Origin of the sequence: Paenibacillus glycinis (genome assembly GCF_009909185.1) — a bacterium.
GTDB classification, from domain to species: Bacteria; Bacillota; Bacilli; order Paenibacillales; family Paenibacillaceae; genus Paenibacillus_Z; species Paenibacillus_Z glycinis.
Window position 1 is genome coordinate 1 of the sequence record NZ_JAAAMV010000034.1, and the last position, 57,671, is coordinate 57,671.

Annotated in this window: 43 protein-coding genes and 2 pseudogenes (1 of these 45 running past the window's edge); 35 read left to right on the forward strand and 10 right to left on the reverse strand. The window is 49.6% G+C overall.

Annotation, left to right across the window (positions count from 1 at the left end):
- A partial coding sequence (locus GT019_RS29355) for a non-ribosomal peptide synthetase (RefSeq protein WP_161747016.1) occupies positions 1-2,919 on the forward strand: 2,919 nt, incomplete at its 5' end.
- A gap of 161 nt (positions 2,920-3,080) precedes the next feature.
- Here the strand turns inward: GT019_RS29355 and GT019_RS29360 are convergent.
- The gene (locus tag GT019_RS29360; protein ID WP_161747017.1) at positions 3,081-3,806 is read right to left on the reverse strand and encodes an MBL fold metallo-hydrolase; all 726 of its coding nucleotides are present in this window, start codon (positions 3,804-3,806) and stop codon (positions 3,081-3,083) included.
- Positions 3,807-3,865: 59 nt separating this feature from the next.
- Positions 3,866-5,353 (reverse strand): MDR family MFS transporter, encoded by a 1,488-nt coding sequence (locus GT019_RS29365; protein ID WP_161747018.1) that lies wholly within the window; start codon positions 5,351-5,353, stop codon positions 3,866-3,868.
- A gap of 252 nt (positions 5,354-5,605) precedes the next feature.
- On the opposite strand from GT019_RS29365, the gene GT019_RS29370 reads away from it, so the two are divergent.
- From GT019_RS29370 to GT019_RS29385, 4 genes and pseudogenes are all read left to right on the forward strand, one after another.
- Positions 5,606-6,205: a TetR/AcrR family transcriptional regulator gene (locus GT019_RS29370; RefSeq protein ID WP_161747019.1), complete on the forward strand. Its 600-nt coding sequence runs from the start codon at positions 5,606-5,608 to the stop codon at positions 6,203-6,205.
- A gap of 924 nt (positions 6,206-7,129) precedes the next feature.
- The gene (locus GT019_RS29375) at positions 7,130-8,011 is read left to right on the forward strand and encodes a LysR family transcriptional regulator (protein WP_161747020.1); all 882 of its coding nucleotides are present in this window, start codon (positions 7,130-7,132) and stop codon (positions 8,009-8,011) included.
- Between the two features lie 398 nt (positions 8,012-8,409).
- Entirely contained in the window at positions 8,410-9,084 is a 675-nt protein-coding gene (locus GT019_RS29380; protein ID WP_161747021.1) for a Crp/Fnr family transcriptional regulator, read from the forward strand.
- 18 nt (positions 9,085-9,102) lie between these two features.
- Positions 9,103-9,294: pseudogene (locus tag GT019_RS29385) on the forward strand (hypothetical protein); the annotation flags it as partial.
- On the opposite strand, the pseudogene GT019_RS29390 reads toward GT019_RS29385, so the two are convergent.
- From GT019_RS29390 to GT019_RS29405, 4 genes and pseudogenes are all read right to left on the reverse strand, one after another.
- Positions 9,202-9,456, reverse strand: a pseudogene (locus tag GT019_RS29390) (transposase); the annotation flags it as partial. The pseudogenes GT019_RS29385 and GT019_RS29390 sit on opposite strands and share 93 nt — an antisense overlap.
- Positions 9,457-9,543: 87 nt before the next feature.
- Positions 9,544-10,497, reverse strand: coding sequence for a tyrosine-type recombinase/integrase (locus GT019_RS29395; protein WP_161747022.1), 954 nt, complete (start codon positions 10,495-10,497; stop codon positions 9,544-9,546).
- Positions 10,497-11,615: a tyrosine-type recombinase/integrase gene (locus GT019_RS29400; protein ID WP_161747023.1), complete on the reverse strand. Its 1,119-nt coding sequence runs from the start codon at positions 11,613-11,615 to the stop codon at positions 10,497-10,499. Before GT019_RS29400 ends, GT019_RS29395 begins: the two co-directional genes overlap by 1 nt.
- A gap of 188 nt (positions 11,616-11,803) precedes the next feature.
- Positions 11,804-13,315 carry a tyrosine-type recombinase/integrase gene (locus tag GT019_RS29405; protein ID WP_161747024.1) on the reverse strand — a complete coding sequence of 504 codons (1,512 nt, stop codon included), beginning with the start codon at positions 13,313-13,315 and terminating at the stop codon, positions 11,804-11,806.
- A 93-nt stretch (positions 13,316-13,408) separates the two neighbouring features.
- Here GT019_RS29405 and GT019_RS29410 point away from each other — a divergent pair, with 93 nt between their 5' ends.
- From GT019_RS29410 to GT019_RS29445, 8 genes are all read left to right on the forward strand, one after another.
- Positions 13,409-13,558, forward strand: a complete 150-nt coding sequence (locus tag GT019_RS29410; RefSeq protein ID WP_161747025.1) for a hypothetical protein — start codon at positions 13,409-13,411, stop codon at positions 13,556-13,558.
- Positions 13,559-13,604: 46 nt separating this feature from the next.
- Entirely contained in the window at positions 13,605-14,357 is a 753-nt protein-coding gene (locus GT019_RS29415) for a response regulator (protein WP_161747026.1), read from the forward strand.
- A gap of 184 nt (positions 14,358-14,541) precedes the next feature.
- Positions 14,542-14,694 (forward strand): helix-turn-helix domain-containing protein, encoded by a 153-nt coding sequence (locus GT019_RS29420; protein ID WP_328804066.1) that lies wholly within the window; start codon positions 14,542-14,544, stop codon positions 14,692-14,694.
- Between the two features lie 153 nt (positions 14,695-14,847).
- Positions 14,848-15,168, forward strand: a complete 321-nt coding sequence (locus tag GT019_RS29425; protein ID WP_161747028.1) for a hypothetical protein — start codon at positions 14,848-14,850, stop codon at positions 15,166-15,168.
- 572 nt (positions 15,169-15,740) lie between these two features.
- Positions 15,741-16,457, forward strand: a complete 717-nt coding sequence (locus tag GT019_RS29430; protein ID WP_328804067.1) for a hypothetical protein — start codon at positions 15,741-15,743, stop codon at positions 16,455-16,457.
- A gap of 18 nt (positions 16,458-16,475) precedes the next feature.
- Positions 16,476-17,507: a PIN domain-containing protein gene (locus GT019_RS29435; protein ID WP_161747029.1), complete on the forward strand. Its 1,032-nt coding sequence runs from the start codon at positions 16,476-16,478 to the stop codon at positions 17,505-17,507.
- 739 nt (positions 17,508-18,246) lie between these two features.
- Positions 18,247-19,572: an AAA family ATPase gene (locus GT019_RS29440; RefSeq protein ID WP_161747030.1), complete on the forward strand. Its 1,326-nt coding sequence runs from the start codon at positions 18,247-18,249 to the stop codon at positions 19,570-19,572.
- The gene (locus tag GT019_RS29445; RefSeq protein WP_161747031.1) at positions 19,562-20,575 is read left to right on the forward strand and encodes a DUF4435 domain-containing protein; all 1,014 of its coding nucleotides are present in this window, start codon (positions 19,562-19,564) and stop codon (positions 20,573-20,575) included. The genes GT019_RS29440 and GT019_RS29445 overlap by 11 nt, the downstream gene beginning before the upstream one ends.
- Before the next feature lie 880 nt (positions 20,576-21,455).
- On the opposite strand, the gene GT019_RS29450 is transcribed toward GT019_RS29445, so the two are convergent.
- Positions 21,456-22,640: an MFS transporter gene (locus GT019_RS29450; RefSeq protein ID WP_161747032.1), complete on the reverse strand. Its 1,185-nt coding sequence runs from the start codon at positions 22,638-22,640 to the stop codon at positions 21,456-21,458.
- 319 nt (positions 22,641-22,959) lie between these two features.
- Here GT019_RS29450 and GT019_RS29455 point away from each other — a divergent pair, with 319 nt between their 5' ends.
- Positions 22,960-23,661, forward strand: a complete 702-nt coding sequence (locus GT019_RS29455; protein WP_161747033.1) for a Crp/Fnr family transcriptional regulator — start codon at positions 22,960-22,962, stop codon at positions 23,659-23,661.
- Positions 23,662-23,829: 168 nt separating this feature from the next.
- Here GT019_RS29455 and GT019_RS29460 read toward each other — a convergent pair whose 3' ends face one another.
- Positions 23,830-24,288, reverse strand: a complete 459-nt coding sequence (locus GT019_RS29460; protein ID WP_161747034.1) for a cupin domain-containing protein — start codon at positions 24,286-24,288, stop codon at positions 23,830-23,832.
- A 261-nt stretch (positions 24,289-24,549) separates the two neighbouring features.
- Between GT019_RS29460 and GT019_RS29465 the strand changes: the two genes are divergently transcribed.
- From GT019_RS29465 to GT019_RS29515, 11 genes are all read left to right on the forward strand, one after another.
- Positions 24,550-25,098, forward strand: a complete 549-nt coding sequence (locus GT019_RS29465) for a GNAT family N-acetyltransferase (RefSeq protein ID WP_235949588.1) — start codon at positions 24,550-24,552, stop codon at positions 25,096-25,098.
- Positions 25,099-25,158: 60 nt separating this feature from the next.
- Entirely contained in the window at positions 25,159-25,320 is a 162-nt protein-coding gene (locus tag GT019_RS29470) for a thioredoxin domain-containing protein (protein WP_161747035.1), read from the forward strand.
- 5 nt (positions 25,321-25,325) lie between these two features.
- Positions 25,326-26,024 (forward strand): Crp/Fnr family transcriptional regulator, encoded by a 699-nt coding sequence (locus GT019_RS29475; protein ID WP_235949589.1) that lies wholly within the window; start codon positions 25,326-25,328, stop codon positions 26,022-26,024.
- 211 nt (positions 26,025-26,235) lie between these two features.
- On the forward strand, positions 26,236-26,565 hold the full coding sequence (locus GT019_RS29480) for a putative quinol monooxygenase (RefSeq protein WP_161747037.1): 330 nt from the start codon (positions 26,236-26,238) through the stop codon (positions 26,563-26,565).
- 37 nt (positions 26,566-26,602) lie between these two features.
- On the forward strand, positions 26,603-27,349 hold the full coding sequence (locus GT019_RS29485) for an SDR family NAD(P)-dependent oxidoreductase (RefSeq protein WP_161747038.1): 747 nt from the start codon (positions 26,603-26,605) through the stop codon (positions 27,347-27,349).
- Between the two features lie 358 nt (positions 27,350-27,707).
- Positions 27,708-27,902 (forward strand): hypothetical protein, encoded by a 195-nt coding sequence (locus GT019_RS29490; RefSeq protein ID WP_161747039.1) that lies wholly within the window; start codon positions 27,708-27,710, stop codon positions 27,900-27,902.
- A gap of 49 nt (positions 27,903-27,951) precedes the next feature.
- Positions 27,952-28,929, forward strand: coding sequence for an SLAC1 anion channel family protein (locus GT019_RS29495; protein WP_161747040.1), 978 nt, complete (start codon positions 27,952-27,954; stop codon positions 28,927-28,929).
- Between the two features lie 474 nt (positions 28,930-29,403).
- Positions 29,404-30,945: a spore germination protein gene (locus GT019_RS29500; protein WP_161747041.1), complete on the forward strand. Its 1,542-nt coding sequence runs from the start codon at positions 29,404-29,406 to the stop codon at positions 30,943-30,945.
- Position 30,946: 1 nt separating this feature from the next.
- The gene (locus GT019_RS29505; RefSeq protein ID WP_161747042.1) at positions 30,947-32,140 is read left to right on the forward strand and encodes a Ger(x)C family spore germination protein; all 1,194 of its coding nucleotides are present in this window, start codon (positions 30,947-30,949) and stop codon (positions 32,138-32,140) included.
- Positions 32,137-32,352 carry a hypothetical protein gene (locus GT019_RS29510; RefSeq protein WP_161747043.1) on the forward strand — a complete coding sequence of 72 codons (216 nt, stop codon included), beginning with the start codon at positions 32,137-32,139 and terminating at the stop codon, positions 32,350-32,352. Before GT019_RS29505 ends, GT019_RS29510 begins: the two co-directional genes overlap by 4 nt.
- A gap of 23 nt (positions 32,353-32,375) precedes the next feature.
- On the forward strand, positions 32,376-33,473 hold the full coding sequence (locus GT019_RS29515; RefSeq protein WP_161747044.1) for a GerAB/ArcD/ProY family transporter: 1,098 nt from the start codon (positions 32,376-32,378) through the stop codon (positions 33,471-33,473).
- A gap of 153 nt (positions 33,474-33,626) precedes the next feature.
- Here GT019_RS29515 and GT019_RS29520 read toward each other — a convergent pair whose 3' ends face one another.
- A complete protein-coding gene (locus GT019_RS29520; protein WP_161747045.1) occupies positions 33,627-37,880 on the reverse strand; it encodes a S8 family serine peptidase in 4,254 nt (1,417 codons plus the stop codon).
- 51 nt (positions 37,881-37,931) lie between these two features.
- Positions 37,932-41,084: a S8 family serine peptidase gene (locus GT019_RS29525; RefSeq protein WP_161747046.1), complete on the reverse strand. Its 3,153-nt coding sequence runs from the start codon at positions 41,082-41,084 to the stop codon at positions 37,932-37,934.
- 1,047 nt (positions 41,085-42,131) lie between these two features.
- Between GT019_RS29525 and GT019_RS29530 the strand changes: the two genes are divergently transcribed.
- The 10 genes from GT019_RS29530 to GT019_RS29575 form a co-directional block, all read left to right on the forward strand.
- Positions 42,132-42,863, forward strand: coding sequence for an ABC transporter permease subunit (locus tag GT019_RS29530; protein ID WP_235949590.1), 732 nt, complete (start codon positions 42,132-42,134; stop codon positions 42,861-42,863).
- On the forward strand, positions 42,860-43,825 hold the full coding sequence (locus GT019_RS29535; protein WP_161747048.1) for a carbohydrate ABC transporter permease: 966 nt from the start codon (positions 42,860-42,862) through the stop codon (positions 43,823-43,825). Before GT019_RS29530 ends, GT019_RS29535 begins: the two co-directional genes overlap by 4 nt.
- Positions 43,826-43,871: 46 nt before the next feature.
- Positions 43,872-45,662: a type 2 periplasmic-binding domain-containing protein gene (locus GT019_RS29540; RefSeq protein ID WP_161747049.1), complete on the forward strand. Its 1,791-nt coding sequence runs from the start codon at positions 43,872-43,874 to the stop codon at positions 45,660-45,662.
- A gap of 86 nt (positions 45,663-45,748) precedes the next feature.
- Positions 45,749-47,956 (forward strand): hypothetical protein, encoded by a 2,208-nt coding sequence (locus GT019_RS29545; RefSeq protein ID WP_161747050.1) that lies wholly within the window; start codon positions 45,749-45,751, stop codon positions 47,954-47,956.
- Positions 47,953-49,368, forward strand: coding sequence for a family 43 glycosylhydrolase (locus GT019_RS29550; protein WP_161747051.1), 1,416 nt, complete (start codon positions 47,953-47,955; stop codon positions 49,366-49,368). Before GT019_RS29545 ends, GT019_RS29550 begins: the two co-directional genes overlap by 4 nt.
- Before the next feature lie 97 nt (positions 49,369-49,465).
- Positions 49,466-51,181 (forward strand): extracellular solute-binding protein, encoded by a 1,716-nt coding sequence (locus GT019_RS29555; RefSeq protein ID WP_161747052.1) that lies wholly within the window; start codon positions 49,466-49,468, stop codon positions 51,179-51,181.
- A 58-nt stretch (positions 51,182-51,239) separates the two neighbouring features.
- On the forward strand, positions 51,240-53,006 hold the full coding sequence (locus GT019_RS29560; protein WP_161747053.1) for a sensor histidine kinase: 1,767 nt from the start codon (positions 51,240-51,242) through the stop codon (positions 53,004-53,006).
- Entirely contained in the window at positions 52,984-54,669 is a 1,686-nt protein-coding gene (locus GT019_RS29565) for a response regulator (protein WP_161747054.1), read from the forward strand. Before GT019_RS29560 ends, GT019_RS29565 begins: the two co-directional genes overlap by 23 nt.
- A gap of 36 nt (positions 54,670-54,705) precedes the next feature.
- Positions 54,706-57,000, forward strand: a complete 2,295-nt coding sequence (locus tag GT019_RS29570; RefSeq protein WP_161747055.1) for a glycoside hydrolase family 95 protein — start codon at positions 54,706-54,708, stop codon at positions 56,998-57,000.
- A 357-nt stretch (positions 57,001-57,357) separates the two neighbouring features.
- A protein-coding gene (locus GT019_RS29575) for an ABC transporter permease (RefSeq protein WP_161747056.1) crosses the window boundary here: on the forward strand, positions 57,358-57,671 show its start. It continues 670 nt past the right edge of the window; the window shows 314 of its 984 coding nt (coding positions 1-314); its start codon is at positions 57,358-57,360; its stop codon lies beyond the right edge, outside the window.

The window sequence follows — 57,671 nt, forward strand, 5'->3', positions numbered from 1 at the left end:
GGCGAGAAGACGTTCGCGTCCTTCCTGCAGGAAGTGAAGGCATGCACGCTGCTCGCCTTCGAGCATCAAGAGTACCCGTTCGAGGAACTGGTGGGGCAGCTGGAGCTGCCGCGCGATCTGAGCCGGCATCCGCTGTTTGACACGATGTTCATCTTGCAGAATACGGAGCGCGGGGGGCTGGAGCTGCCGGGACTGCGCATTGCGCCGTATGAGCAGGACCATCACGCTGCGAAGTTCGATCTGACGCTGCAAGCAGCAGAGAGGGAAAATGCAATCGACCTCAGCATGGAGTACAGCACGGCCTTGTTCAAGGCGGAGACGATCCAGCGGATGGCTGCCCATTTCCGGCAATTGTTGGAGGCGGCGGTGAATGATCCGCATAGGGTAATCCGGGAAATGGATCTGTTGAGCGAAGCGGAACGGCAGCAAATCCTGTTCGACTTCAACGCAACGACGGCAGACTACCCGCAGGACAGTACAATCCACGGGCTGTTCGAAGCGCAGGCGGAACGAACGCCGGACAACATCGCGGTCGTATTCGGCGAGCAGCAACTGACCTACCGAGAATTGAATGAACGAGCCGACCGACTGGCGCGCGTATTGCACTGTCAAGGTGTAGAGGCAGATCGGGTCGTCGCTATCTTGGTTGAATCCTCGCTCGAGATGGCAGTAGGCTTGCTAGGAATTTTGAAAGCTGGCGGAGCGTATCTGCCAATCAACGCTGATCTTCCAGAAGAGCGAATCCGATACATGCTGGAGGACAGCGAAGCCATTTGGATCGTGACACAGGCGAAGCTTGCCTATAAGGTGAATTACGGATTGCCCGTAACGCATATTGAGGATGCTGTCAAAATGGATGGGAGCGAAATTGAAGCGAATGCAGTCAGCGGGCGGATGAAAGATATTTTGGAAACGTCAGGCACGCTGGCATATGTGATTTACACTTCAGGAACAACGGGCTTGCCGAAAGGAGTACTGGTCGAACATAGGTCGATTGCCAACTCCCTTCAATGGCGAAGAGCGTCGTATCGCTTAAACGAACATGATGTCATCCTGCAGCTGCTCTCGTTTGCATTTGACGGATTTTTGGCAAGCTTCTTTAATCCGTTATTGTCAGGTGCGCGCGTTATTTTGCTTCCAGAATCCGAGACAAAGGATGCGGACGCTATTTGCCAGGCAATTGCCGAGCAGAAAGTAACGATGTTGTTCAGCATACCGTCGCTTTACCAGGTGATTATAGAACAGTTGCAAGCAGGAGACGCTTGTTCGCTGCGTCACGTTACACTGGCTGGCGAGGTAAGTCCGCGGCGACTTGTGGAAGAGAGCTTGGCGAAATATCCGCAGGTAGTTCTCGCTAACGAATACGGACCAACGGAGAATAGCGTCGTCTCGACTGCGGCACTACGTCTGAGCAAGGAAGCGGAATTGACCATCGGCAAACCGATCAGCGGGGTACAGGCGTATATCGTAGATGAGTATTGCCGTCCAGTGCCGATTGGCGTAGCCGGAGAACTCTTAGTCGGCGGTATTGGTTTGGCCCGGGGATACCTGAACCGGCCAGAACTTACAGCGGAGAAGTTCATACCGAATCCGTTTATCCCAGGCAAACGAGTGTATCGAACAGGAGACCTGGCACGTTGGCTTCCGGACGGGAATATTGAATACTTGGGCCGAATCGATTATCAGGTGAAGGTTCGGGGATACCGAGTTGAGTTGGGAGAGATCGAAGCACGGCTGCTGCAGGTGGAATCCGTGAAGGAAGCCGCTGTCATCGCTATCGAAAATGAGCTAGGACTAAACCAGCTATGCGCCTATTTGGTTGTGGAAGAGGATTTTAAAATAAACCAGTTTCGAGCTGAACTGGCGCAAAAGCTGCCAGGCTATATGATACCGGCGCATTTCGTGCAACTGGTGGAGTTACCGCTGACGCCAAATGGCAAGCTGGATCGCAAAGCGCTGCCGGCTCCGGGAGGCGACGTATCAACCGGGATCTTGTACGCGGCACCGCGCAACGAGACAGAACAAGTGTTGACGGAGATATGGAAAGATATTCTCGGCGTGGTCCAAGTAGGCATACATGATAACTTCTTCGAGCTCGGGGGGGACTCTCTACTGATAATGAGAATGGTTCGACAAATTCATCTTAGAATGAACCATGATGTCACTTTAAGCACCGTATTCGCTCATTTGACCATTGCACAGCTAGCCAAACAACTGATGTTCTCTTTTCGCCTCAAAAGAAGGATCGAATGGAATTCACAACATCACAATAAGTTGTTTTGTCTTCCGCCTATAATTGGTTATGGGGTGGGATACGCCGAGATGGCAAAGGTGCTCAAGGACGTAACGGGAGTCATTGCCTTCGAATTTATTGAGGAAGAGGACCGGATGGAACAATATATTTCCATGATCGCGCGTATACAACCGGAAGGACCTGTTTGTATTGCCGGATACTCGGCTGGCGGCAACCTTGCCTTTGAACTGGTCAAAGCGCTGGAAAGTCATGGTCGCGAGGTATCCGGACTAATCTTGATTGATTCGAAACTAAAGGATTTCCATCAGTCGGATGAATCTGTTTGGTCAAAAGCGGAATGGGACGACTATTTCAGTGTCCATGCATACATGGCATCCTATCGCGAACAAATTGAGCATAAACACAAACAATACAAAACCTATGTCGATAATTTGATTAACGAAGGCCGGATTCGCGCAGATATTCATTCAATTCAAAGCGATAAAATACCACTAGCGCCGGTACAGGTGCAGGAGGATAAAAGCAATGCATGGGGAAGCATGACAACCGGGATTTACCGAACATATGCCGGCACCGGCCAGCATCATAACATGCTGACAGAAGCCTATATAGAGCACAATGGCGGGTTAATCAAACAGATTCTCTGCAGTCTAGGATTAAATTAATTTACTCGTTAGAAAAGTGCTTTGACATTAGCGTCGAATATAATAAATCTCAAGTTGCCTCGCTATCCTGTTATGGGAATAGCGAGGCGTTTTCATTTTTGCAGGATATAAGCCCTATTTAATTTTCAAGCTGTCTATTACGCAGGTTTTTCTCTTCACCTCTATATCCCGTCCGTCAGCGCGGCAATCCGTTCGTTCACATAGCCTTGTAATTGCCCGCCATGAAAGCAGATGACCGTTTCAATATCGTACGCCTTGAACTTTTTTAGCGATTGAAGAGCGGTTGTCATATCAGGAGTCAAGGCTTCTCTTGGGCCGAATAGTTTCCCGTTCTCGATCACCATAGCATCGCCGGCAATCAGAGTCTTGCTTGACACATGGTAGAGGCAAACATGCCCCGGCGTATGGCCAGGCGTATGGATAACCTTGATTCCGCCTGCGAATGGCAGTGTCTCTCCGTCAGCCATTGTACGAGTAACATTTTCTTTCGTAGGCTTAACGAAAGCCGCTTCGAATTCGATGCGTGTTTTTTCAGGAAGTGCGCCTAGGAGCCCTGCCAGTCTCGCCAGCGGTACCTTAACCATCGGCTGCTTCCCATCAATAACGGCCTTATCCGCTTCATGGGCATAAATATTAAGCTGTGGATGGTTCGCTTTAAAGGTCGGTAAGCTTCCGATGTGATCGATATCATTATGGGTTAAAAGGATTGCGCTTAAGTGAAGTTGACCAATGTCTGCATGCTTGACAAGCTCCAGTATAGCCGGGGCGGAACCAGGCATACCTGTATCAACCAGCACCCACTGCTCATGATCGAATAAAACGGTAGGACAGAACGTCATAGATCCCCAATGTAGCTCCAACATTTCTATCCCTGCTGCAATTCGCATAACACTGCCTCCTTTTCAAACGTGCTATTCTCCAACGCCGACTTTTGCGCGTGCCTAAATTAATGGCCTGGCATCATTGGCATTTCTGCTTTTTCTGCGTCTGCTCCTAATGCGCGTTTTGGCTTTGACAACAGGAAACCGATCAACGTACCAACCACGCTAACAATTGTAAGGACTAGGAAGGTATGCCCGTAAGAGGATGCCGCCACATGAGAAGCGATTGCCGGCGTAATATCAGCCGGATTCGCAATCCCTTCCTTTAGCATATAGTGCTCGGTTTGTCTTGCCAGAATCGTTGCCGCGCCTGCTACCGCAAAGGAGGACATGACTTGTTGGGCTGCATTGGTCAGCGATGTTACACGGCTTACGAGTTCAGGAGGAGCGGATTGAATAACATGCGTATTCAGCGGCATAAACGAAAGTCCCATGCCCGCTCCAATCAAAATAAGAGGCAGCATATACGAGCCTACCGTTGCATCGGACGAAATATTGGATAGCAGGAAGGCACCTACCGATAAGAGGGCAAGACCAATCATCACAAGCGGGCGGGCACCGATTTTATCAAACAGTTTGCCGCCAATTGGCATCAAGACCGCTGTTGCCAATGCCTGCGGAAGTAGGATCAACCCCGTATCAAACGCAGAGTAACCTTTGGCTGTCTGCAGGAAGAGAGGGAACAGGAATAAAGTACCGAAAAGCGCAATCTGGGATACCCATTGGACGAGAATCCCTTTGGAGAAATCAGCCGATTTGAAGACTCGAAGCTCAAGTAGCGGCTGCTTGCGGTTCAATTCCACGATAACAAAGAAAATGAGTGCAGTGCCGCCGATGATTAGACCGATCAGTGTTTTTGCAGAGCCCCAGTCCGTCCCGCCTTCGCTGACGCCGTAAGCAAGGCCGGCAAAAGCCAGCGGAGCAAGAAGCATGCCAAGCACGTCAAGCTGTGGAACCGATTGACGAGGTAAAGCAGGCAGGGTACGCAAGCCAAGCATAATCGCCACCGCGCCAACGGGGATGTTAACGATGAAAATCCAGTGCCAAGTTGCATAGTCGACCAGCCAACCGGAAAGTACCGGACCAAGAGCAGGTGCGAGAAGCATCGGAATGCCGATCATCCCCATTACCGCGCCTTGTTTGCCGGGGGGGCTCAGACGGTATGTAAAGGCTATTGCAATCGGGGCAACCATACCTCCGCCTAGACCTTGAATAATACGGTACAGAATTAGTTGATCCGCGGTTGTTGCAAATGCACAAAGCGCAGATCCCAAGGTAAAGAGAACGATTGAAGTTATGTAGATATGCTTTGATCCAAAACGATCAGACAACCATCCGGCAAGCGGAATAACGGCCGCCTGCGCAAGCGCATAACCGGTAACGGTCCATTGGATGTGCGATAAGGTGGCTCCACCGAAATCCTCGCGCAGTTTGGGTAGCGCTACGGTCATCGCCGTACTGTCGAGGATAACCATGAACATCCCCACGATGATGGCCAAGAGCGGCACTAGAATGGTCTTGATAGACGTGGCGCTTTTTGTTTCATCCGTCATTTCTAATCTCCTCCTCATACAAAATATTTCTTACCTGTCTGGTCATTGTGAACATTCTTGTTGCGATAGCGGATTCACCACTGGATAAGGATTCAGAATGACGTCTTGACCTGTGAATCATCCGGCAGTACACTACAAATGGCATAAATGCATCGGACAATTGTCCGCAACCGTATGATATCGGACAATTGTCCGCATGTCAATATTAGCCAAGCTGTTTTGTTTTTGTGGAAGAAATGGAGGGGGCGCGGATTGGTCGATAAAAAAAAACACTCGCAAGAGATAAGCAAACTTATTTTGCAAGCCGCGCGGTCTCTATTCGCCGAACATGGCGTCGAAGAAGTCAGCATGCATCAAATTGCCAAATCGATTCAAATCGGACAAGGTACCTTGTACCGCCGTTATGCAAATAAAGCGGACTTATGCTTGGATTTGATGATTGAGACATTCGACGGCTTGGTGGAGGAGATCAATCGGTTGCTCGAATCAATGAAGGAGCTTCCCGTAAAAGACAGACTCGTTGCCGTTGTACGGCACGTGCTTGCTTTCTACCACGAGCAATTAATCTGGCTGAACGTAATCAAGAACAGTAAGCCCAGCAAGCAGGACGATATGTACTTTTTCGATAATCCGTGCTATGGCAAACTAAATAAGATTTATTGTTCGCTGCTGGAGGAAGCGCAACGCAAGAAGGAGCTTATTCCGTTGACGCCTGCTTTCACCGCGCATCTGCTTCTCAGCGCAATACTTCCTGAATCCCTCATATACAATTCCAAGGTGCTGGGCTATTCGATCGACCAGATTGCCGATCAATATTGCGGCACCTTCATAGACCCGCTTTTCAAGCCATAAAACCCCGACAGTCCAGTAGGCTGGCGAGGTTTTCGTTACGTACGGGATTCGTGTAGCTGCCCTTCAATATGGAAAATGCATCAGAGCCGACCATGAAAAATGGCGGCTTTTTGTTTTTTGGAACTACAGCTTTAGAAGGGCGAAAGTGATCATTCCATGGCTTCTTCAAATTGCTATAACACATAAAGTGAATTTGATTCAGGCGTGGCTGTTTGTTAACAGTCAGAGGTTAGGGATGGTGCAAAATGAACAGAACATTGCGTTTATCCCAAATAGTTGACTAAGCAACCGTAGTTGTGTGACAAAAGTTACGGTTAAAACTTATCTTTTCTGATAGGATCGTAACTGAAAGTTCATCAAACAACAGAGCATACTTTTAAGAAACAAGAGATTAGGCGCATGAAAATCGCCATCGTCACTGTATACGCCAACCGTATTATAATCATTTATCTATGACTATCCGCGGACCGATAATGAATTAATTCTTATATCAATTGCTTACGCATGACAGCTTAGTTGTGAACTGGGGATGCCGCACATGCTGAAAAGTAGGGTTTTCACCCTGCTCAATCCAGCCGTTTGGACCAGTTCCGCTTAATTACCGGTAATGGCAATCACATGAAAACCAACTATGCACAACCTAGTTAGACCAAGATTGTATTTTCAACGCGTTGCAGTTTTATTTCATGATTAATTTATGCAGGATGGAAGATTTAAAAACGTATCCACGTTGTGCATATATGAATGGCGGCACTTCATATAAAGGGATTTATAGTCCGCATTTCTTAAAACAAAATCTTGGTTATCATTAATGAGTACTTAGTGGACAAGTCAAATCTCTTGTGTACTACCCGCCAATTGAGAATTACAAATACATTGCTACATATGTGGTTGATGGAAATCAAGATTGGAGGGAATTAGGTTATGGTCGATTTTGAATGGTATAGAAGCTTTATTGCTATTTTTAAACATAATTCGGTTTCGGTGGCTGCTAAGACTCGGATGATGACGCAGCCGACGATGAGCCAACACCTCGCCTCTCTTGAGGCGGAAATTGGTGAGTTATTATTCACTCGTACAACGCGAAAGCTGTCTCCTACCGAACGCGGCAAGCAGCTTTTTTCTTTTTTATTGCCACATATTGAATCACTAGAAGAAAAGACGATGGAATTAAAATTGCGTTTTTCTCCTAAAATGAAGACGATTAAAATCGGAACAACACCAGAGTTATTCAATGATAATATTATGGCTCGCATGTCTCGAATGGATTTGAAGACAATCAATTACTTTGACGATGCTGATCAATTACCGGAACTTCTGAGCGAAGATCGTGTAGATATTATTATAACGACCAAAAAGTTTCTGACGCCTGGTATTGAATATGTCCGGCTTAGGGAGGCGCATTTTGTTATTGTTGTTCCGATCGACTTAGATGTCCCGGAATTTGCGAATTTAAAAGAGAAAGAACAATGGCTTTTGAAGCAACAATGGATTAGCTATGGTCTTGAACTTCCTATAATTCGATGGTATTGGAAGGAATTCTTTAAGACAAGCCCGCAGATTACACCAATCCATGTCATACCTAATATGCATTTAATCTTAGGAGCGGTAGGAGAAGGTTTAGGTGTAAGTCTTCTTCCGACTTATATGTTAAAGGAGGATGAAACGACTGAACCAAAATGGAGAACTTTGTTTGAACATTTGAACATTCGTAGCGATGTACTAATTGGCTTTCAATCCAAACACAAGCACGTATCTGTCATTAATGAATTTATCAAGAACATATGCGAACCCAATTTGATGTGAAATAGGTAGTTAATAACAATAATCTATCCTGATTCATCCTTTTATGCAGAAGACGTCTAACAACTCAGGCCCATTAAGTACCTGCGGTGTTCATCCTTCAATTATAATTTTTATAGATCATCTTTTTAAAAAGAAATACGATGCTAAATCTAAAAGGTCCTTGTTGCTTGATGAAGCAATGGGGGCCTATTTATGTAGCGAAAAACTCAGCCATGCAGCCATAATGTAATGGTCATTCCATAAGGATTATTAATAAGGAAATTGTTTAGGAATTGTATGATTCGTAAATGACTATTATCAGTAATGAGTTTTAGTTGATGCCTGTGTGACTTTTGTCACTGAAATCGAATTAACTTTTATGTTAGCATTTAACGAAATAAATTAAGGAGTTGAAAAATTTGATCCAGTCTGAGGATGTAAAGCAAATTCTTTCATTTTTCCCCTCCATGGCAGACATCAAAAAAGAGGATTGGAACCAGAGTGGTATCAATCTCATACAAATGGAGCCCAATTATATAATTAAAGAGGGCCAATTATTAGAATATGTCATTATGATTCTGGATGGTACCGTTAGAATGTACAAAACAAGTAGCAATGGAAGGGAAATCACATTGTACCGAGTTTATAGCGGAGAATGTTGTCCGTTAATGACTTCAAGCATTTTGAGTATGTCTGAGTTTGAAGCATCGGCGTGTGTAGAGACGACTGGTCTTGCCTTAATGATACCTGCGGATATTTTCAGAGACTGGGTGGATCGTTATTCGAAATTTAGACAATTTATCTTTAAATCATTAGCCAAACGGATTATAACCTTGGCTACTTTATTAGATAGTGTTTATTTCAAAACCATTCGCGGAAGAGTAGCGGAGTTTCTTATTCAATTGTCTGACAAAACCGGTAAAGCGGATACTTTGCACATTACGCATGATAGCCTATCGGTAGAACTGGGTACTGCACGAGAAGTGATCAGCAGAACGTTGAAGTATCTTGAGAATGAGGATGTTATTAAACTATCTCGGGGAAAAATAACAATAATAAGCCGAGGGGCGCTCGAGGATTGTGCTGATTGGTAGAGCGCGTTCAGACAGGATTCTTCGTTCAAATCTTGGGTCTATCGGATTGCCTCCAACCTGTGCTTGGACAAACTGAGACAATCTAAACGCCACGCGCTTCCCGTTGACCTGTTCGACCCGGCCGTCGCCATCGTTGATGAGCGGGACAATCTTATTGGTTACATTCGAGATGAGCGTTGGAGAGACGGCAATGCCGTAAAGATTAGCTAGATGGTCTTGGATCTCGCATGTGCTTACACCCTTGGCGTAGAGCGCTACAATTCGATCCTCGATGCCCGTTACGTTGGACTGATGCTTCTTGACCACGATGGGTTCGAACTCGCATTGTCGGTCTCGTGGTATGCTGATTTCCTGCTAGCCGTATTCGCTGACAAGCGTCGGATTGCACTTCCCATTAAGGAGAGCTAAGTGCTTTATCCAATTCACCCATTTTTAATTTAAACAGTAAGGACCTTGTTTTTACTCGATGAATGTTGACCACTCCGACAGTTGTAATTCATCAATCGTAGCTGTAGGTAAGTAACGCAATGTTGTTTCAACATACTTGTGTCGCAATTGCCTTTGAATAATGGAAATATCAACATTTCGGCTTATCAACAGCGCAGCCATGGTATGTCTTAAACAGTGAGAAGTTATTCTAGGTATCTCAGCTTTTAAGCAGAGCTTTTTTAGTATCTCGTTCAACGTCAGATGATTAAACTTTTTTCCGTTAGCGGAGAAGAAGACATTCGAATTTCCAGCGTCTTGCCACTTCTTATATGTCGGGTGGCCTAGATAACGCTGTAGAGCTAAGCTTAATACTTTTGGCATGTATACCGTAGTCGCTTTCGTCTTCTGCCCGCGATCTACGTAAATCATATTTCGTTCAAAGTCCAATTGCTCGGCTGTCAATCCTCCAATTTCATTTCTTCGTAAACCGGTTGTGAACATTAATAATAACAAGACGTTATGTTTTTGAAAGAAGGGGTCAGACCTATCCAGTAACTTGGCTGCGCTAAAGAGCTTGTTGCAGTCTTGGATAGAAATTCCCCTGTCGGAGACTTTTGCATTATAATACGGATTCTTGTAATGAGCCATCGGATTATGTTTGATAAACCGCATGTCTTTTAGAAAAGCGAAGAAGTTTCCTAATGCACTAACTGCCATGTATAGGCGACTTCTTGAGGTTTCAATTGATTCTAGATAACTAAAGTAGTTGTTGATGAAACGTTCATTAATGGGTAGATAAGTGCCATCCTCCGGGTAATAGATGAATTTATCAAAATCCAACTCCCCTGTGAACCCTTTTTCAACAACAAGATACTGCCCGAACTTAATTAACAGGTAGGAATATTCATTTAAAGTTCTTTTTCTGACATCAGCATGCATTTGCCATTGCTTGAAGTAATTCGATCCGGATAGTACATTTTTCATCATTCATCCCCTATTTCTTTGGCGAATGGATGCCGCTCAATCGCTTTACTAAGTTGATTATTAAATAGATCCAAGTAGATGGCAGTTGATTTGATATCTTTATGACCGAGCAGCTTGGAGATTGTAAAGATGTCGAGACCCTTCTCGAGCCCATAAACAGCAAAGCAATGCCTGAGAGTGTGAACGTTGTATGGTCTTCTCCTGCCATTACGGATTTTGGGAATTGACTCACACTGGTCATAAATATTCGCGACAAAGGTTCCGATTGTCCTTGAATCTAACGGACGATTACCGTTGCTTGCAGAGAAGATGTATAACTTTCTATACTCTTCGATGGGTAACTTTAGCTTTTGGGAACTATATGTGAAGTTAATATAATTTTGAATTAACGCAATTCCAAGTAAGTTGATCGTCCGAATTACTTTGATTTTTTCATTGCCTTTTGGAATTACCGCCAGCGATTTATCGTCGGCAACTAAATCTCCGATCTGAAGCTGTATAAGCTCATTCAGTCGTATACCTGAGGTTAAGAATGTCATTAGAATGGCATGGTTACGTAAACCGTTCCTAGTTGCAGCGCTCAATCTGAGTACTTCAGACAACTGGACTAGCGTTAATGGTTTGGGTAAAGAATCAATAGTCACTTCGCTGTCCCGCCTCCAATTAAGTTTAAGGATTTTATTCAAATCATCTAAATTCTCATTATAAAAATGTTTAAGTGAAACCTTAAACAACGTTCTTAGAAAGGCGCTCTTTTTCGATTTAGTATGTATATGAGAAAATCTATCGAGGTAGCTAACTAAATAAGAAGGTTCAGTGACTTCTCTGAGGGTAGCCCCCGTCTCAAAAGTGCATTTGACATGATGGCTGAATTGGCTGAGTTCAGAAACGTATGTTTTCTTTGAAGACGTACTAAGGCCAAGGAAGCTCGAGGATGATAAATAATAGTTAGCAGCTTCTTCAAAAGAGGGATTATATTGCTTTTCCTCGATTATGGAAGGAACCATTCCCATTTCTTGCAAAACTTTTTCTATCATCTCTGGGGAGTAATTAGAAATTACATTTTGTAGCTCCGTACGCAAACCGCTTAATGGTGAATTACGTTCAATGATTGGCATTGGATATCCTCCTAAGATTAGTAGACAATTCATTCGTAAATTGCTATTATAAGCACATTATAGAAATACTGGTTTGCTTCGCCGTTATAAATTTTCGGAGAAGCAGGGGATGGCTTATCAGCCAATTAGAACAGCATTTTTTGGAGACATTCACTTTGGGTATGTCTTTTTTGTGTTGTCAGTCTAAATTACGTTAAGTTGTATTTAATTCGCTCAATGGCCTGTTGAAGAGACTTGCGACTTCGATGGATGTATATACTGGTGCTTGCAGGCTTTACATGTCGAGCCAATTTCATTAGTAATTTTGGCGTACATTGTGGATGTTCTGACAACCTGGTGATATAGGCATGCCTGAAAAGGTGAAAGCCACCTCGTTCATAATTCCAACCGGCCATAAGACAATAGAGTCGGTGAAAACGAGTTAGTTCACTGATGTAGCTTTTCGGGGCCTTGTCGACGATAGGGCCATTCGTACCAAGTGTGTAGGATTGGCAGAGGCTTATTATTTGTTTGGGAAGTGGCATGATGGAATAATTTCCATCCTTTCCTTTAATGGAGAGACTCCATGTGGAAAAGTTGAAACTTTCCCAACTTAAATTAACGGCCTCTGCTATACGAAGCCCGAGATGTAATAATAGGCTATAAATCAGTAAATGGACCGAGGGGTTTGGAGAATAGGTTCGGACAATATCGAAAAACCGTAGTAGTTCTTCATTGTTAGGAAGCTCCCTATAATGATAGTTCTCGAACGGTAATCCTTTGACATCAAATGCAACATCATCTTTGATGAGTCCCATGCGATGCAGAGATTGAAATAATGACCGAACATAATAGAAATCAGTACTGACGCTTTTATCATCTTTTAGCTCAATAGAAATTCGTCTTTTCAAGTAAAGACGATATTCAAGCAAATGAGGCTGTTTAACAAGATGAAGCGGGATGCTATTGGGATTGAAGTCGTTGAACTCGACATAACATTGGCAAAGCCATGTTAGAAATTCCCGGCATGCCTTGCTGTTATGGTAAGACTGCTGAGCCCCTCCATTCATTTTAAGAGCGAGCAAATGCTTCTCGACTAGTGGATGGTTAAATGGAGGAGTGGCAGCCCTTTTATGCACGGGAAGAGTAAGTTCCAGGAAGGGTTGGAAATGGTTGAATAATGATTGGAGTATCTTTGCATTTGATTGACTCAATTTAACATGACGTGCAAATGCAAGATATACCTCTTTATTCGAGAGAACCTGACTATCGATGATTTCAGAAGTAATTTGGAGTTGCTTGGTGAGATAAGCGATAAATTCCCTAATGATGAGATATCGCTGATGGAGTTCAAAAGGATGCATTTTGGAATGGTTATTAAGCCAATTAATAATGCTCGTATTCTTCAACTGGCATAATAGATTGCGCAAGATCCATTCGTTAATGCCATTGGGGCCTAAGTAAGGAGAGGGTTGTTCCTTATGGAAATCGATCGCAAACAAGCTGTCCAATAAATCCACCACCTTGAATCTGATATTAGTTACATTTTGATCAGATTCCTGGGAAGTTAAACATTCTACGGACTTAATTTGCGTAGAAGGGGTATTCCACGGAAAAACTTTCTCTTCCTGATTCTCCGCGGGTTGCTTTAGTTGCTTTGCAAATTCGTCCATGATGGTGGACAGATCGAATGTTTCGTTTGTATCAGGTTGATTTTCCATAAAGAACTACTCACTCCTTAACAAAAGAAGAATATAGGTAACCGTCTAGGCTACATTCCCCCATTAATTTACTTGTTAGAGGAGGTGCTGCCTGTGGAACGAATTAGTTTACATGCAGTATTGATCCCTTTAAAAGGGACTATGATTCTCCGCCATAAACGGCGGCGGTTATCAAACAAAGCCAATGGGGAATGGCTTAATTTATTTTTAAATATCGAGTTCGTCGCCGTTTATGGCGGTTGAATGAAATATTGACATAAATAAGGTAATTTGATTTTGGTGATCTAATATGAAATACCCTCAATCTTATACCGATTTTATGTCCAGTGCTTTGACGGAAGAGGAGTATGTCAAACGAACTTCATGGCAGGAAATTAAAGAGTTGCGTGGGAATCCGCTGCTGTTTTCGTTATATTTGCTTAAATTTCGAAATCCAGGGAATCGACGTATGGCCCTTTTTAAAGCGTCCGGTATGAAGCGCGAGGATCTTGAGAAATTATTAATGTCAGGTAGCTCACTCGTTACTGCCTTAAAAAGAGAATCTAACCGACAAATTCGCCCAGGTGTCATCTCTAAGTTCTGCATTCTGTTTCGCATTACTTTCTCATGGGGCGCTCGAGCTTATCCTGCAGAAGACTTTAATTTCCATACCTTCGATTACGTTGAAGACGGGTTAATAACGAAGGAAGATAAACTAATAAGTTTGCTGTCGCCGGTAATGGATATTAATTGGTCTGTGAACGGGTATCAATTGAAACTAGATGGGGCGGAAACAATTTATTTAAGGATTGAACAAAGACCTGGTCTTGTAATCTTAGATTTAATGAATCCCCGAATAGATCTACTTGAATTACTCATTAGTATTCTGCAGACAGTAAGCGGCAAATGGAGGTTTCAGCAGATGCCTTCCTTAGTAGTAGGTCATAGTTTTTACGTGTTTTTTGGCTCTAACGAGGAATCTTTGATTGAAAAAGTTGTGATCGAGGAATACCCGTTAATTAAGAAACTTTATGAGTTACCCGCCGTTTACGGCGGAAAGTAATTAGAGGTCATAGTTGGAGGGAAAGCTCAAAGTATTGAGTTTTCCTTAGGTGACGGTAATCAATCTCCTTAGGGAATTGGTTACTTTTTTTAATATGAAGTGAATTAGCGAGGAATCTATAACAGTAAGGAGTGCAAGTGCTGAAGGTAATTACTTAAAAGGGGGAATAGTAATGCGTATTGTTATGACCGTAAGGGAATTATCTGAATTGCTTGGGGTATCTCTTGATTCTATATATTCCATGGTTAAAGAAAATCAAATACCACACGTAAGAATTAGAAGGAGAATACTGTTCCACCGGGAAATCATTGAAAACTGGTTAAGATCAAGCAATTAACAACTACAGTGTAACTACAACTAGGCCTGCAAATAGCAGGTCATTTTGGGTTTCAAATTTTTAATGTAACTCGTTTAAACTAGTGTTATTTTAAGAGTTTTGGCAATACTAAGAAATAGGATATAAACATTTAAAAAGAAGGGAGTATTTTAAATGGAGGATAATAAATCGGATGTGGAATTTGGTTTTGCTACTGTTACAGGAAAAGGTCTTGTCTTTAATAATAAGCTTTACTCAAACGCTCAAATGATAAAAAGTCAGTGGTTTGATTTAGCTCAAAGAACGGGTAGTTGGACAATTCCAGTTTTGTATAATCCTGAAGTTGAAGGACACTTGGTTTTACTTGATGTTGGTGGTCTAGAAGTTGCTTCTTCAATAGAAGAACAACAGGTGATTGATCCAGTTATTCTTGAATCGTATTATTCTGCACTAAATTCGCTAAAAGAAAGAATGGAAATAAAGAATAGAAAATGAACAAAGATATGAGAAACCAAGGAAGTGAAAAATGAAAGATGCAGCTGTAAAGGCTGCATTGATATTCGCTAAGAAGAGCATACTTCGTACTTTTGGATTCGGAGTCAAAAATAGTTAGAGCTTACCTTGAGAATTCGGGGTAAGCTCTTATTTTATCTGCACTGAAGCAGGAAAAAAGACCCATTCTGTCAAAATAGGTATTGTTAAGGTGTCGGAAAATTGGATGTATTTCTTACGAGGAGAAGGTTGGCAATGAAGATACTAAATAATATCAACTCTAGTCACTTCAATGAAATAAAGGGTCTAGTAAGAGGTGCTGATGGTTTTATATCATTAGCCCGTATCTCATGGAGTCATTTGATGTGTTTCTTGACGAGATAATCGCTCCTTCGGGGGTAAGACGCATCATACTTGTTACAACTCTGCGGGATAATGACCCCGACTTATTCAAAAAGGCAAATTCGCTCTATGCGTTTTCCGTGAGTTGTAGTAAATGATCAATTGCGTATCAAGTACATGTTGATAATAAACTCCACGGTAAAATCTATATTGCCAGCAAAAGTAATGAACCGATCAGGGGGTTCATCACCTCAGCAAACTTCACAGATAGCGGTTTGAATCATAATCATGAGTGGGGTGTACAGATTGATGATACTTCGACGCTAAAACAAATTATTATCGATATTAGTAAAGTGAGTAGTCATGCACTAACGAATGAAGAGCTTCACAATATCATCGTTAAGATCGACAGTTTCTCGCAGAACGCTGCAATACCGACCGACTCTAAGATCAGCTTAGAGGTCAACAACTTTATCAAGCATAAGGTTGCTGAATCGAAGATAGACATTCGCTATTTCATTAAGCCGGTTGGCTTCACCAATGAGCCATTTGAGACAACGAGGACTTTATCAAGTGGTATTGAGGTCATGCATTTCTCAAAGAGAAGACCAAATTCGGTCCGAGTCGGGGACATCTTAATATGTTACGGCGTTGGTACAACGAAACTTTTGGGGTATTTCGAAGTAGTTAGCGAACCATACATCTGGGATGAAAACAGCAGATGGCCTTGGGAAGTCAAAGCTAAAAATCTCTATCCGAAATACAGCCAGTCATGGTTGTATATCGATAATACGGTTTCGTCAATTCAGGCTTCCTTCGATACTAAACGGGCAATTACATATATCGGCGGGGGAACCCTTGGCGCCTTACAATTTGGGGCTGATAAAATTCGGTTAACAGATGAGTTTGCCCAGCATGTAATCAGTATTATTGAGGGCAGCGTGAAATGATAACCTAGGGGGCGTGAAATGTTCAAGATATTAATTGATACTTGCGTTTGGCTTGATCTCGCTAAGGATTATCAACAGTTAGCAGTTTTGGCTGCTCTTGAAGAATTGGTGCAGCAAGGAGAAATAGAGCTAGTTCTGCCGCGGACAATATTAGACGAATTTGCACGTAACAAAGATCGTGTAATGGAACAGAGTAGCCGGAGCATATCAAGTACTCTTAAACGCGTAAAAGAAGTAGTAGAGAAATTTGGTGACCCACAGCAAAAAAGTGTTGTGATATCGCAGCTTAACGACGTTGATCATCGTCTTCCTATTTTGGGCGAAGCAGCCATTGAAATGGTTAGCCGTATCGAAAGACTATTTGCCAATACTTCTGTAATAGAAATTTTTGATACAGTAAAACTTCGAGCAGCGCAACGAGCGATTGATAAACGTGCTCCTTTCCATAGGCAACGCAACGGTATTGATGATGCAATTCTTATTGAGTTATATGCGGATTTGATCGAAGTAGACGCGGTGGCTGGTAATCAGTTTGCATTTATCTCGCATAACACACATGACTTCAGTCATCCAAATGCAAACAAGAAGTTACCACACCCCGATATTAGGGCATGTTTTTCGGCTACGCGTTCTCTTTATTTTACAAGTCTGAGTGAGGCACTGCAATACATTCAACCTGAACAATTTGAAGACCTTGTAATCGAGCATAATTGGGTTGAAGAACCGAGAAGATTGACTGAAATCATTGAAGCTATTGATGAATTTACTACCAAGGTTTGGTACAATCGTCATCAAGTGTTAAGAGAGAAAATTGAGGAAGGTATTGTTGAAATTGTTGAGAAGGAGATCTTCCCTATCAAGGATCACGAGACTCGCCCAATACAACGTGATATATGGGAAGGTGCACTTAGATCTGCCGGAAAAGTCGAAGAGCGTTTTGGTTTAGATGATCTAGGACCGTGGGATGACTTTGAATGGGGAATGATTAACGGCAAGCTCTCTGCACTCCGGTGGGTTTTGGGTGAAGAGTGGGATATGTTGGATACGTAACAACCATGGCTAGTCAGCACAAAATATCAAGCGTCTTGTTGGAGTAGGGGGACTACCGCCTTTCGTAAGTATAGAAACTAACCAAGCTCAACTTCAGTTCCAGTTCATAGCGAGGCTTGCAGAAAATAACTGATCGTTGTCCTTATTTCCACTTAATGGTATCGTAATGGATATGTATTGTTTCATGAAGAAAGGTGCTGATTTTGTCAGCACCTTGATGATTGCTATCATAACGTATGGTCGATGATGAAGGAGGCCGGCGTATGGTTCATTATTGACTTGTGAGCAGGTGCTTGACCAGCCCGACACAAGCAGGTTGGCTGGTTGTGTATCGGCTTAAGTCAAGTCATTCGAGCGACTTTATTCGACCTCAGAACCGAGAGCGCGACAGATGCAGGAGATCGGGATGACGAAATCTGCCGCTTTGTGCCGCCGTCGCATTCTACTAATGTCTGTTGACATGTAGTATTCTTTTGTAAATATTTATGTTATGCAGAAAATCGACCCAAGAATATTCTTTGGCAGTAAGTTCAAAATTTTTGCAAGCAAAATGGATTCACTCAGGAAGAATTGGCTGATAGGGTTAAACTTGATAGGACCTATATTAACGGGGGGAAGGGAAGAAAAACATCTCACTAATAAATATTTGTTATACTTGCGAGAGTTCTGAATATCAAACCTCAAGAATTTCTAGAGGGTATAGAGACCTGATTTCCGATTGAAAAAGGAGATTTTATTGATGATAAGAATCAAAGAACTTTATATTAATCCTTTCAAAACAACAAATCGGGAATTACAGATTGTATTTCCATCAGGACCTGTTTCGATAATATTTGGTAAGAATGGTTCAGGTAAAACTACATTATTGAAAATTATTTCTGGTTTATTACAACTTGATTCAAACACTCTTATGAACGAATACACTAAGCATGCTAAGATAACTTTTTATGATTCCGAAAAAAACAAGACATTTTTCATTGAAGCAACTCTTAATGACAAAGAAGAAAGAGAAGAAGATAATTATGATTGGAGTACAAACATAGAGTCAGATGAAATTATGGGAAAGTTTCATGAACTCTCTTCTATTTTGTTTGGAGTGAATCGAGGTCTTGTTTCCACTCCAATGCAACGAATACGTCCTCATGATATTAGTAGGTTTATTCGGAATTCCAAAATAAAAGTACTTGATAGAGAAGGTTCATTACAAAATCCTGTTAATTTTGCTGATGACTTAGCACTCTTCCTAAATCAACAGATAAAAGATAGAAGAATAAGAGATGAACGAATAAAAAAAGATTACTTTGAGCAAAAACATATCTTATTTGAAAATTTATCTATGGATGTAATTGCAGCAACTCTATTAGATCGTTATAAATTTGAAAAAGAAACTGTTTCGCAAGCTGTACAAAAAGCATTATTTGAAACTTTAGCTGTACTTATGGACAATGAGGATTCGACAAGAAAGATTCATTATGGGGAACCGAAAGACTTTCCAGCAAAGTTGGCGGATTATGGATTAACCTTATTAGAAGTCTTGACTGAATTGGAAGAAAATGAACTCAGTAATAAGATAATTAATATTTTAGAATATCATATCGTATTCAACGATGATGACGATCATATTAATCCATTTGCCGGAAAAGGCCTTCTTTCACAACTGGTTTATAACATGATTGATGAACTTATAAGAAAAAAACAGGATATTAATTCTGTAAGTAGATTAATAGAATTATTCAATTCATACATATCTTCAGATAAGAAGTTAATTGTCAACGAGAATGGAATATCTGTTATTACAGAAGAAAACCCTCACGGTATCAACGACTTATCTAGTGGTGAAAGACATTTACTTTCGTTTTTATCGCTATGCATAGTTGAAGGTAACAGGGATTTTTTGATAATAGATGAACCAGAAATATCTTTAAATATAGAATGGCAGTCCAATTTATTAAAAATAATCAACAACCTTGTACCTAATGCTCAAATAATAGTTGCGACACATAGTCCGGCAATAGCTGAGTTCAACATGAACGCATTGGTGGAGTTGAAGTTTAATGATAAATAATTCAGTAGTTGCGAGCAATAATTTAAATACTCAATTGGATTCTCATCAGCAACGAGTGGAAACACGAGAGGCTGGTAACACAGGTTTACTGTATACAATTGGCCAAATAATGGCAAAAGCTCGAATGACCAATAGACCAATTATTATTGTAGAGGGTACTGATGATGTGCCAATATACGAGAAGATTGTGAGAATAAGTGGAAAGAATATAGAAGTGAAAGCGATAGAGAATATTTACGGTTATTCTGAAGGTTGTGAATCAGTTATAACGTGTATTCAAGATGCACAGGGGAAATTTAATGAGTCCGAAGAAAATATTAAATATTTACGAGGAATAATTGACAGGGATGTAAGGCCTTTTAGAGGAGAAGATTTATTAAATTTCAAAGGATTATTTATTCTCAAATATTATTCGATTGAAAGTCATTTTATAACCGTTAATCATGCTGAGTTTTTACTTAGAAAAATTCTTGTTAGCGATAACGCATTGAATTCAGATATAGTATCATATATTATGAGCGATTTAGAAGAAGTATATCAACAACTTTTTTTAATTTCACTAGAAGCTTTGAAAGTAGCATGTGATAGCAATTATCATGGTGTAGTGTCCTATGGGTTTTCCGAAGGGCAAGTTACCAGAGAACAATCACTGCGTACAATTATGTCACAAATCTATTTAAAGAAAGAATTTTTAGAGTCTTTTTCAGAAGAATTAAATCTTTCACAGGATGATTTCCGGTTAATAATAAAAGGTAAATGGTTACTTGAGGCATTTGCAATTAGTGTATTTAAAAAAATCCAAGCTCTGTCAGATCATTGCCGAGATCGTAGTTTAGCTAACTTATCTCAGTGCCAGTATTGCGAAACTGGAAAATTACATTTATGTCATAGAAAGATACAACGACATTATAACAATTACAATATTGCTCCCAGTTTAGTAAAGGAATATATAGATATTAATGAAGTATCATACATTACTGAAGAATTAAGATCTTTAGCTTAGGTTAGTTCAATACTTTAAAGTGGGAGAGTGCTTCGTTAGCAGCCACGAGGTCAGAGGTTCGATCCCCACAAAAAAGCACACGCGGACAAGCTAAGAGGTCAAATAGGCAAGTGTGGCGCTCGAATTAAAAATAATACATCCTTACCTTGTTCGCATTAATGAAGAAGAAAGACACGCAAATATACGGGAACTCATCATTAAAAATCCTCGCCAAAGAAGAAATGGCAGCTTCAAAAGAAGAAATAGTCAACGGTAAAATAAATATACTTATCCTGGCGTTTTGAATCAGCGCGACAATTACAAAAGAAGGCGGCGAAGTATTTCAGTCGTCTATTACGAAACGATTCCTCAAGCTATATGGATATTTTAAACTGTTTACGTTAAAAAAGATTGAAGACCAGTAGATCCAAAGATTGAATCTGTCGATCCAGCACGAAATTATTGGCAGTGGCTATCTAATTAAAGACAAGTGAATCGTATTTTAGGGGACGAATTGGGGACGAATTGGGGACGAAAACCGTCACAAAGTATCATGAAAGAAACAAAATGATCATACAATAGTATTAATAAACCCTTATATTACAAGTATTCTTCATACATGAACATACTAGAACTTTTTGCATCTCTATCACTGGCAGCGATGAGGTCAGGGGTTCGATCCCCCTAGGCTCCACCAAATTTAAATTTCTGAAACCCTTGGTAATCAAGGGTTTTTTTGTTTCCTTTGATGTCGTTGTCTTCATTTACTTGACCACATTTTTTTAAACCCTCATACGAAAAATGACCAAATCAGACGCGTACACAACTATTTGGTCACAATCGGAACATTGTTATCCCCTTATTTTTTGAATTGTTGTATGCGTTCGGGGCTAGTAACCGATCAATGAGGCGGCGAACCTGGAGCAACGTCCTTGACGCCAAATAATTTTACTTTTAAGAGTATGGTGAGTAAAGCAGCTCCAAAAAGAACGATACCTGTCAACAGAATGTTATGCGTACCATAATGAGAGATAGTCCAACCTCCGGCGATCGATCCGACCGAAATACCGAGGTTGGAGAAAGAGACAAACAAGCTGTTTCCGAATTCTGGCGCTTCCGACGCTTCTGTCGTAAACCAACTTTGGCTAATGACAAAACCTGAAGTATGAACAGCTTCCCAAAGAATGACAATAAGAATCATTGGAATGAAGGCATGTCCTGCAAAATACACGAGCAAATAAATGAGAACCATAATAATGGGGAAGAATACCGCAGTCCGAGTAACGCTTTTGCTCAAAAACTTGCCCGTTTGCAAGTTCCCAATGACCCCGCTAATTCCGAACACCACAAGCATCATACTTATCCACTTGTTATCCAATCCCGTGTACTTCGTCAAATACGCGGAAAAATAGCTGTATACGCTAAACATAGCGGCAACCATAAGGAGTAAAGTTGCAATATTAAACCATAGACTTGGTTTTGCTAGCACGCGTAACTGAGAGCGATACGTTAATTTAGTCGTCACTGGAAGACTGGTAATAAAGACGGCTAATCCGATAAAGCCGATTATATTGATCATTGCCGAGAACAAGAAGGATGCTTCAAGTGAAAAACGGCTCGCTATAAACGACGTGATCGGGACGCCTAGCACAAGTCCGATGGTACCGCCGGTAAATACTTTGGCGATGGCTTTCGAGCCGTCATTCGGATAGAAGCTCGCTGCCACGACAAAGGCGAGCGAAAAGTATACCGGATGTAAAAATGCGGGCACGATTCGAAGCAGCAGTAATACATTGAAGCTCGTACTGAATGCAGCCAAAGCGTTGGCGAGAGCAAAGATAGCTAAAACGAGCAGCATGATTGTTTTGCGGTTAATGCCCGATAACAATAAGGTCATGATCGGACCGGAGATCGCGATCGTTAAAGCAAACAAACTTACCAATAAACCTGCCTGAGCAACGCTAACCTGGTATTTCTCGACGACATAAGGAATAATCCCGATAACCCCGAATTCCGTATTGATGATACTAAAGAGCCCCAGAGCTATAACATAAATCCAAAACGTTGCTTTTCTCTTGTTGTCCATGCTGCCTCCTTGGCGTTGACTGTTTAATGGGATCTATCCGTTTCAGCCCTTCGTTTCCACATCAGATCCATCTGACATGCGTTTAGTTTAATGCGAAATGGACAAGGATCTCAGTAAAATACATTACAATCAAATTAGTCGGATCAGCCAATTGGATAACGATACTATTTTGAAAGAAACCGCCTGTCTCCATGGAGGTTTCTTTGTATTTGATTTGGTGTTTTGGGGAAGATAAATCGATGAAGCATAGGTTGGGGTTTGCGTAATGGAGCCGATTGCTCGGCATCAAGCTTAATGATCTCGGGAGGGTCGCAAGGAAATGTTGGATAAACGCTATTATTTATCAAAAATGAGCATTTTTGATGTGCTGACTCCTGATGATTTAAATGAACTGGATCATATCTCGCCGATGACTCATTTTAATGCTATTCCCAAAGGGAGTATCATACAGAAGCCGGATACAGCGCGAGACGGACTGTTTTTTATAAAAGAAGGAAAGGTACGCTTATATAAAACGACTTCGGACGGAAAGCAATTTACGGTCGTGATTTTGGGAAAAGGCAATGTCTTCGGAGAGATCGACACCTTTTCTTTTGGAACGAAAGGATTTTACATCGAAACAATGGATCAAACGTTGATTTGTTCGGTGCCTAAACAAGCTTTTGAAAATTTCCTGGCTGAACGACCGCTGCTTGCGATGAAAATGTTGACGGAATTGAGCAAGGTTCTTAAGTATAAGGACGAGATGCTCGAGAAACTAGCCCTTGGCGATGTCCGTGACCGCATACTCCATCTATTGCTCGATCTTTCCAATCGATTCGGAATCGAGGATGAAGGAAATATAAGAATCGACTTGCCGTTGACGCATCAGGATGTTGCGAATATGATAGGCGCCACGCGCGAGGCAGTCTCGGTCATCTTAAAGACGCTAACGAAAAGCGATGTCATTCAGACCGGGAGGAAAACGATTTCCATTTCACCCGTGAAGGTAGCGGAAATACTCGAGTTAACGTACTCGTAAATTTAGAAAGGAAAAATTTCAATAAGCGTTGTTATGAATGGCCATTAAGTTTTGGACGGTATACTTCGTTATCTCAATATGCATTGAAAAAAGCGGCTGAGCAGGAGATATCCTGTTCAACCGCTCCGTTATGTTTTGGCCGCTTTACGGCCGCTGCGCTTCCTTGGCTTAACCTAAGTGAATGCCAATCGACGCATTGTCGTCAGGGGATCCAAGCCAGTACCCATACGCGATGGCTACTTGAACAAAATGGTTCAATGCTTCGAGAGAAGGCGGGCCCGGTGGAACGGAATCAGATGGGCGGCCGATTTCAACGAAGAAATCTCCCATGTTCGCTGTCGATGCGATGACCAATTTTACGGTTTCATTCGTGGCATTTCTCCAAGCATGTTTAACGTCTCCCGGAATATCGACGGTTTGACCAGCGCGAACGGTTTGCCAGCTGTCATCCGTGAATGCCTCAAGTTCCCCGGAGAGAACAACGAACGTTTCCCGGTCAACGTGACTGTGAACAGGAACGACTACGCCTGGCGGAACCTCTGCCTCCATAAGGCTATACTCCCGGTTTTTCGCCAAGTCCGTCAAAAGCTTGATACGCGGTCCCATAACATCCAAAAAAGTCGACATAAAAATAGTCCTCCGATTAAATTAGTTTTTTGGAAACTTTATTCAAACTATGGCTTATTTCTTGAGCTTAAGAAGTCTAAACGTAATTCGAAACGTGTTGACGCGTTTTGCTTCGCAACACGGTAACCTCACCGCTCCTTTCTTGCCTGCTCCCCATTTTAGTCGCATGCGTTTCTTTTTTCTGTAATCTGATTTACATAAAGGTTTATTGCCAGGCTATTGTAATGTGGATTACAGATGGGAGAAATCGGGTGGTTTATGATGAATGTACAAAAAAATGCGCCGAACCGGCGGGATGACAATGGAGAGACTGGAATGTTTAAATCATATGAGGAGCAATATAAGCATGAGATCGTCGATTTAATTCTGTACGTTCAAAATACGGAATTTCAATTGCATATCAACCTGGACGAACAGTCCGATATCCTTGATATTCCAACGCATTATATCGCGAATGGCGGGAACTTTTGGATTGCATTGAATGAAGACGGACAAGTGGTCGGAACCATTGGACTGCAGCGGTTAAGCAAAGACCTCTATATCCTGAAGAAGTTTTTTATTTACGAAGCATACCGGGGCAAAGGTTATTCGATTGGACTATTTAATTCATTAGTTCACTATGCGAAATCCCATGGCGTAAAAACGATTATTTTAGATACGCCGTCTATTGCGGCGAGGTCGCATCGCTTTTATGAAAAGAACGGCTTTGAAAAAATAGCCAAGCATGATTTGCCGATTTCGTACGAGTATCCGGATCGGAACTCGGTCCTGTACCGTTTAAACTTATGTCGGGGGCCTTCGGTAATGTAGATTACAGAACGAGTGCGGCGTATTGAGCTAAGATGGCCACATACCAAGGAGGGATGCGCAATGAACAGCATCGACAATCAACAGCAAATTCAAGATGAAATCGCGCAAGATAAATATACCATCATGAAATTCGACGCAACTTGGTGTCCGGATTATTGCAAAAATGTAGACCGATTTATCGGCGATATCAGCTCGATGTTGCCTCGGCAGAGAAGTAAATGAAGAGTATGGAACAGTACAAAAAGAAATTAAAGATATTGTCTCGAATTAAGCTATTCGAATCGCTTCCGTCGCAAATCATCCATGAAATCGAACAGCTGGCTAATAAATCCAATCTCAATGCGTATGCTAAAAATACCATTATTCAAACGCCTGGAAACGAGAAGACTGGATTGAGCTTCGTAATCGCCGGCAAGCTTCGAGCCTATAAAACCGATTCGGACGGTAAACAATATACGGTGTGCATTCTTAGCGAAGGCGGGATGTTCGGCGAAGTCGAATCGTTTTCTCTCGGTATTGACGGAACTTACGTGGAGACGATGGAGGATTCGACGATTTATTCGATCCCGGCCGAACATTTCGAGCCGCTGTTGAGCAAGCATCCCGAACTTGGATTACGATTGTTATCGGATATGAGCAAGAGATTGCGACAGCAAGTTGAATTAGTGGAAAAGCTTGTTTTTAGAGATCTTCGAGGAAAAGTGCTGTACTTTTTAAACCGGCTTTCTAAAAAATTCAGCATAGAAGAAAATGGATACCTCAAAATCGATATCCCGCTTACCCATCAAGAATTGGCTAATATGATCGGCGCTACGCGTGAAGCGGTGTCACTTACCTTACAAGAACTATCCAACGAAGGGATTATCGTTACCAGCCGAAGGATGGTTATGATTCATGTTGAAAAAGTCATGAAAGAATTATCCTGATTAATATGATGGGGAGATTTTCCTCTTATTGCTTCGTGTATAGGTAATCTATATTACTGAGGAATTATTGATCTAGGATTATGATTAATTCATCCTTTCACCGAGTTGTGGAAAGGACGCATACAAGATCATCGTTAATCCGTTGGGCTGCCGATACGATATGCACTCACGAAAATGCGGTACATCCAACGAACTCAAAGGAGGAATAAACATGTCCGGTCAGCTAGTCCAACTAAATATTCGATTCAAAGCCAAACCGGGGAAAAAAGAAGAATTCCGCAAGGAGTTGTCTTCCCTTATCAAAGAAATGTCATCCGAGAAGGCATTCATCAGCGCCATTGTTTCCGATGACCTGGATCAGCCGGATGATTTGGTCATTTACGAGACGTGGCAAGGCACGAGAGATAGCTGGCTGGCGGAAGAATTCATCAAACCATACCGCAAGAATTACGAAGGAATACTAGGCGATTTAATCGTGGATAGAAGCGTTAGTTGGCTGGAGCCTAAGGGCGAATGGGGAAGTCAAATAACGAACGCATAAGAACTACCACAAAAAACTTTATAGGAGTGAATTCAACATGGGGAAATTTGAAGGCAAGGTAGCGGTCGTTACTGGAGGAACAAGCGGCATCGGACTTACGACGGCGCAGCGATTCGCAGCGGAAGGGGCGCATGTCTTCATTACCGGTCGTAGGCAAAGCGAACTGGACGCGGCAGTGAAATTGATCGGAGAGCGGGTTACGGGCGTTCAAGGCGACATTTCGAATCTGAATGACTTGGACAAACTGTACGAAACGGTAAAGCGGGAGAAAGGTCATCTGGATATTCTTTTCGCAAACGCGGGAATCGGCAGCATCCTGCCTTTAGGTCAAATCACGGAAGAGCAGTACGATAAGACCTTCGACGTAAACGTGAAGGGTACCTTATTTACCATTCAAAAAGCTTTGCCGCTGTTTCCGAATCGGACGGGCTCGATTATCTTGACTGGTTCGACTGCGGGCTCGGTTGGCGACCCTGGATTTAGCGTCTACGGAGGATCCAAGGCAGCTCTTCGCCAAATGGTAAGAAACTGGGTCCTGGATTTGAAGGGGACCGGAATTCGAATTAATGTACTGAGCCCAGGCTTTGTCCACACGCCAGCCTATGATGGTTTGTTTGGTGAAGCGCTGAATCAGGTCCTTGAATCCGCCAAGACTTCTGTTCCACTGAGCCGCGTAGGTAAAACAGAAGAAATCGCTAGTGCCGTGATGTTCCTGGCCTCAGAGGAAAGCAGTTATGTAAATGGCATCGAGTTGTTTGTCGATGGCGGCATGGCGCAAATTTAAATTAGATTCACAGTATTTTTAGTGCACAGACATCTCAAAATGCTTCGCTTTTTTTCACTCAGGCAGAGAGACTAATCTCTGCCTGAGTTTTATATTGGCCCGAGTTTGCAACTTTCATGATTCTATCTCATTTAGATTTAAAGTGATAAATAAATATCCGGCAGAGTCAAGACATTCATTCGAAGTTTTTGGACCGATGCGAGTCTTGAATGAGGATACAATTTCACCCATGCGCGGCGAGGAGAACTGCCTGCTCATTCATTAAGCAGGTTTTTTATGTCTGTATTTGTATGCATCGATCATGAATCGAAATTCCATATTAGCACATACTGACGGAGAAATGCGGGGAGGACCAGGGATGGAACCATTACATGTGTCAACCTGCGTGAATTTGCTGCAAGAGATAAAACGCTTATATGCTGGAAATGAAAAACGATTAAATCAACAAATTATACGAAAAATGAAGATAGATCTAAGGAAAGATAACGGACCAACAAATGAGGTTTTCTTGAATTCACTGTTTACGCTGGGGGAAGTCGGCGTTCTCACCTAGATTGACGAAATCACAAATCATATTGCAGCAAATTGGGGGAAGGCTCTACATGGGATCATCGAAAATTGCAAAAACCAACGAATCTTCACTTCGATATCTATCTGTTAATACCTACGGTTCGGTTATGGGAATATCGGGCCTTTCGCTTGCATGGAGGTTGTCTCATCATTTGTTTGGAACTTCTTCGTTAATTTCAGAATGGATTGGTTTGATGGCCATCATAATATTTGCGTTTCTAAGTATTAGTTACATGATAAAGTGGGTGAAATTTCCTCAAGTAGTTCACTCCGAGTTTTCAAACCCAATTGCGGGAAATTTCTTCGGAGCAATAACTGTCGGAATCCTGCTAATTTCCTCAATTATTTTACCTTATTGTCGATTGCTTGCCCAAACGGTATGGATCTTAGGCACAATTCTTACAATAATAATATGCTACTTTCTGGTTTCTCGATATTTTATGGTTAAACAGGATCAACTTCACGCTGTTCCTGCTATGTTAATTCCTGTGGTTGCCATTTTAAATGTACCCGTTACAGGCGTATTGATGCCATTTGCTTGGGCACATGAATTGAATATGTTTTGTTTTGCGGTAGGGAGTATAGCAGCGTTTATTTTTTTGACAATCATTGTTTCTCGGTTATTACATCAAGAACCGATGACTACAGCAATGAACCCCTCGTTATTAATCTTAATTGCACCTTTTGAGGTTGGTTTTCTGGCTTATGTAAATTTGACGGGGACTATCGATATGTTTGCCTCAATATTGTTTTATTTTGGCCTTTTTCTTTTCACGATTCTGTTTTTTAAGGCGTCAAATAAATCGATTCCGTTTAGTACAACCTGGTGGGCATTAAGCTTTCCATTGGCTGTTCTTAGTAATGCGTCATTAAAGTATGCCGCCTATGTAAACTCTTGGCCATTGAAGGGCATTGCCGCCATTATACTCGTCTTGGTTACAGTTGTTATTACAGTATTATTCATTCGAACTATGATCCATTTAATAAGTGGAAAGCTGCTTCGAGGTTAATAATAAATGGAAATTATTTTCGGTCCTACGCTTGTTCTAAAGGACCAAGAATTATATGGCTATGCGGAAGATTTCGTGAAAATTAAATAAGGATAAAGGCAACACTAGCCGAAAGGCAGGTCTCTCCGTTCATGAGATGACCGCGGGTTGACCCGCACGACAAAACACGGCCTATGGGTCGTGTTTTGTTGTTTGCTGCCCTTTAAAAAAGCCCATGTTCGCAAGCTATAAGGAATTCGATCTATCCGAAATCAAGCATGCCGTGGAAGCTGTTGCTGCGCCCGGAAAGAAAGGTAATGTCGTTTTGAACTCGATTAACTGCATTCTTCAAATCAGGCAGAGGAGCTCATCCGGCTCCCCGCCTGATTTTTATTTTCCAGCGGTACGACGGCATTAGCCGTGCGGATACATAAATATCAGGTAGGAAGGGTAAGTTATTCACGCGAGTAGTTAACATATACTGGGGGAAATGTCGTGATCGGGAAGGGTTTTGGGAGGAGAAAGAGGGTACGGAAGGTCTTTCTTGATAAATCAACCGCGCATCAGAGCGAACGCCTCTCCTCTTCTCTCGAAGAAAACAAAACCAAACTTCTTGCAATTTTCGACAGCTGCGCGGATGCCGTCTTTCGCCCATTTGATATTGGCGGACAACGGCATGCCTTCCTGCTATATATCGATGGTTTAATCGATAACGCGCAATTGGATGAATCGCTGTTAAAGCCGCTCATGTCCGGTACGGCTTCCGAGATGCCCCATGATGACTCCGAACTTCTTCCATTCCTTCAGAATCGGCTTATCATGATTTCCCAAGTGAAACGGACGGCGGAGTGGGATCGGATCGAACGCGAGATATTACACGGTTCAGTCGTGATATGCGTGGACAACCAGGCAGAAGCACTCGTAGTCGGCTTGGCGGGAGGGAACACGAGATCCGTCGATGAGCCTGCTTCCGAAAGCACGGTCCGCGGTTCGCGGGATTCGTTCACCGAAATCCTGAGCACGAATACGAGCCTGATCCGAAGAAGAGTACGATCTTCACGCTTGAAAATCGAACTGCTCACGGTCGGAGAAATCACGCGCACCGACGTAGCCATCGCCTATTTGAAAGGGATCACGAACGAATCCACCTTGCGGGAAATAAAATCGCGGATTCAAGCCATTGAAATTGACGTCGTGCTCGAGTCGGGATACATCGAACAATTGATCGAAGAGAAAACGTATTCCCCGTTTCCTCAATTTCTCGTGACGGAACGACCCGACTATCTCGCCGCGGCCTTGCTGCAAGGGCAAGTCGCGATTTTTACCGACGGCTCGCCGTTCGCGATCAGCGCTCCGATGACGTTCTGGGGGTTTATGCAGGCAGGCGAGGATTATTATGAACGCGTGCTGTATATCAATTCCATTCGCGTGATCCGGTTTATCTTTGCCATGATTGCATTACTGCTGCCATCTCTTTACGTTGCGCTTACGACCTTCCATCAGCAAATGATTCCGACGAATCTTCTGCTTAGCATAGCCGCGGCTCGCGAAGGGGTCCCTTTTCCGGCGTTGGTCGAAGCCATGCTAATGGAAGTGACGTTCGAGGGCTTAAGGGAAGCCGGCGTGCGCTTGCCGAAGCAAGTGGGACAGGCGGTCAGCATCGTTGGCGGTCTGGTCGTCGGTCAAGCTGCGGTGCAGGCGGGCATCGTGTCTGCTCCGATGGTCATCGTCGTATCCCTGACGGGCATCGCTTCGTTCACCATCCCGCGGTATAATTTTTCCATCGCTTTCCGGTTGCTGCGGTTCCCCTTGATTATCCTTGCGGGCATGTTCGGTCTTTACGGCGTTTCAATCGGCTTGGTGGTGATATTGGTCCATCTCAGCGGGTTGAAATCATTCGGGGTTCCCTATCTGTTTCCGGTGGCGCCCGTTACCTGGCAAGGTCTCAAAGACGCGCTGTTCCGCGCTCCCTTGTGGACGCTGTATCTCCATCCGCAGACGGGCGGCAAGAAATTAAGAAGAAAGGGGAGCGGCTGATTTGCCTGCGCGCATGCTTCTCTTGTTGCTGTTCGTACCGCTGCTGAGCGGCTGCTGGGACCGGGTCGAAATGAACGACATCTCTTTTTTTATGGCTTCGGGTTTGGATCTATCGGAAGACGGCAGATTGAAAACGACGATTCAAGTACCGATACCCGCCGGAGGCGGCAGCGGCGGCGAGAGCGGCAAGGCATCGACGGGCACTTTCGGAAAAACGTACTATGCCGTCTCGGCCATCGGCACGAATATTTTCGATGCGGAGAGACAAATCCAGCAAAAGAATTCCCGCCATTTCTTCAAAGGCCAACGCCGCGTCGTCTTTATCGGAGAGGCGCTGGCGAGGAAGGGCATTCAAGATATTTTGGACAACTATGCCCGGGACCCGAGAAGCCGGATGCGGACCTATCTCGTCGTGGCGAAAGGCAGCGAAGCATCGAAGCTCCTTCAAAACGATCACCCCACGGAACGTATTCCGGCCGAGGAAGTGCGAGAGTTGGAACGTTCCGGGGTCGGCACGTCCGTGACGTTCCGCGACTTCTTGATGACGCAAGCCAGGGATGGGATCGTGCCGGTAACGGGGGCTATCGAGCTGGTGCCGCCCGCGGTGGATCCGAGTAACGGCGCGGCATCCAAATTCAACATGTTCCGGCTGTCCTCGACGGCCGTGTTCAAAGACTATAAATTAATCGGCTATTTAAACGACATTGAAACGCGAAGCCTGCGGTGGATCAAAAACGAATCCAAAGAAGAATATTTCGGAGATTCGCTTCCAGGCCTTAGCGGAAACATCGGCATTGTCATGAACGACATCAAAAGCAAAGTCAACGTCATCATGAACGGCAACCGAGCGCAGGTTCGCATCCAGCTTCGGGGCACGGGCACGATCAATGAATCGAACGTCGATTTGAAGCTGAGCCGATTATCGAATATGACGATCATCGAAAAGCGATTCGGAGAATTAGTCGCGCGGCAAACGTTGCAGACGGTGAAAAAAGCCCAAACCGAATGGAGAGCCGACATTTTCGGGTTTGGCTTGCATCTGCATCAATTTCATTATCGGACGTGGAAGAAGGTTCGCTCGCAATGGGATACGATTTTTTCCGAAGCCGACGTCGTCGTAACGGCCGACATCAGCCTCCGCCGATCCGGAATCATCGGGAATTCCTTTGAGCATCATGGAGCGGAGAAGAAATGATCATGCTCTCGCTGCTGTTTTTGGCCGGAATATCATCCGCGGCAGGGATTCAATTCCGCTATATGCGCCATTCGGCTTCCCCAAAAGACGTGATGATCGTTTCGTTCCTTTTGCTCGGCTCCGCAGTGCTGGGGTTTCTAATGATTTGGCATGTACCCATTCTCAGTCCGTCGGTTCTTCTGCGGAGATGGTTGATGTTCTTTGTTGATTGAACCTGCTGGAAGGGAAGGTTTCAATGGAGATTTACGGACCGAATGATCGGATCTCGAATCTGGAGCTTTGGATACTCATGTTCGTGTTTACGATGGGCAGCTCGCTTAATTTGCAGATCGGCTACGCTGCGGGACATGATTCCTGGCTATCTGCCGCCCTTGGCACGATAGCGGGGCTCGGAATCAATTGGATTTACGCATTCCTGTGCCAGAAATACCCGCGAAAATCGTTGGTCGAAATCGCGCGCATCTTATTCGGGCCATGGCTCGGTATCGGGGTAGGTTTATTGTATACCTGGTATGGCGTATTTCTCGGGGCTTATGTTTTGCGCAATTTCACGGACTTGACGGGGTCCGTTCTGCTGCCGAGAACGCCTTCCATCATCGTAGGAAGCATTATGATCTGCGTGGTTGCCTGGACGTTATTCAAAGGGGTGGAGGTCATATGCAGATGCGCGATTATATTACTGGTGCTAACCGTCGTTTCCACGCTCCTGATACAGCTATTGCAGATCCCGGATATGGATCCGACGGCCGTACTGCCGGTCCTTGAAAGCGGCTGGATGCCCATCCTCAAAGGCGCGGGACAAATCGCCACCGTGACTTTCGGAGAGACCGTTTTGTTTTCCATGCTGATTCCGTATGTCACTCGGCCGGCCGCCGTGCAAAAAACCGTGCTCTCCATGGTTGCCGTCGTAGGGACGTTCATTGTCGTTCAGGTTCTCGCGGTTATTTTGGTTTTAGGGGAAATCACCAGCAATCAGCTGTTTCCCAGTTATACCGCTTTGACGTATATCGGGGTCGGGGACTTCATTGAACGCATCGAGCCGTTCGGGTTTACGGTGTGGATATTCAATGAATTTACCAAACTATGCGTCTGTTTGTTTGCAACGACCTTGGCCTTCTCGCAGACGATCGGCAGTCGGGACTACCGATTTTATATTATCCCCCTCGGATTGCTGATTCTGGTCGGGTCCATTATTATCCATCCCAATCAATTGGATGTCGTCGCCTTCGTAAAAGACGTTTGGCCGCTGTATTCGGTTCCTTTTCTGATTCTCGTTCCCTTGTGCATGCTTGTCGTCGCCTTGATGAAGCGAAAAAGCTGGATTTTGAAATAGCGCGGCAACCTATGCGGCAGCCTTTTATATGGCGGTTGCTGCCTGATTCAGGTTCAACAAGCGCAAAAAAAAGAAGGACCGTCGAACTTCGCGGTCCTTCTTTTTTATACGGGCAGAGCTCTATTTTAGAACGTATGCAGCATGTACTGACGATCAGTCGATCCGTTCCGCGGCTTGAAGCAGTTGATACAACACCTTGGCGGCTGCTTCGCGCGTCGTCGCCTCGGCAGGGCGGAAGAGGTGGCCGCTTTGAGCCGCGATACCGTTCATCAGGCCGGCTTCGGTAACGGCTTGAATGTCCTTGATCGCATAAGCGCCGAACGTGCCCGCGTCGTTGTAGACGATGCCGCCGGTCGACGCGGGATTGGCATGCAGCTGCTTAAGCGCGCGATTCAGCATGACGGCCAAGTCTTGGCGGCTGATGGCCGCGTCCGGCTGGAATCGGCCGTGATCGCCGGTCACCAAACCTGCCGCATACGCGGCGGCAACCTCGCCGGCGAACCAATCGTTCGCGCTCACGTCCGTGAACGGAGCCGCTGCATCCTGTACCTTCAGGCCGAGCGCTCTGACCAGCATGGAGGCGAATTCGGCCCGCGTTACGTTGCGCTTCGGCGCGAACGCGTCGGTGTCGACGCCGTTCATGACGAAGCTGGCGGCGAGCTTTCGGATCTCGTCTTTGGCCCATGAAGACCCGATATCCGAGAACGCGACGTCTCGCGTCGCCGCGGCATAGGTCGAGAATCCGGGCCGCGCCACGGTCGCGATCGTGCCGCCTTCCTTGCCGGACGTGAAGGTTGCGGGCGCCGGACGGACTTTGCCGTTCTCTTCATACAGGGCGCCGGTCGCCGCGGCTTTGCCGTCTCCGTCGATCCGGAAGGCGCGTATCACCGTATCGTTGCCGGTGAGCGAAATCGGCGTTTCGCGGTCATCCTTGACGCTGCTCGCTTCGAAGGAGATCGGCGTGCCGATGACTTTGGCATCCGGATACGCGGATTCAAAGCGTTTGACGCTGTCTGCTTGCGGCTTTATCCGGATGACGAGGCCTGCGTCCTCCGAGATGCTGCCCAGCGCGGACGTAGGAAGCGCGACGGACGCGCCGTTCCAGGCGAATACGACCGAGCTGCCCGCAGGCGCTGCTTTCAAGCGCTGCGCTTGCGCAGACGTGAAGCGCAGCGTCGCTTCAGCGGCATCGGCGGCGGATGTTTCGACGATGATCGCGGCCGAACCCGCAGCGGCTTTAAGCGCCCGGTCAAGGTCGGCATCGTCAACGGTGACGGTTAAGACTCCGCCGGCCGAGCTAGTTTGCGGCTTCAGCGCAATCCGCGTCTGAGCGGCTGCGATGACGGACGCCGTAACGTCCGTAAGATCATCCGTCGGCGCCGGGTCCGACGTAAGCGGCGTACCTGGGTTCTCGTTGCCGCCGCCCGGATTTCCGCCTCCGGGATTTCCGTCGCCCGGGTTGCCGCCGCCCGGCTGCTCTCCGCCGCCGGCATAATCGTTGTCTACGTTAATCGTCATGTTCGAGAAATGAACCTCCGACGTGAAGCCGAAGATGGAATACGCCGTAACGGCGGACAGCACGTACTGCCCGTCGGGCAGCGAAGGAAGCTCGTAGCTGCCGTTAGTGCCGCCGATATCCTGTTCGGGGGACATGTAGCTGCCGTTAAAGTCTTCGATGACGTAGTCGCCTTCCGGCATATATTGATCCACGCCGTTCTTGGCGCTCTTCCAATTCGCGAGCAGTCCGTAATAACGGCCGTCGTTGTCCAGCAGGGCGAGCTGCAGGACATTGAACCCTCCGCCGTTGTAATGCAGCGTGATGTCGATCGGCGATTGCGGAGATACGACCCTGTTCGTGACGTCGATGCCCCCGAACGCGTTCTCGTTGGCGAGCGATTTCTTCCCGATATGGAAGACGAACGGCAGGTGCAGGGTCGGGACGCCTTCGCTTTCCAACACCACGGTTCCTTCGTAAACGCCCGGTTTGGCGTTCGGATCTGCTTCGACGGACAGGCCGAAGGTACGGGCCTTGCCTGCGCCGAGGGCGATCTTGTCTCCTGTATCCAGACCTGTCAGCTTGACGGTGATGCCGTCCCAATCCGGGGTCGTGGCGTACCCGGGCTTGTTGGTGAACACCTCGTGCAGCTCGGTCTTGGCGGCATAAGTCACCGTCTTATCCGTCACGCTCTTCAGCTGAAGCGTGCTCGCGGCCGCGGCATCGCCTGCCGGATCCACGACGCCGAACGCGACGCTGCTCGCTTCGCCCGGCAGCTTGACCGGTTTCATGTCCTTGTCCAAGATCGTAATTTCGTCCATGGACTTCAATAAGGCGGCCGTATGCAGGGCATTCGGCAGATCGGCGCGCCCCGCGCCTTGCGAATAGGCATCGTACGGCGTGCCGTTCTCGTCGGCCAACGGATCCGACGTGTTCGCGAGCGCCGCCCGGACGTCCGACGGCGTCCAATTCGGGAATTTATCCTTCAGCAGCAGGGCCAGGCCGGCGATATGCGGCGTCGCCATGCTGGTTCCGCTGTAACGGGCGTAAGCCTCGGCGTAATCGGCGTCCGGATGGACCAAGCCGTACGCGGGAACCGACGAACGGATGCGATGTCCGGGCGCGACGACGTCCGGTTTGATCCCGAATCTTCCGTCTTGGTTCGGCCCGCGCGAGCTGAATTCCGCCATCGTATCGCCGGGCAGGACGACGTTCGCGAAGGGCTTGTCGAACGTCAGCGTGGTCGGGACGTCCGGTTGTTTCAGCATGGCGCGAACCAACGCGCGGCCTTCCTTGCCCGCGATATCGAAGGCGGGGATGAAGTCATCGTATTGGCCTTGGAAGCCCATGTACCCGATCGGGCCGTCCCGGCCCGGAATGGATTCCGACAGATCGACGGTATTCGTCTGCCAGACGTCACGCGTATCGTTCGTCGTGCCGTTGAAGATGACGATCGCCTTGGCGCCGTGCTGCTTGGCGGAGATGATTTGCTGGCCGAACGGCAGCTGCTGGCTGCTGTGCGTCCGCGTGACGATGACGATTTTGCCCGCCACGTCTTTGTCGCCGTAATCCGATTCAAAACCGAAGCCGAGATAGACCGCCTCGATCGGATCCGTCCCGAGCTGGCTGGCGAAATCCGTCTTCCCGGGCGCCCATGCCATCGCGCGAAGCGCGTACGATTGGCCCGTCAGGGAGCTTGCGGCAACCGTCTCGTACGTGTCGATCTCGCTGGTGGCGGCGCCGACCGTAATGCCGAGCTCAGCCGTCGACGGAGAGCCGAGCGAATAATAGTAAGGCGCGTCCATGGCGGCGTTGCCCGCCGCGATGACGGGGACGACGCCGGCGAGCGCCGCGTTGTTGATGGCGATCGCCTCCGCGGAGTAGGGGTCCTTCGTGCCGTCGTCGCCCAGCGACAGATTGATCACGTCCATGCCGTCTTTGACGGCGTGCTCGATGCCGTCGACGATCATGGCCGAGGTGCCGTTGCCCAGCGGTCCGCCCAACACTTTATAGACGTATAAGTCCGATTCGTAGGCGATGCCTTTCTGGAGAAAATGGCCGTCGGCATTCGCGGCGCGTCCCGCGATCGTGCCGGAGACGTGGGTGCCGTGACTCGTGCCGGCGACGAGTTGTTCGGGGACCGGAATATCTTCGTAAGGGTCGTCGTCGTTGTAAAAGGAATCGTGTCCGCCTTTGAATGCGCCTTTCAAATCGGGGTGCACGTAATCGACGCCGGTATCGATGACGCCGACCTTCAGCCCTTTGCCGGTGTAACCCTCCGCCCAGGCTTCGTCGACGCCCAACTGCTTCAGAGGATCCATATCGATCCGCGGATCCTCCGCTTCCGCCTCGTAGGACTGCAGCGGCTTCGACGTATAGGTCAAGTTCGGATAAATCGCCCTCACGCCGGGAAGCTTCGCCAGCTTGGCGATGCGATTGCCGGGCAGCGTTACGGCCATGCCGTTCAGCACTTGGTTGTACCGGTAGCCGACATTCAGCGACAATCCGCTGGCATTGGCGGTTTTGAGGAAGGCGGCTTGCTCGGTTTGAACGGCTTTCGCGGTCGCTTCCGCCGCCAGCGTTTTATACCCCTTGCTGGCGGCGTATTTGCCGACGGCGGCAGGCTGGGCGCTCAATTGAACGATGACGCTGACGGGACCCGCGGAGGACGTGTCGATCTCCGGCGAAATAAAGAGATTGTCCGAGGCGCCGGGAGCGGAAGACAAGCTGCGCTTCCAATCGTCGGCGTAGGCTTCGAACAAATTAATATCCGAATCCGCCGAGACGGCTGCCGGAAGCGGTCCGTCCGCAGAAGCGCCGGCGGCGACGGGGAAGGCAGGCTGGTACAGGGAGGCCGCCAAAACGGCCGTGGCGACGATGATGGACGATACCTTAGGAAATCGCTTTTGCATGCTCTTCAAATCCGGTTCCCCATTTCTTAAATGTTGTCGTTCTCGTCTGGATTACGATTCGATCTCGAAGGCGTCGATCGAGACGGCGTTGCCGGCGGAGCGCTCATGCTTCTTGCCGCTGTTCACGACGCGCACGGTATGCGTGCCCTCGGCGAGAATCTCCGACTCGAACACGACGGTTTCGTACTGACGTTCTGTCCGATACAAGTCCACCGATTTCGCCAGTTGTCCGTCGATATAGATATCCGCGATGCCGCGGCTGCCGCCGACGGGCGCGATGAGACGGACCTTCGTTCCGGAGAAGGCAAGCTCGGCGAAATCGCCTTGCGCAATGGAAGTCGTGACGGATTGGCCGGAGTACACCGTGCTGAAGCTCGTCGCCCATGTGCCGTCATAGTGCACCTGGAAGAAATCGGCGTCTTGCACCAGATGCTTGACGAGGAACGCATCGACGTTCACGTACGCGGGGTCGTTCTTGCGAGCTCTCGGATCGGTCTTGCCCGTCCATTCGATGCGAATCGTATGCTTGTCGTAGGAGATCGTTCGCTTGAAGAGCGCTTGCCGCTTCGATTCGGTCTCGCCGTACAAGGACACGGTTGCGGCAAGCTTGCCGTCGAGATAGACGTTGGCAATGCCTTGCTGCGCATTCTTGGTTCCGATCCATTCGATATAGCTGCCTTCGAAGGCGAGTTCGACATGGCCCGGAGCGTCGATGCGCTTCGCGCTTCCGCCGGACAGCGCCTCGTCCGAGACGGTCTCCCAATCGCCGTCGTAGGTCACGGCTGCCGAATCGTCCTCGTAAGCGCCGGAAGCGTTGGCATGCTGCAGGCGCAGCGTAAAGTCGCCCGCGCCAGCGAACGCGTAGACATTTAAATAATAGGTGCCGGTCTGTTTTACGAAATAAGAGAAGTTCTCGCCGGACGTTCCCGGATGCTCGGAGGCGGCGACAATCCCTTCCTTGCCGTGGACGGTAACGGCGGCAGGCGAGTAGAGGTAAAGATCGAAGTCCGTGCCTTCGTCTCCGGACAACGCCGCTTGAACGGTTTCGCCGGCGTTCAGTTCGACCGCGTACACGCGATCCGGATCGGCTGCTTCGTCAAGGCGTTCGCTCACTTCCGAGACTTGCAGCGGGGTGCCGGGGATATCCTTGTCGGAGATGGCGCGATAAGCGTCGATCATCTTGTCCGACATGTTCGTGTCCGCCAGGGAACTGACTTTCTTCCCGCTGTTCATCAATCGCTCGATCGTCAGCTTCGCGTCGTAGCCCGGATTTTCGCCAAGCACCAAAGCGGCCACTCCGGCAGCGTACGCGATGGCCGGCGTGCCGTACGACCCTTGAAAGTCGTAATCCGGCTTATCCAGGACAAGGTTTGCCCGGGCGTATGAATCGCGGGCCGCAATGACATCGCCGAACGAAGCATCCGGCATCGGAACGGACTGTCCGGCGTAGATGGTCCCATCGCCGCCCAGCAAATCGTAATAGCCGAAATAGCCTTCGTTCACATAATCCAGGTGAAGCGTATCCTTCACGAATGGCGACGTTTCGCTCCCGAAGAGCGCGTCCCTGCCCGAGAGGAGCAATCGGCCGCCGGCTTGCAGGTAAGTCGTCACGTTCGCCTGATCGGACTCGCTAAGCACCGGGGGCGCATTCGGATCCGGCGTGACGTTCGCGTTGGCGTAGCCGGTGAACCATACGACGACGTCGTAGGCTTGCATGGCTTCGAGAGCGGGACCATTCTCGTTTTTCGGCACGGTCACGACGTCGAAGGCGCCGCGGGCATCTTCGATCGGAATGCCGTCCGTCTCGTAGCCGGCGGTCAGCAGGAAGCTCTTGTACAATTCGAGGAAGCTCCGTTCCTCCTCATTGCCTCCGACCGAGTTGTCGTCCTGGACAAGCAGGATCGACGGCTTGTCCACGCCTTCGCTCAAATAATCGAGCGCCGCGCGGAAATAATCCGTTTGAAACGGCGGAACGAAATTCTCGAAGCCGAGCCCGTTATAGATCGCTCTGTACGTGCCGGTGTCGATTTCGGCGGCGTACGCCGGGTTTTCCGAGGGCATGGTCGTTAACGCGTCGTTTGCCGGCGCCGCGATCTGAACGGTTTTTTTGCCGTAGCTCGTCGCCGAATAGCCATTGCGCCCGATGCCGTTGACGGTCAGCACGTTCGGGAGCTTGTAGGAGGCCGGGTAGGCCGGGATGCGGTCCAGGTCGTCGCGCCAGTCGCCGGGCTGGGCGACGAACAGCATGTCGGAGTGCTGGAGCGCGTCCAAGATGAGATCGCTCGGTTCCCAAGTCACGAAGTCCAAGACGGCGATGTCGGCGCCCATCTGCTCGGCGTAGGCGATGCCCGCGGCGATTTGCGAGAAGGTTCCGCTCCCCGACGTCGAAGAAAACGTCTTGATCGGCAGAATCTTCGCGTTCGGGGCCACGCCGGCGATTCCGACGGCGTTGTCGATGGAGGCGGCTACGATGCCCGCGATCGCCGTCCCGTTCTTGGCCGGGTCGCTCAGGTCGTCGTCGGCATCGTTGTCGTCATGATTGAAATCCCAGCCGTGAACGTCGTCGACAAAGCCGTTGCCGTCGTCGTCGACGCCGTTATCCGGTATTTCCTTGGGGTTCGTCCAGATGCGGTTCTCCAGATCCGGATGATCGCCGTCCACGCCGTCGCTGATTACCGCCACGACGACTTCCTTGTCGCTGTCTTTCAGAAGCGACCAGGCTTCCGGCGCGTTGATGTCGATATCCGCTTTGCTGTACGGCCACTCTTCGGTGTCGAGGGTGTTGTGCAAGGCCCACTGCTCAGGAAATAAAGGGTCATTCGGGATAAGAGGTTCGGATGAAACGGATGCCGGCTCGTTCGCGGAGGTTATGCCGGTCGGTGCGATGGATTGCGATTGCGGCGCCGGAGATGCCGGGCCGACTTGCGATGCGTTGGCCCCGGTTTCCGCCGGCTGGGACTGGAATACCCGGTCGTCCGGCTCCGCGAACAAGACGTTCGCGTCGGCCTTCAATCGGGCGAGGACGGCGTCGATATCCGTGCCTTCCGGCAGTTTCAGAACCTCGGTGCCGAGGCTCGGCAGCGTTCGTGCCGGCGTCAAGCCGTAAGTCGCGGCAAGCGCCGCCGCGTTCGCTCCGTCTTTATACTTCACGACGATGCTGTCGGCTTTGGTGACCGCGCCGGAAGGTCGCGGTATCGGTTCCAAGCGGGGGGCCGCCGGAACCTGGATCTCCGGCTCCGCGTCATTACCGCGGTCCGGCAGCAACGTCTTTCGGAGTTTATCGGGGGATGCGGTTCCTTGCGCCGACGCGACCCCTCGACTATGCGAATCGAAGGTAGGGGCGAAGGTGCCGGAAACCAAAACGGAAGTGACCAATAATGACAAGCATAAGGATTTCATCGATTGACGCTTCAAGTCTGTATCTCCTCCTAGTGAATGGTTCTGAACGAAACTGGCATCGCATCGGCTGCGATAACTCGCTCTGAATCGTATGCTCGTAGCTTAAGAGGAAATAGGATCGGAATTCCGAATCCGCGCAAAGAAGGATGGTTCTATTGCAGCTTGTCGTTAGGAAATAATACCTCCTTACGTGTAGGTAGGACTCGAATTTGGTGTAACGTAATGTGACGTATACTGGCCGAAATTCTGAGAGAATTATATAATTCACGAATCCTCAGCGTCAATAAGTTTATTTTTTTAAACTAAAAGGAAATAAAACCGAACATTTATGTGAGATTTAATTACATATCTCTAGCATTTAAGAATCGACCGGGACTCGTTGCTCGCGATGGGGTCCCGCCGGATCCCCGAAATATAGCGCTTACAAATACGTAAACGATCGTTAAGCAAGTAAAAAGATGCGCGTTGTTGGGAGCTTTTCCGGATGCCTATAATGAAAGCGTAACCAATTCAAAGGATCGCCACGTGAAAGGGGATGGCTATGAAGTTGAAGGAAAAGCCTATCGATTCGGAGCTAGAGTCGGCACATTCGACGGGAAACGACATGCCGCTGAACATCCGATAATGATGTGCGTAATCCCAATGTAGAAGAGGAGAGACACGGTGCGCATGCAAAAATACAGTATCGCAAGCATGTCGGTAAGAAAATTTCTCTATATTTTGCCTTTTATGATTCTTCTTTTTATTTTTGCTTACTACCCGCTATACGGATGGGTATATGCTTTCTTTGACTATATGCCGCCTATTCCGCTGTCGGAATCGCCTTTTGTCGGGTTGAGATGGTTTCGCTCTTTGGTCGAAAACCAGGTAAAGATCGATCAGCTGCTGCAGGTCATCAAGAATACGTTCGGCATGAGCGGCCTTAATTTGCTCTTCTCGTGGCTTCCCATGGTCTTCGCGATCTTTCTGACCGAAATCAAGGCCGTCCGTTTCCGGAAGTTCATCCAGACGGTCACGACCCTTCCGAACTTTATCAGCTGGGTATTGGTCTATTCGCTGGGCTTCTCCATGTTCTCCAGCGAAGGGATCGTCAACGGCATGCTTCAACAGCTCGGCATAACCGATTCCCCGATCTTGTTCCTCCAGAGCTCCAGCCACGTGTGGTTGACGATGTGGTTGTGGACGACCTGGAAAGCCTTGGGGTGGTCCGCCATCCTGTACATCGCCGCGATCATGGGAATCGACGATTCGTTATACGAGGCGGCCGAAGTAGACGGCGCGACCAGGATGCAGGTGATCCGGCATGTCGTTCTCCCGAGCATGCTTCCGACGTATTTCGTGCTGCTGATGCTGCAAATAGCCAGCTTCCTGAACAACGGCCTGGAGCAATACTTCGTCTTTCAGAACGCGTTCAACAAGGACCACATTCAAGTTCTGGACTTGTACGTCTACAACCTGGCCATGGGGGGCGGCAGCTATTCCGTATCCGTCGCGATCAGCATGCTGAAGAGCTTGATCAGCGTCGTACTGCTCTTTTCGGTGAACAAGCTGTCCAAAATCTTAAGAGGGGAGAGTATCGTATGAGCGAAAATACGGCCGCGCTGGAACAGAATGCGGCGCATCAAAGCCGCTTGGATAAAAAGGCTCGCTTTCAAGTCAGCGCGACGGACAAATTCATTTCGGTCGCGATCTATACGCTGTTTTCCCTGTTCGCGCTTCTCTGCGTATACCCCTTTTACTCGATCATTATCAACACCATCAGCGCGAACGATATCAGCGCCAAAGGCGAAGTCGTGTTTTTCCCGAAGCATATCCACTTCCAGAACTACGTGGACGTGTTTAAAATACCGGGGCTCGGCACTGCGGCGCTCGTCTCCTTGGGGAGAACGGTGATCGGAACGACGTTGACGGTAGGCGTCTCGGCTTTCCTTGGCTTCATGTTTACCCAGGAGGATATGTGGGGGCGGAAGTTCTGGTACCGATTTACGGTGATCACGATGTTCTTCAACGCAGGGATTATTCCATGGTATTTGACGATGCGCTCGCTGCATCTGACCAATAACTTTCTGGCTTATATTTTGCCGACGATCGTCGCGCCTTTCTTTATCATCCTGGTCAAGACGTTCGTGGAATCGCTGCCAAAGGAATTGCAGCAGGCGGCCAGCATCGACGGGGCCGGAATCATGACCCTTTTCTTCAGGATCATACTGCCTATAAGCAAGCCCATTTTGGCGACGGTCGCGATATTCGCGGCGGTGGACCAATGGAATTCCTTCCAGGATACGCTGCTGCTCGTGACGGAAAGCAAACTCTACAGCCTGCAGTTTATTCTGTACAACTACATCAATCAGGCGAGTTCGTTATCGACCATGGTCAACCTGCAGAACGCCGGCTCGACGACGATGGCAAGCCTGGCGACCAAGCAGACGACGACTTCGATACGAATGACGGTGACCATCATCGTCGTGGCGCCGATCCTGCTGATTTATCCGATTTTCCAAAGGTTTTTCGTAAAAGGAATTATGATCGGTGCAGTGAAAGGCTGACTTGCGCATGCACGATTATAATAATTTGACCAAGTGGGGGTTGCATATGAGCAGCAATAAGAAAGTCGTCAAGAAATCGATGGTCGTCTCGCTGGCCGGTTTGTTCCTGGTGTCGGCCGCATTGACAGGGTGCAGCAATGGAAGCAATAACACGGCGGCAACCGACGAACCGTCCGGATCCGGCACGAATGCAGGCGCATCCCAGACCGCCGGCGCGATCGATCACAGCAAGCCGCTCACCATTACCGTGTTCGACAATGCCGCCAATTATCAAGGCGAACAGACGGGATGGTACGGCAAGCTGCTCAAAGACAAGTTCAATATCACCTTAAACATTCTCGCTCCGCAGGTGGCCGGCGATCAGTTGTACAAGACCCGAACGGCGGCGGGAGATCTGGGAGATCTGCTGATTGTCGATAACAGCCAGCTGGAAGAACTGATTCCGGCGGGTCTCGTCATGGATATGACGGATAAAATCAAGACTGCGAAGTATCTGTCCCAGTACGTGGACAACCATTTCAAACCGTTCAACGCCGGCTTCGACAAAGTGAACCCGGAAGGCAAGATCTATGGTTTGCCGACGTTCGAAGCCGACACGTCGCCGACGACCTTCTCGGAAGAGATGCCTTACTCCAGCCCGATCCTGCCCTGGAATTATTACAAGGGAGTCGGAGCCCCCAAGCTGAACAATCTGGACGATCTGCTGAAAGTCCTGAAGCAAATGCACGAGAAATATCCGAAGTCGCCGGACGGCAAGCCGATCGTACCGATCACCCTATGGAAGGACTGGGACGGCGGCAGCATGGAGAACGTCCGCTGGCTCAGCAACTGGTACGGCTTCGAGCAGCCGGACGGCACGACGACGATCCAGTTGAACGCAAAGGGCGATATCGTTCCGCTTATCGACGATAACAGCATGTACAAAAAGATTTTGCAGTTTTATTTTAATGCCAATCAGATGGGATTGGTCGACCCCGACTCGCCGACCCAGGATTGGAACAAAGTATCCGAGAAGCTGACCAACAATCAGGTTCTGCTCACCTGGTATTCGTGGGAGCGAGGCTTCTACAATTCCATCGAACGAGGCCAAAACGGGGACGGCATCGTAGGGGTTCCGATCGCCGACACGCACCTTATTCAAAACAGCGACGCCTATTACGGCAACGGAATGGTATTCGCGATCGGCGCGAAGGCGAAAAATCCCGATCGCATCATCGAATTCATGGATTGGCTCTGCTCCCCGGAAGGACTGCGTTACTACACGAACGGCTTTGAAGGCTTTAACTACGAGAAGACGGAGGATGGCAAGTCGAAGCTGACCGAAGTCGGACAGAGCGCTTTCCAAAAAAACACGCCCGTCCCGGACGAGTACGGCGGCGGCGGATATCAGGACGGACAGAGCAAGATTAACAGCATGATCATGAGCGACTTCGTCGTCGATCCGGATACGGGGGAATTCTATAACAGCACGTATTGGAAATCGACGATCGAAGCGAACAAGACGGCACTGACGACGGATTGGCAGAAAACGTATAACGCCGAGAATCCGACGGATTATTATCTGAAGAACAAGATGATCGACGTCGTGCCGAATATCAACACGAGCCTTGGCGCCGATTCGTCGGATATCAAGAACAAGCGCAGCCAGATCTCGGACTATGTCAAGAACACCTCCTGGAAGATGGTTTTCGCGAAAAACCAAGCGGAGTTCGACCAGCTATGGACGAAGATGCAGAAGGACGTGGACGGCTTAGGCTGGAAGGATGTCCTGGCGGCGGATACGGTTAAGGCGCAGAAGATCGTGAAAATGCGTGCCGATGCGTTAGCCAGCAAGTAAAATTCGACGAAATGAATCCAAGAGGGATGTGTATTTATCCATAATATATATCCCTCTTTTTATTGCAATCAAAGGGGGACGTTCCATTGAGATTGGCATGCGGCAGCTACATCCTGCTCTTCAAGGAGGGCGGGATCGAGGTGCGAAAAAACGACCGAATCCTTTATTCCAACAAGCGGCCGATGTTCGTGACGGTAAAGACCGCGTTTGCCGTCAATGCGTTTTACGACGGCGCTTACGCCGACATCGCCGCTTCCGGCGGAAATGTCGTGGCCCGGGGCACGGTGACCGTGCCGTCGGGTTCGGCATTTTCCTTCACCGACGTATACGAAGCCGCAGGCGCCGGGTTCAAAGTGAGCCGGACCGTGGAGGTGCTGGAGGCGCGAGACGACCTTGGCTTCTCCACCAAGGTTTCCTTGAAGATGGAAGAGTCGGATGACGTCCGCGATTATAACTGCTTCGCGCCGGGCGTCTGGTACAAGCAAAACGAATTCGCGCCCGACTCCGCGATAGGCAAAGATTTGGACAACGAATATTTCTGGCGCATGGAGACCCGTTACGCCCTGCCGCTGTTCGCCATGCAGCATATCGCGTCGGGAGAAGCGGCGGCGCTGTCGCGCTGGGCGGCGGACGCAACCCTGCCGTCCACGGATATCGTAAGGTCGGAGAACATTACGGACCCGAAGTGTACCGTCGGAGCCATCGGGATGAGCAAGCCGGAAAGCAAGACGCTGAACTATATGTACTACGGATTCGGCATACGCAGGGAGCTCGAGACGGAGGCGGCCGGCCTGTCGATCGATTACGTGTATCCGGGCGGCGACGGGGAGCTGCCTGTGAACAGATCCTATGCCGGCCTGGATTTCCGCCACCAGAAGCCGAAAACGTTCCAACGCGTGAATCATCCCGTAACGGCCGGCTTCACGCAAAGTTACGCCGTCGCCATCCACTTCGGCCATTACGGCGGCTTCCAGCCGATGATGAAGGAGCTCTGGCGGGTGACCTATGCCCGCCTGCGCGACAAGCTGTTCGAATTGGATAACGAACGCCATTACCGCAACGGCATGAACATATTGACCCGGTACACGCGGCAGTACGGCGATTCGTACGGGTTGCCCTTTGCCTGCCAATTGCCCGATATGGATATCTCGAGCGTATCCTTTCAGTTCGGCTTCGTGGGTCAGCAGCCGGGCATCGGCTATCAGCTGCTTCGATACGGCGACAAGGAGAACGTGCCCGAAGCCTTTGCCAAAGGCGTGGGCGTGATCGATTTTTGGGCGAATTCGGCCATGGCCGAATCCGGCCTGCCGCGGATGTGCTACAATCCGACCCTCCGGGGGTTCGAGCCGTATCCGCACTATATCCGGATGCTGGCCGACGGGATCGAGGCCGTCCTGGACGCCTACCTCTACATGAGGGAGAAGGGAGACGAGCGGCCGGCCTGGCTGGCATTTTGCCGAAGGACCGCCGACTGGCTGGTGGGCATTCAGCATGAAGACGGGAGCTTCTATCGCGCGTATAACGCCGACGGCTCCATCCGCATGGAATCGAAGTCCAACACCCCGAGCGCGATTCGTTTCCTGGTGCAGTTCTACCTGGTGTCCGGCGACGACAGCTATCGAGCCGCCGCGATCAAAGCCGGCGAATGGTCGTACGATCACAATTACCGGACCATGGAATACCGGGGAGGCACCTGCGACAACTCGGATATCCAGGATAAAGAGGCCGGCATCTACGCGTTATTCGGCTTCCTTGCCCTGTATGATCTGACCGGCGAGGACCGATGGCTCGAAGCTGCGATCGGAGCCGCCGACTATACCGAGACGTGGACCTACGCCTGGACGTTCCCCGTGCATACGATATGGCCGAAACATCCGTTTAATCGCTATTCGATCAGCGGTCAGAGCATCATTACGATCGGCGGCGGCGCCGACGTGTACATGGCCGCCTGCTCGTATACGTACTACAGGCTCTATGTCATCACGGGCGACGAGCACTACCTGGATTTCGCCGAGTTTATCCATAAGAACACCCGGCAGTCGACCGATGTCGACGGCAGCATCGGATACGCCATGCCGGGCCTGGGACACGAAAGCGGCAACTTCGCGACCCAAACGCTGCAGAGCCACTACCATTGGCTGCCGTGGTGCACCTTCGTGGAGGTCGATCCTTCATCGAGGCTGCGCGACACCTTCGGCGGCTACGAGATCGCGGATGCGCAAAAGCTCCTTCCGGAGGAGCGGGCGAAGAGAAACCGCATTTACGATACGTTCGGAAGGGGAGCAAGGATATGAAGAAACAAGGATTCAACCCTTATCTGCCGTCATGGGAGTACATTCCCGACGGCGAACCGTATTCTTTTAACGGCAAAGTCTACGTCTACGGTTCGCACGATCGATTTAACGGACATGCGTATTGCTTGAACGAATATGCCTGCTGGTCGGCTCCCGCGGAGAATCTGGCGGATTGGAGCTACGAAGGCTTGATATACGAGAAAACGGACGACCCGCTGAATCCGGACGGCAGCATGTGCCTGTATGCGCCGGACGTCACGGTCGGCCCCGACGGAAGATATTATCTCTATTACGTGCTCGATAAGGTGTCCGTCGTATCGGTGGCGGTCTGCGATACGCCTGCCGGAAGGTACGCCTTCTACGGATACGTCCAGCATGCCGACGGCACGCGGCTGGGAGAGAAGGACGGCGACGAGCCTGCGTTCGACCCGGGCGTGCTGACGGAGGGAGAGAAGACGTATTTGTACACCGGCTTCTGCGCGGCAGGCGACCGGTCAAGACGCGGCGCCATGGCGACGGTGCTTGGTCCGGACATGCTCACCATTCTGGAAGAACCGGCATGCGCCTTGCCAAGCGAACCGTACAGCGACGGGAGCGGTTTCGAGGGACATGCCTTTTTCGAGGCGCCTTCCATAAGGAAGAAGGGCGATACGTATTATTTGATCTACTCCTCGATCGTCATGCACGAGCTGTGTTACGCCACCAGCCGATTTCCGACCCGGGACTTCGTCTATCAAGGCGTGATCATAAGCAATAACGACCTTCATATCGACTCGTACAAGCCGGCGGAAATGCCCATGTTCTATGGCGGCAATAACCATGGCAGCATTGTGGAATTGAACGGGAAGTGGTACATTTTCTATCATCGGCATACGAACGGCACGAATTTCAGCCGGCAGGGATGCGTCGAACCGATCGCATTCCGGGAGGACGGCACGATCGTCCAGGCGGAGATGACCTCCTGCGGTCCGAACGGAGGACCGCTCGAAGGCCGAGGAGAGTATCCCGCGTACCTGGCCTGCAATCTGTTCTGCAGCGACCAAGCGCTATATACGGGCGCGCCCGGGGAATGGATGGACAGCCGATTTCCGAAGATCACGCAGGACGGCAAAGACGGCGACGAAGAAGTCGGCTATATCGCCAACATGAGGGACTCCGCGACGGCGGGCTTCAAGTATTTCCGCTGCGAGGGAATCCGGACGGTCCGCATTCGCGTACGCGGCTATTGCCGCGGCGCATTCGAAGTCAAGACAGCGTGGGACGGGCCGGTTCTCGGATGGATTCCGGTCGACTTCACGAACGTATGGACAGCCTATTCGGCGGACGTGATCATCCCGGACGGCATTCAAGCGCTGTACTTTACGTACAAGGGTACTGGCGGGGCAAGCTTGGCTTCGTTCGCGTTGGCATAACGCAATCGCATAGCGGAGCGTTGTTCAGTCCGTTCGCGCCAGCCTATAATGAGAGCGTAACCATGGCAGAGGCACAGCCGATGAAGAGGGGATGGCTATGAACAAGGGGAGGACTCGTTCGATGTTGGCTCTGGTTTCGGTCATGATGCTCATGGCGGCGCTGGCGGCCTGCGACGGCAACGATAATAGGGACGGCAGCGGCGGCAACGCGGCTCCGGGCACGGAGGCGGCGACGGGGCCTTACGGCAAATACGACCCGCCGATCGAGATCACGACCGTCCGCAACCTGAGCGACATCGTCGAGAACAACGTCCTGGGCGTGCTGAAGGACGAGAAGTTCGAGGATAACCGTTGGAGCCGGCTGTACTATGACCAGCTCGGCATTAAGATCAAATATAACTGGGTCGTCAAAGGCAACGATACGTCGGATCCGTATTTGCAGAAGGTGAACGTGATGCTGGCCTCGGGCGACCTCCCGGACGTCATACCGGTCAACGCCACTCAGCTCAAGCAGCTCGCCGACTCGGGTCAGATCGAGGACATGACGGATTTGTACGACGCGTATGCATCCCCCGAGCTCAAGTCGATCCTCTCCGAGGAAGGTACGGGACCGTTCGACTCCGCGACGTTCGACGGCAAGCTGATGGCGATTCCGCAGACGGGGTCATCGATCGAGCAAGCCCAATTCGTCTGGATTCGCACGGACTGGCTGGATAAATTGGGCCTGCGGCCGCCGAAAACGATGGACGACGTCCTGGCGATTTCGAAAGCTTTCGCCGAGCGCGACCCGGACGGCAATCACCTGAAAGACACGTTCGGCCTTGCCATTACGAAGGAGCTGTTTGGAGGATCGATGGGGCTTGAAGGGTTCATGGCCGGCTACGGCGCTTTTCCGAATATCTGGCTGGAGGGCCCGGAAGGCAAGCTCGTGTTCGGCAGCGTACAACCGGCGATGAAAAAGGCGCTTCAAGCCCTGCAAAACATGTACAAAAACGACGAGTTGGACGAGGAGTTCGGCGTCAAGGAAGGCACCAAGGTCTCGGAAGTCATCGCGAACGGCAAAATCGGGATGGAGTATGGCCAGCAATGGAATTCCATCTGGCCCCTGCAATTGAATAAAAACCACGATCCGAGCGCGCAGTGGCGCGCTTTCCCGATCGTCTCGGAATCCGGCGAACCGGCCAAGGTTCCGCTCAAGTTCAGCACGACGAAGTTCTTCGCCGTCCGCAAAGGCGCCGCGCATCCCGAGGCCATCATCAAGCTGTTCAACATGCACGTGGAGAAGAATTGGGGAAAAACCCAGGAGAACGATTATTACTACGCTCCGCCCGATGCGGAGAGCGTATGGCAGCTGTCGCTGGTCCAACCCGCGCCGACGAAGAAAAATCTGGAGCTGTACCGAACGTTGGACGACGTGCGCAGGACGGGCGACAAGTTGAAGCTGACGGGCGAAGCGAAGGTCATCCAGCAGAAGCTCGACGCCTACGCGTCCGGGTCCAAGGAAGGATTCGCGCTATGGGGCTGGGAACGCATCTACGGGGCCGAGGGAGCGGAGGGCATCGTCGATCAGTACGACAAAAGCAAGCAATTTCTCTTGGATAAATTCGAAGGCGCTCCGACCGCAACGATGGTGGAACGGCAAACGACGCTGGAGAAAATGCAAAACGAAGTATTCGTCAGGATCATCCTCGGCGCGCCGATCGAGGAATTCGACAAGTTCGTGCAGGATTGGAACAAGCTTGGCGGCGCGCGGATTACGAAGGAAGTCAACGATTATTACGCATCCATGAAGAAGCAGCCTCGTGCAGGTTAGGACATGCGAAGGGATAAGGTTGAATCGACTAGGCATGATTGGGGGTTGAAGGAGCGCCATGTTCAAAACGCCGATGTTTTCGATTCGCAACACGCTGTTTCTTCGGCTGATCTTTACGTTTTTGCTCATATTAACGCCCCTGATCATTCTAGGCGTCTATCTGTACCAATGGTCCATCCACACGGCACGAGAGGATATCGCCAAGACGGCGGCCTCCCAGACGACCTTCTATCTGACCGATCTCGAGAACGAGATCGAGCGGATCAAGCTGCTGCAATTCGGGCTGCTCGAAGACGAAGACCTGAACAAACTGACGCTCCTCTGGGATCGGATGGGGGTCATAGAGAAAACCGACAAGATCAATTCGCTGCGCAACCGGCTCTATCTCGTCCAGAACAGCAGCAAGTACATCAAAGAAGTAAGCGTTTACATCAATCCGATCGGACGCGTCATCTCGTCAGTCGACGGCGTAAGTCCGCTCGTTAAGACGCTGTACGACTCCGTTCTCTCCGTTTACGGCAACCGGAATACCCGCATTATCGAATGGAAGGACGGGCTGTACCTTAGCGCGGCGAAGCCGAGCGGCAGCCCGAAGGGACAGCCGTTATTCATCGTCGAGATCGAATTGGACCAGCAGACGCTGACGGACGCGTTGGCTCAATTCAACACCTATTCCGGAAGCGGGTCCCTGCTGCTCTCGGCGAACGGCGGCATCCAGCTGGCGAGCGGCTCCGTCGCGACTTTCATGAAGGAGGCTTCCTCGTATGTGGCGCAAAGGAAAAACGCCGGCGACTACGGCGAAGCCAGGCCGTTCGGGGGACATTCGTATTACACCATCTACGCCGGCTCGGACAAGCTGGATATGGCGATCTATCGGTTCATTCCGTCCGAGGTCATCCGCAAGCCTTTGGACAAGTTCTATACGTGGGCCTGGCTTTTTGCCGCGGCGGCGCTCGTCATCGTCGCCATCTATGCCATGTCGACGTATAAATTCATTCATAAACCGCTGCTGCGTCTCGTGAAGAGCTTCCGCCGGGTCGAGAACGGCGATCTGGAGCAGGTCATCACGCACGAATCGAAGGACGAATTCGGTTATTTGTACAGCCGGTTCAATCAGATGGTCGCCAATCTTCGGTCGCTGATCGATCAGGCCTACCGGCAGAAGCTCATGGTGCAGCGTTCCGAGTTGAAGCAGCTTCAATCGCAGATCAATCCCCATTTCCTGTTCAACAGTTTGTTTATCTTAAATACGATGGCCCGAACGGGAGATACGGAACGGGTCGAGCAATTCACGATCCAGCTCGGCGAATACTTCCGCTTCGTGACGCGCAGCGCCTCCGACGAAATCTCGCTCGCGCAGGAGATCCATCACGCGCGCACGTATACCGACATTCAGCTCCTTCGTTTTTCCAGGCGCATCCGGGCGCGGTTCGAGGACCTTCCGGAGAAAGCCGCGCAGGCGAAAGTACCGCGGCTGATCGTGCAGCCTATTATCGAAAACGCGTTCGAGCACAGCCTGGAACGCAAGGAGGAGAACGGGGTGATCGTCGTTCGCTTCGGATGCGAGGCCGATGAATTCCGAATCGTCGTCGAAGACAACGGCGACGATCTGTCCGACGAGAAGCTGATCGAATTATCGAAGGCGCTGGCGAACCGGGACGAATATGCGGAGACGACGGGGATGGTCAATATTCATCGACGATTGACGATCACGTACGGCGATCGAGGAGGCGTCCGGGTCGCCCGAAGCGAGCTGGGGGGACTGCAAGTCACGCTTCACTTTCCATGGGAGGGACAAGCCGATGTACCGTTTGCTGATCGTTGACGACGAAGAGATGATAACCGACGGCCTGTACGAGACGTTGGCCGGATGCGAGCTGGACCTGGATCTATGCAAGGCCTACTCCGGCAGGGAGGCCTTGAATTGGCTTCATCAAACCCGCGTGGACGTCGTGCTGTCCGATATCCGGATGCCCGGAATCGACGGGATGCAGCTCATGTCCATCATCAAACGGAATTGGCCGCATTGCCGGGTGATCTTCCTCACCGGCTACAGCGATTTCGATTCCGTGTATCGGGCGATTCAGACGCCCGGCGTTCAGTACTTGCTCAAGAGCGAAGGGTACCCGAAGGTCATTCAGGCGGTCGTCCAGGCCGTGGCCGAGCTGGATGCCAGCCTGCGCGTGAACGATCTCGTTCAGCGGGCGCAGGAGAGTCTGAAGACCTTGGAAGTGCTGGCGCGCGGCGAGTACTTCCGCCATCTGCTGCACGGCGCGAATCCGGCGCCGAATCTGGTCGCGGACTTCCGCAAGCTGAGCATCTCGCTCGATGCCGACAGACCGGTCTACGTGGCGCAGGGGGATCTGTCCCATGTCTCGTCCCGCGCGTCGTCTTATGCCAACCGGCATGAATCGGCGATGGCGGCGATGCTGCTGGCCGAGAGCCTGCTGAACGGCCAGGTTCGGGTCCTCGGCACCATCGACCGCTTCGGGGATCCGGTCTGGTTCATTCAGCCGCCGGCCGATCGAGCCGAGGGGAGCGAAGCGGAGGAAGGCGCGTCCGTCCTCCCGTATCTGGTCGGCCAATTCGAATTGATCCAACAAGCGTGCTTGAAGAACCTCGACCTCACCGTCGCCGTCACGCTGGGGAATTGCCCGTCCGAATGGATCAGGCTGTCTTCGGCCTATGACAAAATCAGGCGGCAGCGGCAGACCAGAACCGGCGACGGCGCTCAAATGGTGCAGACGGTGAGCCTGCAGGCCTCGGGCTGCGCGAAGGAGCGTTCGCCGCGGGACAAATCGGACGCGTTGTCCGTGCATCTGGATGCCGGCAGGCGCGACGAATTTCTCCTGCTGTTCGACGAGCTGACGGAATCGGAGCGAGACGGCGGCGCGCCGTATCTGCTGGAGCTGTACTACACGATTTCGCTTGTCTTCTTGTCGTACATCAACAAATGGGAGCTGGAGAACCAGGTGCCCGGCGTGTCCGCTCTCATGCGCCGCGACGAATTCGCGTCATGGAAGGAAGCGTTCGGATTCCTCCGAACGGTCGCGACGACGCTTTTCGAGCTGAGAAGCTCCGGCGAGAGCAATCGGGCCGCCGAAGCGATCCTGAAGGTTCGCGCCTATATCGAGGAGCATCTGGACGAAGATCTGTCACTGGTCCGTCTCGCCGGTTACATCCATTTTAATCCGTCGTACGTATCGCGCCTGTTCAAGCAGGAATGCGGCGTCAACTTGTCCGAATATATCGAATCCGCCCGAATCGACCGGGCCAAGGAATTGCTGAAGAACGACAAATTGAAGGTGCTCGAGATCGGGGTTCAGGTCGGCTACGAGGCTTCCCAGTCGTTCACCCGCTTTTTCAAAAAAGCGATGGGCGTAACGCCTCAGGAATATCGGGAAGCGTCCTTCAATCATTCAAGAAGTATGCGGGATTCGCGCCTGAACGCCCACCGCGGAGACGAAGAGGATACGCTTCGCGAGTAGTGCCTGCAATTGACGACGATCAAGGAGTGAGAAAAGATGACAACCCATGCATTGTTATTCGAGGACCCGGCGAAAGGCTGGGATGAAGCGCTGCCGGTCGGCAATGGCAGATTAGGCGCGATGATGTACGGTCAGCCCCGGCACGAGCGGCTGCAGCTGAACGAGGACTCCGTCTGGTATGGCGGACCCAGGGATCGCAATAACCCCGACGCACGGGGGAATCTGCCGGAGATCCGCCGGTTGATCTTCGAAGGGAAGCTGCAGGAGGCCGAGCGCCTGGCCGTGCCGGCGTTGTCCGGTCTGCCGGAAACCCAGCGGCATTATCTGCCGCTGGGTCACCTGCTGCTTGATTTCACGCTGCCGGACGGTTCGCCGGAGCGCTATTCGCGGGTGCTGGACATGGATGGCGGCATCGCTTCGGTGACGTTCGAGCAGGGCGGCGTTTCATTCAAGCGGGAGCTGTTTGCGAGTCATCCGGACCAGGCGATCGTCATGAGACTGACCGCCGATCGACCTGGCGCGATCGGCTTTACCGCGCGTCTGGAACGAGGACGCTGGCGTTATGCCGATCGGACCGGCCGAACGGGGGATTCCGCGATCTGGATGGCCGGCAGCTGCGGCGGCGAAGGCGGAAGCGAGTACGCGGCGGTGCTGAAGGCGTCGGCGGAAGGCGGAATAACGAAGGCAATCGGCGATCACCTCCTTGTGGAGGAGGCCGACAGCGTGACGATTGTCGTGACGGCCGCCACGACGTTCCGTGTCCCGGACCCGCTCGCGGAAGCGCGGGAGAGAACGGCGGCTGCCCTCCGAATCGGCTATGCGGAGCTGTACAAGCGCCATGTCGACGACCACCGCGCATTGTTTGGCCGCGTATCCCTGTCGCTCGGTCCGGCGGACGCGGAACCGGAGCGGCTGAGCCTGGCGCGGCGAATGGAACGGCTTCGCGGGGGCGAAGCCGACCCGGGCCTGTTCGCGCTGTATTTCCAGTTCGGCCGCTACCTGCTGATGGCCTCCAGCCGTCCCGGCTCGCTGCCCGCCAATCTGCAGGGCATATGGAACGAGCATTTCCTGCCGCCTTGGGACAGCAAATATACGATCAACATTAACGCGCAGATGAACTATTGGCCGGCGGAGACCTGCGGTCTTCCCGAATGTCACGAGCCGCTGTTCGATCTCTTGGAGCGGATGCGCGAACCGGGCCGGCATACGGCGGCGGTTATGTACGGCTGCAGGGGCTTCGCCGCTCACCATAACACCGATATGTGGGCGGATACCGCCCCGCAGGACACCTATCTGCCCGCAACCTATTGGCCGATGGGGGCGGCCTGGCTTTCCTTGCATCTGTGGGAGCATTACCGGTTTTCGATGGATGCGGCATTTCTTCGGCGGGTATACCCTACCTTGCGCGAAGCGGCGCTGTTCCTGGTGGATTACGTAACGGAGACGCCGGGCGGCGAGCTTGTGACCTGCCCGTCGGTGTCGCCGGAGAACACCTATATGCTGCCAAGCGGCGAATCGGGGGTGCTGTGCGCGGGACCGTCGATGGACACCCAGATTATCCGCGAGCTGTTCGCGGCGGTTCTGGATGCTGAACGGACGCTGGAAATTCCGGAGCGCGAGAGACTGGAGAACGAGCTGCGGCGGGTGCTGGAGAGGCTGCCGGAGCCGAAGATCGGCCGCCACGGCCAGCTTCAGGAATGGTACGAGGATTACGAAGAAGCGGAGCCTGGACATCGCCATATCTCCCATTTGTTTGCCCTTCATCCCGGCAGCCAGATCACGCCGAACGGCACGCCGGAGCTAGCGGCAGCGGCCCGGCGCACCTTGGAGCGGCGTCTTGAGAACGGAGGCGGCCATACAGGCTGGAGCCGGGCGTGGATCGTCAATTTCTGGGCGCGTCTGGAGGATGGGGAGGAAGCTGCAGCCAATCTCGCTGCGCTTCTGACCCATTCGACGCTGCCGAACTTTCTGGACAATCACCCGCCGTTCCAGATCGACGGCAATTTCGGCGGGGCCTCCGCGATCGCCGAGATGCTGCTGCAAAGCCATGCGGGCGAGCTTCATCTGCTCCCGGCGCTTCCTGCAGCTTGGTCAACGGGCTCCGTTCAAGGGCTGCGCGCCAGAGGCGGCTACACGGTGGACTTGGAATGGAAGGACGGCAGTCTGACAAAGGCCGTCATTGCCTCTAGCGTCAATGGACCGTGCTGTATTCGAAGCGCGACCGGTTGTTCGATTACAGCGGAAGGGAAACCGATCGAATCCGAAAGGCCGGCCGGCCTTCTCCGCTTTCATGCGGATGCCGGCGTCGTCTATGCCGTGCTTCCGGATTGAATCGATTGCCGGCGTCGACGCCCAAGCCGGGATTCGTGAATAAACCGTTCGTCGCCGCGGCGTAATCCGTGGTGAACAATGCAGAATCGGGCCGCACCAGCATGGGCCGGCAGATGACCCTCGGAATTCGACAATTCGTCGGGGGGCGTCTTTTTTTCTGTCCGGAAGCGGGGAGCGTACGAGGGACGAGATCGCCGCGATCCATGCGGATCGCCATCGGATCTGAACGGCGGCAGCGGGATGCCGTTGTCCGGTCTCCGGCTATCCGATCTTCAAAAATGACAACGCTTTCTTTAAAATGTTGGCTTTCGATGCCGTTGTTCCGGAAGGTACACTTACAACAAAGGAGGAGCAGATATGGAGTTGGATACGCGGGTAACGGGAATGACGGAAAAAGAAAAAACGCGAACGCAGTTTTGGAAGCGGTTTAAAAAGCAAAAAACGCTGCACTTGTTCGTCGGGCTCGGCATGATTTTCCTGCTCGTCTTCGCCTATACGCCGATGTACGGCATTCTAATGGCATTCAAGCAGTATTCCATCTCTTCCGGGATCAAGGGCATTTTCATGAGCGAGTGGGTGGGCTTGAAGCATTTCAAGGAATTCGTGAACGACTACCAGTTCGGAACGATCGTTCGAAATACGCTCGTATTGAGCCTGCTCAAAGTCTTTTT

Bases quoted from the DNA above. Each gene is read 5' to 3' on its own strand.
- GT019_RS29495 (WP_161747040.1), top strand. From the start codon at position 27,952: ATGGGATCATCGAAAATTGCAAAAACCAACGAATCTTCACTTCGATAT.
- GT019_RS29415 (WP_161747026.1), top strand. From the start codon at position 13,605: ATGAAATACCCTCAATCTTATACCGATTTTATGTCCAGTGCTTTGACG.
- GT019_RS29465 (WP_235949588.1), top strand. From the start codon at position 24,550: ATGAATGTACAAAAAAATGCGCCGAACCGGCGGGATGACAATGGAGAG.
- GT019_RS29550 (WP_161747051.1), top strand. From the start codon at position 47,953: ATGAAGAAACAAGGATTCAACCCTTATCTGCCGTCATGGGAGTACATT.
- GT019_RS29360 (WP_161747017.1), bottom strand. From the start codon at position 3,806: ATGCGAATTGCAGCAGGGATAGAAATGTTGGAGCTACATTGGGGATCT.
- GT019_RS29365 (WP_161747018.1), bottom strand. From the start codon at position 5,353: ATGACGGATGAAACAAAAAGCGCCACGTCTATCAAGACCATTCTAGTG.
- GT019_RS29570 (WP_161747055.1), top strand. From the start codon at position 54,706: ATGACAACCCATGCATTGTTATTCGAGGACCCGGCGAAAGGCTGGGAT.
- GT019_RS29400 (WP_161747023.1), bottom strand. From the start codon at position 11,615: ATGCCAATCATTGAACGTAATTCACCATTAAGCGGTTTGCGTACGGAG.
- GT019_RS29565 (WP_161747054.1), top strand. From the start codon at position 52,984: ATGTACCGTTTGCTGATCGTTGACGACGAAGAGATGATAACCGACGGC.
- GT019_RS29445 (WP_161747031.1), top strand. From the start codon at position 19,562: ATGATAAATAATTCAGTAGTTGCGAGCAATAATTTAAATACTCAATTG.
- GT019_RS29375 (WP_161747020.1), top strand. From the start codon at position 7,130: ATGGTCGATTTTGAATGGTATAGAAGCTTTATTGCTATTTTTAAACAT.
- GT019_RS29485 (WP_161747038.1), top strand. From the start codon at position 26,603: ATGGGGAAATTTGAAGGCAAGGTAGCGGTCGTTACTGGAGGAACAAGC.
- GT019_RS29425 (WP_161747028.1), top strand. From the start codon at position 14,848: ATGGAGGATAATAAATCGGATGTGGAATTTGGTTTTGCTACTGTTACA.
- GT019_RS29490 (WP_161747039.1), top strand. From the start codon at position 27,708: ATGGAACCATTACATGTGTCAACCTGCGTGAATTTGCTGCAAGAGATA.
- GT019_RS29520 (WP_161747045.1), bottom strand. From the start codon at position 37,880: ATGCAAAAGCGATTTCCTAAGGTATCGTCCATCATCGTCGCCACGGCC.
- GT019_RS29475 (WP_235949589.1), top strand. From the start codon at position 25,326: ATGGAACAGTACAAAAAGAAATTAAAGATATTGTCTCGAATTAAGCTA.
- GT019_RS29435 (WP_161747029.1), top strand. From the start codon at position 16,476: ATGTTCAAGATATTAATTGATACTTGCGTTTGGCTTGATCTCGCTAAG.
- GT019_RS29420 (WP_328804066.1), top strand. From the start codon at position 14,542: ATGACCGTAAGGGAATTATCTGAATTGCTTGGGGTATCTCTTGATTCT.
- GT019_RS29555 (WP_161747052.1), top strand. From the start codon at position 49,466: ATGAACAAGGGGAGGACTCGTTCGATGTTGGCTCTGGTTTCGGTCATG.
- GT019_RS29395 (WP_161747022.1), bottom strand. From the start codon at position 10,497: ATGAAAAATGTACTATCCGGATCGAATTACTTCAAGCAATGGCAAATG.
- GT019_RS29460 (WP_161747034.1), bottom strand. From the start codon at position 24,288: ATGTCGACTTTTTTGGATGTTATGGGACCGCGTATCAAGCTTTTGACG.
- GT019_RS29440 (WP_161747030.1), top strand. From the start codon at position 18,247: ATGATAAGAATCAAAGAACTTTATATTAATCCTTTCAAAACAACAAAT.
- GT019_RS29560 (WP_161747053.1), top strand. From the start codon at position 51,240: ATGTTCAAAACGCCGATGTTTTCGATTCGCAACACGCTGTTTCTTCGG.
- GT019_RS29535 (WP_161747048.1), top strand. From the start codon at position 42,860: ATGAGCGAAAATACGGCCGCGCTGGAACAGAATGCGGCGCATCAAAGC.
- GT019_RS29515 (WP_161747044.1), top strand. From the start codon at position 32,376: ATGGAGATTTACGGACCGAATGATCGGATCTCGAATCTGGAGCTTTGG.
- GT019_RS29405 (WP_161747024.1), bottom strand. From the start codon at position 13,315: ATGGAAAATCAACCTGATACAAACGAAACATTCGATCTGTCCACCATC.
- GT019_RS29455 (WP_161747033.1), top strand. From the start codon at position 22,960: ATGTTGGATAAACGCTATTATTTATCAAAAATGAGCATTTTTGATGTG.
- GT019_RS29480 (WP_161747037.1), top strand. From the start codon at position 26,236: ATGTCCGGTCAGCTAGTCCAACTAAATATTCGATTCAAAGCCAAACCG.
- GT019_RS29470 (WP_161747035.1), top strand. From the start codon at position 25,159: ATGAACAGCATCGACAATCAACAGCAAATTCAAGATGAAATCGCGCAA.
- GT019_RS29540 (WP_161747049.1), top strand. From the start codon at position 43,872: ATGAGCAGCAATAAGAAAGTCGTCAAGAAATCGATGGTCGTCTCGCTG.
- GT019_RS29510 (WP_161747043.1), top strand. From the start codon at position 32,137: ATGATCATGCTCTCGCTGCTGTTTTTGGCCGGAATATCATCCGCGGCA.
- GT019_RS29450 (WP_161747032.1), bottom strand. From the start codon at position 22,640: ATGGACAACAAGAGAAAAGCAACGTTTTGGATTTATGTTATAGCTCTG.